This window comes from Lactobacillus psittaci DSM 15354 (assembly GCF_000425905.1).
Taxonomy (GTDB): Bacteria; Bacillota; Bacilli; order Lactobacillales; family Lactobacillaceae; genus Lactobacillus; species Lactobacillus psittaci.
This window is the reverse complement of the sequence record NZ_AUEI01000004.1, coordinates 115,344-173,014: the sequence shown is the minus strand read 5'-3', so window position 1 is coordinate 173,014 and position 57,671 is coordinate 115,344. Positions and strand designations below refer to the sequence as shown.

Annotated in this window: 55 protein-coding genes and 1 tRNA gene (2 of these 56 cut by a window edge); 50 read left to right on the top strand and 6 right to left on the bottom strand. The window is 35.4% G+C overall.

Features of this window, described 5'->3' with window-relative positions; translation table 11 throughout:
• From prfB to H628_RS0100785, 14 genes are all read left to right on the top strand, one after another.
• Nucleotides 1–475, top strand: a protein-coding gene (prfB, locus tag H628_RS0100850) for a peptide chain release factor 2 (RefSeq protein ID WP_169449738.1) (it extends 642 nt beyond the left edge of the window). Within the gene, nucleotides 1–475 belong to an annotated coding region that runs on past the window's edge; the region does not span the whole gene.
• A 9-nt stretch (nucleotides 476–484) separates the two neighbouring features.
• Entirely contained in the window at nucleotides 485–763 is a 279-nt protein-coding gene (locus H628_RS0100845; protein WP_034538063.1) for a hypothetical protein, read from the top strand.
• A 17-nt stretch (nucleotides 764–780) separates the two neighbouring features.
• On the top strand, nucleotides 781–1,740 hold the full coding sequence (gene hprK / locus H628_RS0100840; RefSeq protein ID WP_027824741.1) for an HPr(Ser) kinase/phosphatase: 960 nt from the start codon (nucleotides 781–783) through the stop codon (nucleotides 1,738–1,740).
• Nucleotides 1,741–2,577: a prolipoprotein diacylglyceryl transferase gene (gene lgt / locus H628_RS0100835; RefSeq protein WP_027824740.1), complete on the top strand. Its 837-nt coding sequence runs from the start codon at nucleotides 1,741–1,743 to the stop codon at nucleotides 2,575–2,577.
• A gap of 3 nt (nucleotides 2,578–2,580) precedes the next feature.
• Nucleotides 2,581–3,597, top strand: a complete 1,017-nt coding sequence (locus H628_RS0100830) for an NAD(P)H-dependent glycerol-3-phosphate dehydrogenase (protein WP_027824739.1) — start codon at nucleotides 2,581–2,583, stop codon at nucleotides 3,595–3,597.
• Between the two features lie 66 nt (nucleotides 3,598–3,663).
• Nucleotides 3,664–4,590, top strand: coding sequence for a thioredoxin-disulfide reductase (trxB, locus tag H628_RS0100825; RefSeq protein ID WP_027824738.1), 927 nt, complete (start codon nucleotides 3,664–3,666; stop codon nucleotides 4,588–4,590).
• 148 nt (nucleotides 4,591–4,738) lie between these two features.
• A complete protein-coding gene (locus H628_RS0100820) occupies nucleotides 4,739–6,463 on the top strand; it encodes a phospho-sugar mutase (RefSeq protein ID WP_027824737.1) in 1,725 nt (574 codons plus the stop codon).
• Between the two features lie 98 nt (nucleotides 6,464–6,561).
• Nucleotides 6,562–8,607, top strand: coding sequence for an excinuclease ABC subunit UvrB (uvrB, locus tag H628_RS0100815; RefSeq protein WP_027824736.1), 2,046 nt, complete (start codon nucleotides 6,562–6,564; stop codon nucleotides 8,605–8,607).
• A complete protein-coding gene (gene uvrA, locus H628_RS0100810; RefSeq protein WP_027824735.1) occupies nucleotides 8,594–11,431 on the top strand; it encodes an excinuclease ABC subunit UvrA in 2,838 nt (945 codons plus the stop codon). Before uvrB ends, uvrA begins: the two co-directional genes overlap by 14 nt.
• A 48-nt stretch (nucleotides 11,432–11,479) precedes the next feature.
• Nucleotides 11,480–12,355: an RNase adapter RapZ gene (gene rapZ / locus H628_RS0100805; protein WP_027824734.1), complete on the top strand. Its 876-nt coding sequence runs from the start codon at nucleotides 11,480–11,482 to the stop codon at nucleotides 12,353–12,355.
• A 9-nt stretch (nucleotides 12,356–12,364) separates the two neighbouring features.
• On the top strand, nucleotides 12,365–13,402 hold the full coding sequence (locus H628_RS0100800) for a gluconeogenesis factor YvcK family protein (RefSeq protein WP_027824733.1): 1,038 nt from the start codon (nucleotides 12,365–12,367) through the stop codon (nucleotides 13,400–13,402).
• A complete protein-coding gene (gene whiA / locus H628_RS0100795; RefSeq protein WP_027824732.1) occupies nucleotides 13,395–14,333 on the top strand; it encodes a DNA-binding protein WhiA in 939 nt (312 codons plus the stop codon). Before H628_RS0100800 ends, whiA begins: the two co-directional genes overlap by 8 nt.
• Nucleotides 14,334–14,445: 112 nt before the next feature.
• On the top strand, nucleotides 14,446–15,438 hold the full coding sequence (locus H628_RS0100790; protein WP_027824731.1) for a D-2-hydroxyacid dehydrogenase: 993 nt from the start codon (nucleotides 14,446–14,448) through the stop codon (nucleotides 15,436–15,438).
• Between the two features lie 146 nt (nucleotides 15,439–15,584).
• The gene (locus H628_RS0100785) at nucleotides 15,585–16,778 is read left to right on the top strand and encodes an MFS transporter (protein ID WP_027824730.1); all 1,194 of its coding nucleotides are present in this window, start codon (nucleotides 15,585–15,587) and stop codon (nucleotides 16,776–16,778) included.
• Nucleotides 16,779–16,830: 52 nt separating this feature from the next.
• On the opposite strand, the gene clpP is transcribed toward H628_RS0100785, so the two are convergent.
• Nucleotides 16,831–17,412, bottom strand: a complete 582-nt coding sequence (clpP, locus tag H628_RS0100780) for an ATP-dependent Clp endopeptidase proteolytic subunit ClpP (protein ID WP_027824729.1) — start codon at nucleotides 17,410–17,412, stop codon at nucleotides 16,831–16,833.
• Between the two features lie 94 nt (nucleotides 17,413–17,506).
• Nucleotides 17,507–17,977: a Fur family transcriptional regulator gene (locus H628_RS0100775; RefSeq protein ID WP_027824728.1), complete on the bottom strand. Its 471-nt coding sequence runs from the start codon at nucleotides 17,975–17,977 to the stop codon at nucleotides 17,507–17,509.
• 140 nt (nucleotides 17,978–18,117) lie between these two features.
• On the opposite strand from H628_RS0100775, the gene H628_RS0100770 reads away from it, so the two are divergent.
• Complete coding sequence (locus H628_RS0100770; protein ID WP_027824727.1) at nucleotides 18,118–19,728, top strand: APC family permease; 1,611 nt, start codon at nucleotides 18,118–18,120, stop codon at nucleotides 19,726–19,728.
• Nucleotides 19,729–19,769: 41 nt separating this feature from the next.
• Here the strand turns inward: H628_RS0100770 and H628_RS0100765 are convergent.
• Nucleotides 19,770–19,841, bottom strand: a tRNA-Arg gene (locus tag H628_RS0100765).
• Between the two features lie 250 nt (nucleotides 19,842–20,091).
• Between H628_RS0100765 and H628_RS0100760 the strand changes: the two genes are divergently transcribed.
• The 8 genes from H628_RS0100760 to smpB all read left to right on the top strand — a co-directional run bounded on the left by H628_RS0100760 (nucleotide 20,092) and on the right by smpB (nucleotide 28,861).
• The gene (locus tag H628_RS0100760) at nucleotides 20,092–21,123 is read left to right on the top strand and encodes a sugar-binding transcriptional regulator (RefSeq protein ID WP_027824726.1); all 1,032 of its coding nucleotides are present in this window, start codon (nucleotides 20,092–20,094) and stop codon (nucleotides 21,121–21,123) included.
• 57 nt (nucleotides 21,124–21,180) lie between these two features.
• Nucleotides 21,181–22,197: a type I glyceraldehyde-3-phosphate dehydrogenase gene (gap, locus tag H628_RS0100755; RefSeq protein ID WP_027824725.1), complete on the top strand. Its 1,017-nt coding sequence runs from the start codon at nucleotides 21,181–21,183 to the stop codon at nucleotides 22,195–22,197.
• 107 nt (nucleotides 22,198–22,304) lie between these two features.
• Nucleotides 22,305–23,516, top strand: coding sequence for a phosphoglycerate kinase (locus H628_RS0100750; RefSeq protein WP_027824724.1), 1,212 nt, complete (start codon nucleotides 22,305–22,307; stop codon nucleotides 23,514–23,516).
• Between the two features lie 18 nt (nucleotides 23,517–23,534).
• Nucleotides 23,535–24,290 (top strand): triose-phosphate isomerase, encoded by a 756-nt coding sequence (tpiA, locus tag H628_RS0100745; RefSeq protein ID WP_027824723.1) that lies wholly within the window; start codon nucleotides 23,535–23,537, stop codon nucleotides 24,288–24,290.
• A gap of 59 nt (nucleotides 24,291–24,349) precedes the next feature.
• Nucleotides 24,350–25,648 carry a phosphopyruvate hydratase gene (gene eno, locus H628_RS0100740; RefSeq protein ID WP_006584976.1) on the top strand — a complete coding sequence of 433 codons (1,299 nt, stop codon included), beginning with the start codon at nucleotides 24,350–24,352 and terminating at the stop codon, nucleotides 25,646–25,648.
• Nucleotides 25,649–25,786: 138 nt separating this feature from the next.
• Nucleotides 25,787–26,020 carry a preprotein translocase subunit SecG gene (secG, locus tag H628_RS0100735; protein WP_027824722.1) on the top strand — a complete coding sequence of 78 codons (234 nt, stop codon included), beginning with the start codon at nucleotides 25,787–25,789 and terminating at the stop codon, nucleotides 26,018–26,020.
• Nucleotides 26,021–26,076: 56 nt separating this feature from the next.
• Nucleotides 26,077–28,389, top strand: coding sequence for a ribonuclease R (rnr, locus tag H628_RS0100730; RefSeq protein WP_027824721.1), 2,313 nt, complete (start codon nucleotides 26,077–26,079; stop codon nucleotides 28,387–28,389).
• Nucleotides 28,390–28,405: 16 nt separating this feature from the next.
• Complete coding sequence (gene smpB, locus H628_RS0100725) at nucleotides 28,406–28,861, top strand: SsrA-binding protein SmpB (protein ID WP_027824720.1); 456 nt, start codon at nucleotides 28,406–28,408, stop codon at nucleotides 28,859–28,861.
• Here smpB and H628_RS0100720 read toward each other — a convergent pair.
• Nucleotides 28,858–29,373 (bottom strand): LURP-one-related/scramblase family protein, encoded by a 516-nt coding sequence (locus tag H628_RS0100720; RefSeq protein ID WP_027824719.1) that lies wholly within the window; start codon nucleotides 29,371–29,373, stop codon nucleotides 28,858–28,860. The genes smpB and H628_RS0100720 overlap by 4 nt on opposite strands.
• Before the next feature lie 91 nt (nucleotides 29,374–29,464).
• Between H628_RS0100720 and H628_RS0100715 the strand changes: the two genes are divergently transcribed.
• The 3 genes from H628_RS0100715 to tsaE are packed head-to-tail and all read left to right on the top strand — an operon-like array spanning nucleotide 29,465 to nucleotide 31,620.
• A complete protein-coding gene (locus H628_RS0100715; RefSeq protein WP_027824718.1) occupies nucleotides 29,465–30,154 on the top strand; it encodes a uracil-DNA glycosylase in 690 nt (229 codons plus the stop codon).
• Between the two features lie 12 nt (nucleotides 30,155–30,166).
• Nucleotides 30,167–31,144: a phosphate acetyltransferase gene (gene pta, locus H628_RS0100710; protein WP_027824717.1), complete on the top strand. Its 978-nt coding sequence runs from the start codon at nucleotides 30,167–30,169 to the stop codon at nucleotides 31,142–31,144.
• Nucleotides 31,144–31,620, top strand: a complete 477-nt coding sequence (gene tsaE / locus H628_RS0100705) for a tRNA (adenosine(37)-N6)-threonylcarbamoyltransferase complex ATPase subunit type 1 TsaE (protein WP_081662427.1) — start codon at nucleotides 31,144–31,146, stop codon at nucleotides 31,618–31,620. The genes pta and tsaE overlap by 1 nt, the downstream gene beginning before the upstream one ends.
• Before the next feature lie 42 nt (nucleotides 31,621–31,662).
• Here tsaE and H628_RS0100700 read toward each other — a convergent pair whose 3' ends face one another.
• Nucleotides 31,663–32,880, bottom strand: a complete 1,218-nt coding sequence (locus H628_RS0100700) for an MFS transporter (RefSeq protein ID WP_027824715.1) — start codon at nucleotides 32,878–32,880, stop codon at nucleotides 31,663–31,665.
• A gap of 143 nt (nucleotides 32,881–33,023) precedes the next feature.
• Between H628_RS0100700 and H628_RS0100695 the strand changes: the two genes are divergently transcribed.
• Together H628_RS0100695 and H628_RS0100690 are read left to right on the top strand one after the other, a co-directional pair.
• The gene (locus tag H628_RS0100695) at nucleotides 33,024–35,882 is read left to right on the top strand and encodes a non-ribosomal peptide synthetase (protein WP_027824714.1); all 2,859 of its coding nucleotides are present in this window, start codon (nucleotides 33,024–33,026) and stop codon (nucleotides 35,880–35,882) included.
• Between the two features lie 129 nt (nucleotides 35,883–36,011).
• Nucleotides 36,012–36,581 carry a GDSL-type esterase/lipase family protein gene (locus tag H628_RS0100690; protein WP_027824713.1) on the top strand — a complete coding sequence of 190 codons (570 nt, stop codon included), beginning with the start codon at nucleotides 36,012–36,014 and terminating at the stop codon, nucleotides 36,579–36,581.
• A 39-nt stretch (nucleotides 36,582–36,620) separates the two neighbouring features.
• On the opposite strand, the gene H628_RS0100685 is transcribed toward H628_RS0100690, so the two are convergent.
• On the bottom strand, nucleotides 36,621–37,154 hold the full coding sequence (locus H628_RS0100685) for a 3'-5' exonuclease (protein ID WP_027824712.1): 534 nt from the start codon (nucleotides 37,152–37,154) through the stop codon (nucleotides 36,621–36,623).
• Between the two features lie 104 nt (nucleotides 37,155–37,258).
• On the opposite strand from H628_RS0100685, the gene murB reads away from it, so the two are divergent.
• The 22 genes from murB to comGA all read left to right on the top strand — a co-directional run.
• A complete protein-coding gene (murB, locus tag H628_RS0100680) occupies nucleotides 37,259–38,149 on the top strand; it encodes a UDP-N-acetylmuramate dehydrogenase (protein WP_027824711.1) in 891 nt (296 codons plus the stop codon).
• 24 nt (nucleotides 38,150–38,173) lie between these two features.
• Nucleotides 38,174–39,274, top strand: a complete 1,101-nt coding sequence (locus H628_RS0100675) for an ABC transporter ATP-binding protein (RefSeq protein ID WP_027824710.1) — start codon at nucleotides 38,174–38,176, stop codon at nucleotides 39,272–39,274.
• Nucleotides 39,264–40,076: an ABC transporter permease gene (locus H628_RS0100670; protein WP_027824709.1), complete on the top strand. Its 813-nt coding sequence runs from the start codon at nucleotides 39,264–39,266 to the stop codon at nucleotides 40,074–40,076. The genes H628_RS0100675 and H628_RS0100670 overlap by 11 nt, the downstream gene beginning before the upstream one ends.
• Nucleotides 40,073–40,876 (top strand): ABC transporter permease, encoded by an 804-nt coding sequence (locus tag H628_RS0100665; protein ID WP_027824708.1) that lies wholly within the window; start codon nucleotides 40,073–40,075, stop codon nucleotides 40,874–40,876. Before H628_RS0100670 ends, H628_RS0100665 begins: the two co-directional genes overlap by 4 nt.
• The gene (locus H628_RS0100660) at nucleotides 40,873–41,946 is read left to right on the top strand and encodes an ABC transporter substrate-binding protein (RefSeq protein WP_027824707.1); all 1,074 of its coding nucleotides are present in this window, start codon (nucleotides 40,873–40,875) and stop codon (nucleotides 41,944–41,946) included. The genes H628_RS0100665 and H628_RS0100660 overlap by 4 nt, the downstream gene beginning before the upstream one ends.
• Nucleotides 41,947–41,991: 45 nt before the next feature.
• Entirely contained in the window at nucleotides 41,992–42,819 is an 828-nt protein-coding gene (gene cdaA, locus H628_RS0100655; RefSeq protein ID WP_034538061.1) for a diadenylate cyclase CdaA, read from the top strand.
• Complete coding sequence (locus tag H628_RS0100650) at nucleotides 42,816–43,784, top strand: CdaR family protein (RefSeq protein ID WP_027824705.1); 969 nt, start codon at nucleotides 42,816–42,818, stop codon at nucleotides 43,782–43,784. Before cdaA ends, H628_RS0100650 begins: the two co-directional genes overlap by 4 nt.
• A 19-nt stretch (nucleotides 43,785–43,803) precedes the next feature.
• Nucleotides 43,804–45,156 (top strand): phosphoglucosamine mutase, encoded by a 1,353-nt coding sequence (gene glmM / locus H628_RS0100645; RefSeq protein ID WP_027824704.1) that lies wholly within the window; start codon nucleotides 43,804–43,806, stop codon nucleotides 45,154–45,156.
• A gap of 137 nt (nucleotides 45,157–45,293) precedes the next feature.
• A complete protein-coding gene (locus tag H628_RS0100640; RefSeq protein WP_027824703.1) occupies nucleotides 45,294–46,880 on the top strand; it encodes an ATP-binding cassette domain-containing protein in 1,587 nt (528 codons plus the stop codon).
• A 184-nt stretch (nucleotides 46,881–47,064) separates the two neighbouring features.
• A complete protein-coding gene (gene glmS / locus H628_RS0100635; protein WP_027824702.1) occupies nucleotides 47,065–48,876 on the top strand; it encodes a glutamine--fructose-6-phosphate transaminase (isomerizing) in 1,812 nt (603 codons plus the stop codon).
• Nucleotides 48,877–48,964: 88 nt separating this feature from the next.
• A complete protein-coding gene (locus H628_RS0100630) occupies nucleotides 48,965–49,774 on the top strand; it encodes a Cof-type HAD-IIB family hydrolase (RefSeq protein ID WP_027824701.1) in 810 nt (269 codons plus the stop codon).
• 15 nt (nucleotides 49,775–49,789) lie between these two features.
• Nucleotides 49,790–50,593, top strand: coding sequence for a Cof-type HAD-IIB family hydrolase (locus H628_RS0100625; RefSeq protein ID WP_027824700.1), 804 nt, complete (start codon nucleotides 49,790–49,792; stop codon nucleotides 50,591–50,593).
• A 103-nt stretch (nucleotides 50,594–50,696) separates the two neighbouring features.
• Complete coding sequence (locus H628_RS0100620; protein ID WP_027824699.1) at nucleotides 50,697–51,137, top strand: CopY/TcrY family copper transport repressor; 441 nt, start codon at nucleotides 50,697–50,699, stop codon at nucleotides 51,135–51,137.
• A 24-nt stretch (nucleotides 51,138–51,161) separates the two neighbouring features.
• The gene (locus H628_RS0100615; RefSeq protein WP_034538059.1) at nucleotides 51,162–51,527 is read left to right on the top strand and encodes a cupredoxin domain-containing protein; all 366 of its coding nucleotides are present in this window, start codon (nucleotides 51,162–51,164) and stop codon (nucleotides 51,525–51,527) included.
• Nucleotides 51,527–53,431 carry a copper-translocating P-type ATPase gene (locus tag H628_RS0100610; RefSeq protein WP_027824697.1) on the top strand — a complete coding sequence of 635 codons (1,905 nt, stop codon included), beginning with the start codon at nucleotides 51,527–51,529 and terminating at the stop codon, nucleotides 53,429–53,431. Before H628_RS0100615 ends, H628_RS0100610 begins: the two co-directional genes overlap by 1 nt.
• An 80-nt stretch (nucleotides 53,432–53,511) precedes the next feature.
• Nucleotides 53,512–53,886, top strand: a complete 375-nt coding sequence (locus H628_RS0100605) for a fluoride efflux transporter FluC (protein ID WP_027824696.1) — start codon at nucleotides 53,512–53,514, stop codon at nucleotides 53,884–53,886.
• Nucleotides 53,883–54,218, top strand: coding sequence for a CrcB family protein (locus tag H628_RS0100600; protein ID WP_027824695.1), 336 nt, complete (start codon nucleotides 53,883–53,885; stop codon nucleotides 54,216–54,218). Before H628_RS0100605 ends, H628_RS0100600 begins: the two co-directional genes overlap by 4 nt.
• Complete coding sequence (locus H628_RS0100595) at nucleotides 54,215–54,925, top strand: hypothetical protein (protein ID WP_027824694.1); 711 nt, start codon at nucleotides 54,215–54,217, stop codon at nucleotides 54,923–54,925. The genes H628_RS0100600 and H628_RS0100595 overlap by 4 nt, the downstream gene beginning before the upstream one ends.
• A 2-nt stretch (nucleotides 54,926–54,927) precedes the next feature.
• Entirely contained in the window at nucleotides 54,928–55,392 is a 465-nt protein-coding gene (locus tag H628_RS0100590; RefSeq protein ID WP_027824693.1) for a low molecular weight protein-tyrosine-phosphatase, read from the top strand.
• 4 nt (nucleotides 55,393–55,396) lie between these two features.
• Entirely contained in the window at nucleotides 55,397–55,930 is a 534-nt protein-coding gene (locus H628_RS0100585; RefSeq protein WP_027824692.1) for a VanZ family protein, read from the top strand.
• Between the two features lie 63 nt (nucleotides 55,931–55,993).
• Nucleotides 55,994–56,722, top strand: coding sequence for a YebC/PmpR family DNA-binding transcriptional regulator (locus H628_RS0100580; protein ID WP_027824691.1), 729 nt, complete (start codon nucleotides 55,994–55,996; stop codon nucleotides 56,720–56,722).
• Between the two features lie 117 nt (nucleotides 56,723–56,839).
• On the top strand, nucleotides 56,840–57,671 hold the 5' portion of the coding sequence (comGA, locus tag H628_RS0100575) for a competence type IV pilus ATPase ComGA (protein ID WP_027824690.1). It continues 134 nt past the right edge of the window; only the first 832 of its 966 coding nucleotides appear in the window; its start codon is at nucleotides 56,840–56,842; the stop codon falls past the right edge of the window.

The following is a 57,671-nucleotide window of genomic DNA, read 5'->3' as shown; positions in this document are numbered from 1 at the left end:
TTCATTTGCAAGTGTTGAAGTAATTCCAGAAATTGACGATAGTATTGAAGTGGATATTAATCCAGCTGATTTAAGAATTGATGTGTTTAGATCTAGTGGTGCTGGTGGACAGCACATTAATAAAACTTCAAGTGCTGTAAGAATTACACACTTGCCAACAGGTATTGTGACTACTTCACAAGCACAGCGTTCACAATTTCAAAATAAAGAAACTGCGATGAATGCTTTGAGAGCAAAATTATTTCAACTAGAAGAAGAGAAAAAGCGGAAAGAAAAGCAAAAATTAAAGGGAACTCAACAAGAGATTGCATGGGGCTCGCAAATTAGATCATATGTTTTTCATCCATATAGTATGGTCAAAGATCATCGAACTAGTTTTGAAACTAGTGATGTTAATGGCGTAATGGATGGTAAATTAGACGATTTAATTTATACTTATTTACAATGGAAATTGAGTTTAGAAAATCCAGAATAGGTGATAGTTATGGGTTTAATTGAATTTTTAATATTGTTACTGGTCGTTTTGGTAGTGGGAATTATATTATTTGCAATCTTAAAAATGTTATTTTGGATTGCCCCATTTGTGATTATTATTGCCTTATTAGGTTGGCTATATTTTTACTTAGCTAAGAAAAAACTGAATAAATTTATTAATATTCAGTTTGATAATTTTAAAAATGAATTTGATGATGAGCAGCCCAATAAGGAAAAACATCGTAAACAAGCAAGAAATGTTCATACTCATGATGTAGATGATAAGTAAAGAAAGAGGCGGGAAAAATGCCTGGAAAAGTAGAGCTTTCAAAGCTTTTTGAAGATACAAATGTGTTGCATGTCTATCAAGGTAAGGAATTAATCAAAAATCGGGCGGTTACAGTATCAGATATATATCGTCCAGGGCTTGAATTAACTGGTTATTTTGATTTTTATCCTAGCAATCGTATTCAGCTACTTGGGAGAACTGAAATTTCTTATGCAAATATGCTTGATCATGAAAGTAGACTAGAAGTTTTTAATAAAATGGCGACATCTGAAACGCCTTGCTTTTTGATATCACGGAGCTTACCAGTTCCCCGAGAATTGAGCGAAGCAGCTGTTAAAAAGCAAATTCCAATTTTAACCACACCTGAGTCAACAACTTATATTTTAAGTGTTTTAACCCAATACTTGCGGGAACATTTAGCAGAAAGGACTAGTATTCATGGAGTATTAGTTGAAATTAATGGTATGGGGGTTTTGATCACTGGTGCTAGTGGTGTTGGTAAAAGTGAAACAGCCTTAGCTCTAATTCAAAGAGGTCATAGATTAATTGCTGATGATCGTGTAGATGTTTACCAACGTGATCACGATACGATTGTTGGTGAAGCACCTAAAATTTTGAATCATTTAATGGAAATTCGCGGTATCGGAATTATTGATATCAAGGATATGTTTGGAGTTGGGGCAGTTAAAGATCATACTGAAATTAAACTGGTGATTAAACTTGAAAATTGGGATCCCAAGGCAAACTATGATCGTCTTGGATTTGACCAAGATAAACGTGAAATCTGTAATGTAGAAGTTCCGCAAGTAACAATACCTGTAAAAGTGGGACGTAACTTAGAAATTATCATTGAAATTGCTGCTTTAAACTTTAGAGCAAAACAAATGGGTTTTGATGCAAGTATAACTTTTCAAAAACAACTCGCAAATTTGATAAATCAGAACACACAAGCTGATGAAGTGAAAGGAGAAAAATAATTGAATTTATTAGCTTTGAATCCAATCGCATTTCACTTTGGAAATTTGCAGGTTCGTTGGTATGGTATTTTGATGGCAACGGGCGTTTTACTAGCAACCTTGATGGCGATTCAAGAAGGAAAAAAGCGCCAGGTAATTAGTGATGACTTTATTGACTTTTTATTATGGGCTGTTCCATTTAGTTTTGTGGGTGCCAGAGCATACTATGTCATTTTTGAATGGTCGTATTATGCTAACCACCTTGACCAAGTAATTGCTATTTGGGATGGTGGGATTGCAATTTATGGCGGACTTTTAACTGGATTGATTATCTTGTTAATCTTTTGCTACCACCGCATGCTACCGCCTTTATTAATGCTAGATATTATTACGCCAGGTGTGCTTGCAGCTCAAATTTTGGGACGCTGGGGTAATTTCATGAATCAAGAAGCTCATGGTAGTCAGACGAGTTTAGCTTTTTTACAAGGGCTGCATTTACCTGATTTTATTGTTAAGCAGATGTATATTGATGGCCATTATTACCAGCCGACATTTTTATATGAATCATTCTTTAATTTGATAGGCTTAATAATTATTTTGAGCTTAAGACATCGAAAGAATTTCTTTAAGCAAGGAGAAGTCTTTGCTAGCTATTTGATTTGGTATGGGATCGTTAGATTCTTTGTTGAAGGTATGCGGACAGATAGCTTATATATCTTTGGCGTGATTAGAGTTTCACAGGCATTAAGTCTAATTTTAGTTCTATTTGCGGTAGCTTTAATTATCATCCGTAGAAAAGAAGGAAAAAGTCGCTGGTATTTAGATGGTAGTGGCCTAAAATATCCATATGAGAGGTAAGTAATGACAAAAATTGCAGTATTAGGAAGCGGATCTTGGGGTTCAGTTTTGGCTTCATTATTAGCAGATAATGGACATGAAGTTGTTTTATACGGAAATAATGAGCAAGTTCGCGATGAAATTAACTCACAACATACGAATTTACATTATATGAAGAATTGGCAACTTAATCCTAACGTAAAGGCAACGACTGACCTAAAAGAAGCGGTTAGTGGTAGTGATGTAGTTTTATTTGTGATACCAACTAAGGCAATCCGCGTTGTCAGCAAACAACTTCAAGTAGTTCTTAATGAATTAGAAATTAGTCCTTTGGTGGTTGCTGCAACTAAGGGGATAGAACCTGGAAGCAAAAAGTTAATCTCTGAGATTTTAACTGAAGAATTGTATCCAAATGATGAAGGTAAAATAGTTGCAATTTCTGGTCCTAGTCACGCTGAAAACGTTGCTCAAAAAGACTTAACAGCTATTACTTGTGCTTCAACTAATTATGAGAATGCACAAAAAGTTCAAGAATTATTTTGTAATGATTATTTGCGACTATACACTAGTAATGATTTGATTGGTGTAGAAGTTGGTGGTGCAGTTAAGAATGTGATTGCAATTGCCGCCGGTATTTTAGTTGGAAAAAACTATGGAGACAATGCTAAGGCAGCCTTGATGACCCGTGGACTTGCAGAAGTTATGCGATTAGGCGTATCTTTTGGAGCTCAACCATGGACTTTTAGTGGTTTATCAGGAATTGGAGATCTGATTGTAACTTGTACTTCAGTAAATTCTCGTAATTGGAGAGCTGGTAAGGCTTTAGGTGAAGGTAAAGCTTTATCAGATATCCTAGAAAATATGGGACAAGTTGTTGAAGGAGCGACCACAGCGAAAGCAGTTCATGAGATTTGCCAAAAAGAAGGAATAGATATGCCAATTTGTGAGGCAATTTATAAAGTTCTTTATGAAAATGGTGATATTGATACTGAAATTAAAGAAATGATGAGTCGTGAAAAGACAACAGAAATACGGTGGTAAACAAAAAATTTGTCTTTAAAACTAATTGCTGTATAATACTTATTAAAAGTAAGTAGGAGGCTAACCATGAGTAAGTTATATGACGTTATCATCATTGGTGCAGGTCCTGGCGGATTAACAGCTGCACTTTATGCATCAAGAGCTAATCTAAGCGTTTTAGTCTTAGATCGTGGTATCTATGGTGGTCAGATGAATAACACTGGAGCAATTGACAATTATCCAGGTTTTACTGAAATTCAAGGTCCAGAATTAAGTGAAAAGATGTATCAATCCGCAATGAACTTTGGGGCCGAATATAAGTATGGCGATGTAAATAGTGTTGATTTTTCTGGTAAAGAAAAAATCGTTAAAGCAGGAAATGATGAATATCATGCTAAAGCCGTAATTATTGCAACTGGAGCTGAACATAAGCACTTAGGGGTTCCAGGCGAAGAAGAATATTCTGGCCGAGGAGTTTCATATTGTGCTGTTTGTGATGCTGCATTTTTCAAAGATGAAGAGGTAGTGGTTGTCGGCGGTGGCGATTCTGCAATCGAAGAAGGCCTGTATTTAGCCAATATTGCCAAGAGTGTAACTGTTATTCACCGTCGTGATAGTTTACGTGCACAACCTGTTTTGCAAAAACGTGCTTTTTCAAATGATAAAATGAAATTTATCTGGAATGCCCAAACAGAAGAAATTGTTGGCGATAATCAAAAGGTTACTACTGTTAGGTATCTTGATAAAGAAACAGGTGAACATAAGGAAGTTAATGCAAGTGGTATTTTCATCTATGTTGGAGTAGAACCACAAACTACTTTATTCAAAGATTTGGGAATCACTGATAATCATGGCTGGATTATTACTGATGAAAAAATGCAAACTAAGCTTGATGGTGTATTTGCCTTAGGTGATGTTCGTGCTAAAGACTTAAGACAAATTGCCAATGCTGTTGGTGATGGTAGTATTGCTGGACAAGAAGCTTATAATTATTTACAAAGTCTAAAAGATTAGTATAGTTTTAAAAATATTTATAAAAAAGTCTGTAAATAGCAGGCTTTTTTTTGTGTAATATTTTTCATGTTTTGCAAAGTGGTATAATTAAAACATACTAGTTTAATTTATTTAATGACAGAAAATATAAAACGATAGGAGTTATCTTATGACTGCTAGACAAGCATATGAAAATTGGCTAAAAGCTGATAAATTACCAGATTATTTACAAAGACAATTAAAAGAATTAGGTCAAGATCCAGCTTGGGTAGATGATGCCTTTGGTACAGATATTAACTTTGGTACAGCAGGGATGCGTGGCTTACTTGAACCAGGTACTAACCGTATCAATGTTGTTACTGTTGGACGTGTAACTGAAGGATTGGCACAATTAATTGAAAAAGAAGGTCAAGAAGCTAAAGAAAAGGGTGTAGTAATTTCTTTTGACTCACGTTATCATTCAGAAGATTTTGCTAAGCTCTCAGCTCAAATCTTGGGTCACCATGGCATTAAGGTTTATTTATTTGATGGTTTAAGACCAACACCTGAATTGTCATTTGCAATTCGCCACTTGGGTACTTTTGCTGGAATCATGGTAACTGCTTCACACAATGCTAAGCAATATAATGGTTACAAGATTTATGGTGCTGATGGTGGACAAATGCCACCTGAACATGCGGCTGTTGTTGAAAAGGCTGCTTTAGAAGTTGAAAACCAATTAGCAATTCCAGTAAGCCCAATCGAAGAATTAAGAGCTAAGAAGATTTTGCAATTAGTTGGTGAAGATGTTGATGAAGCTTACCTTGAAGCTTTAGACACAATTAACGTAAATCATGATTTAATTAAAGAAACAGCTGATAAGTTAAAGATTGTTTACACACCAGTTCATGGTACAGGTAAGGTGATTTATGACCGTGCCTTCAGACAAGGTGGTTTCAAGAACTTTACTGTAGTTCCTAGTCAAGCAATCATTGACCCAGAATTCCCAACTACAATTAAACCTAACCCAGAATACCGTCAAGTTTTTGATGAAGGTGTTAAGGTAGCTGATAAGGTTGGAGCTGATATTATTGTTGCAACTGACCCAGATGCTGACCGTTTGGGGGCAGCTGTTAGAACTCCAAATGGCGATTTCCAAGTTTTAACTGGTAATCAAATTGCTACGTTGATTTCAAATTACTTATTAACTAACTTGAAGAATTCTGGCAAACTTGATTCTTCATATGAAATTATCACTAGTGTTGTTTCAAGTGCTTTACCATTTAAGATTGCAAAATCATTTGGCATTCAAACTAAGTATGTTTTAACAGGTTTTAAGTATATTGGTGAAGAAATTGACCGTTTACACAAGACTGGTGATGGTCAATTCTTGATGGGTTTTGAAGAAAGTTATGGTTTCTTATTCAAGACCTTTAACCGTGATAAAGATGCAATGCAAGGTGCATTAATGTTCTTCGAAGTTGCTGCATACTACGCTTCAAGAAATATGTCAGTCTTCGATGGCTTACAAGAAATCTGGAACAAATACGGTGCAAGTTGTGAAATTACTAAGGCAATCGAAATGCCAGGACTTGACGGTCAAAAGCGGATGGCTAAGGTAATGGAAAACTTACGTAAAGAACAACTTCAAGAAATTAATGGCCACAAGGTAATTAAGATTGAAGACTTTGAATTAGCTAAAGAAATTACACCAGCTGGTGAAAAAGAAATGCCAGGCTTCCCTAAGTCAAATGTACTCAAGTACTTCTTAGACGATGAAACTTGGGTTGCTCTTCGTCCATCAGGTACTGAACCAGTGATTAAGGCTTATGTTGGTACAAATGCTGAAACTTATGCTAAGGCTGAAGAAAAATGCAAGGCCTATCATGAAGCAATTGCAAAATTTACTAAATAGTAAGCTTATTACCTGCGAAAACGTGTTCGAAGTAGTAAAATAAGAATAATGATAAAATTGGACTGTTAAGGTCCAATTTTTTTTGCGAGGGATTATTCATGATTAAAAGACAAACCAATCGAAAGTTTGATTTAGTTTCTAAATATAAGCCAGCTGGTGATCAAGGCCAAGCAATTGATAAATTAACTGCTGGTTTTAAAGCTGGTGCCAAAGAACAAATTTTGCAGGGGGCTACTGGGACAGGGAAGACCTTTACAATGGCCAACATAATTGCCAAGTTAAACAAGCCAACATTAGTTATTTCTCACAATAAAACCCTGGTGGGGCAACTATATGGTGAATTTAAAGAATTTTTCCCCAATAATGCGGTTGAATACTTTGTTTCATATTATGACTACTACCAACCTGAAGCGTATGTTCCAAGTTCAGATACTTATATTGAAAAAGATTCTTCAATTAATGATGAAATTGACCAATTACGGCACCGAGCAACTAGTGCTTTGATGGAGCGCAATGACGTTGTGGTTGTTGCTAGTGTTTCTTGCATTTATGGGTTGGGTGACCCGAAAGAATATGCAGCAAGTGTTTTGAGCTTGCATGAAGGTCAAGAATATGAACGTAATGTCTTATTACGAGATTTAGTAAATATTCAATATGATCGTAATGATATTGACTTCCAACGTGGTCGTTTTCGTGTTAGAGGAGATATTGTGGAAATTTTCCCAGCAGGCAATAGTGACCACGCTTATCGTGTAGAATTTTTCGGTGATGAAATTGATCGCATCGTTGAAGTTGATTCTTTAACAGGTGAAGTAATCGGCGAGCGTGACCAAGTATCTCTTTTCCCAGCCACGCACTTTATGACTAATGAAGAACAAATGAAGCAGGCGCTTAAGCGAATTAGTCGGGAAATGGATTTGCAGGTTAAGAAATTTGAAGGCGAAGGCAAGTTGCTAGAGGCGCAAAGAATTAAGCAAAGAACTACTTATGATATGGATATGATGAGCGAAGTTGGATATACCAATGGTATCGAAAACTATTCTGCTCCAATTGAAGGTAGAAAGGCTGGAGAGCCACCACATACTTTACTTGATTTCTTTCCAGATGATTTCTTAATTTTAATTGATGAATCACACGCAACAATGCCGGAAATTCGGGCTATGTATAATGGTGACCGTAAACGAAAAGAAACTTTAATTGATTATGGTTTTCGCTTGCCATCTGCTTTAGATAACCGTCCACTTAAACTTGAAGAATTTGAAAAGCATGTAAATCAAATTCTTTATGTTTCAGCAACTCCTGGAGATTATGAACTTAATCGTACAGGTAAAATCGTTGAACAAATTATTCGGCCAACTGGATTACTTGATCCTAAGATTGAAGTAAGGCCAATTCAAGGTCAGATTGATGACTTAGTTGGTGAAATAAATAAGCGAATTGATCGGGATGAAAGAGTTTTTGTGACAACTTTAACCAAGAAAATGGCTGAAGATTTAACTGATTACTTAAAAGATCTTGGAATCAAGGTTCGTTACTTGCACTCAGATATTAAAACACTTGAACGAATGCAGATTCTACATGATCTGCGAAAGGGTGATTTTGATGTCTTAATTGGAATTAACCTTTTGCGTGAAGGGATTGACGTCCCTGAAGTATCATTAGTTGCGATTTTAGATGCTGATAAAGAAGGTTTCTTACGGTCAACTCGACCTTTGATTCAGACGATGGGACGTGCCGCTAGAAATAGTGATGGAACAGTAATTATGTATGCTGATAAAATTACTGATTCAATGCGGATAGCCATTGATGAAACGCGCCGTAGGCGTGAAAAGCAGATTGCTTTTAATAAAGAACATGGCATTGTTCCTAAGACAATTGTTAAACCAATCCGTGATGTTATTTCAATCACTAAACCAGTTAAAGAAGAAAAAGAGAAAGAAAGTTTTGCTGAGCTTAACTTTGATGAGTTAACGAAGAAGCAAAAGCAAACCATGATTAAGAACTTGACTGAGCAGATGCAAGAAGCTGCTAAGAAGTTAGACTTTGAAGCAGCCGCTAACTTGCGTGATGCAATCATGGAATTACAAAATTCAGTTCATACACCGAAAAAGCATAAGGGGAAGGATTTTAATGGTAAGAGATAAAATTGAAATTCATGGAGCGCGTGAACATAACCTAAAAGATATTGACCTAACAATTCCTAAAGATAAATTAGTGGTGGTAACTGGATTATCGGGGTCTGGTAAGAGTTCACTGGCTTTTGATACTTTATATGCAGAAGGACGTAGACGTTATGTTGAGTCTTTATCTTCATATGCGCGACAATTTTTAGGGCAAATGGATAAGGCAGATGTTGACTCAATTGATGGCTTAAATCCTGCTATTTCAATTGATCAAAAAACTACATCACATAATCCACGATCAACTGTCGGAACTGTTACTGAAATTAATGATTACTTACGGCTCTTATGGGCGAGAGTAGGCCATCCAATTTGCCCTAATGATGGGACTTTAATTGAAAGACAGTCAGTTGATCAGATGGTTAAGCGGGTACTAGAATTACCTGAACGCAGTAAAATTCAAATTTTAGCACCTGTAATTCGCCAAAAGCGTGGGATGCACCAAGAAGTCTTTAAGAAGGTCGCTCGTGCCGGGTTTGTGCGTTTAATTGTTGATGGTGAAATGCATGAAGTTAGCGATGAATTCAACTTGGATAAAAATAAAAAACATTCAATTTCAATTGTTGTTGACCGATTGATTGTTAAAGATGGAATTAAAAGTCGTTTAACTGATTCTGTTGAATCTGCCCTAAGACTTTCTGAAGGATATATGGATGTTGATGTTATTGGCAATCAGGTTTTGAACTTCTCTGAAGATTATGCCTGCCCTAAGTGTGGATTTACTGTTGGCGAAATGGAACCAAGGCTTTTTTCATTTAATGCGCCATTTGGAGCTTGTGAAGCCTGTGATGGCTTGGGGATGAAATTAGCTGTCGATGAAGATTTAGTTGTTCCTGATAAAGATAAAACCTTAAATGAGGGGGCAATTGCTCCTTGGGCTAATAGTGACTACTATAAAATGATGCTGACGCAAGCTTGCCAAAGTTTACGCATTAATATGGATAAGCCATTTAAAAAATTAACTGAACGTCAAAAGAATCTTGTTTTATATGGCTCAGACAAGAAAATTAAGTTCCACTTGGAAGGCGATTTTGGGGTTAATGATACAACTCAAGCCTTTGAAGGGGTTATGAATAATATTGATCGCCGCTACCATCATCCAATGAGTCAGTTTATGCGAGAAGTAATGGGTAAATACATGACTGAATTAACTTGTGCAGTTTGTCATGGTAAACGTCTTAATCAAAAAGCTTTAGCTGTTAAAGTGATGGGCCAAGATATTAGTGAAGTTAGCGATTTGCCAATTGGTAAAGAATTGACTTTCTTCAAATCTGTTAAATTAACTGAAGCGGAAAATATGATTGCTAAGCCAATTTTAAAAGAAGTTATTGATCGCTTAACGTTTTTGGTAAATGTTGGACTAGACTATTTGACCTTATCACGTTCAGCTGGAACTCTATCAGGTGGTGAAGCTCAGAGAATTCGTTTAGCTACCCAGATTGGTTCTAACTTATCTGGAGTAATGTACATTTTAGACGAACCTTCTATTGGTTTACATCAAAGAGACAATGATCGCCTGATTGCTTCATTGAAGAAAATGCGGGACTTGGGTAATTCCTTAATTGTTGTTGAACACGATGATGAAACAATGAAGCAAGCAGATTATTTAATTGATATGGGACCTGGTGCTGGTAGCTTTGGTGGTAAGGTAATGGCAGCTGGAACACCTGAAGAAGTGATGGCTAATCCTAATTCGTTAACTGGTCAATATCTTTCTGGTAAAAAGTTTATTCCAGTACCAACTGAAAGAAGAAAAGGAAATGGAAAGAAAATTACTGTTTCTGGAGCTTGCGAACATAACTTAAAAGATATTACCGTTGATTTCCCATTAGGAAAATTTGTTGTGGTTACAGGTGTTTCTGGATCAGGTAAGTCAACTTTAGTTAATACCATTTTAAAACGGGCATTAGCGCAAAAGCTTAACCATAATTCTGCTAAGCCAGGGAAATTTGCTAAGATTACGGGCTATAAAGAAATCGAAAAAATTATTGATATTGATCAAAGCCCAATTGGGCGTACCCCAAGATCTAACCCAGCTACCTATACGAGCGTATTCGATGATATTAGAGCCTTATTTGCCCAAACTAATGAAGCTAAGATTCGCGGATATACCAAGGCAAGATTCTCCTTTAACGTTAAGGGAGGACGCTGTGAGGCCTGTCATGGTGATGGAATTATCAAGATTGAAATGAATTTCTTACCTGATGTTTATGTCCCTTGTGAAGTTTGTCATGGCCGTCGTTATAATTCTGAAACTCTTGAAGTTACATACCATGATAAAAATATTGCTCAAGTACTTGATATGACAATTTCAGAAGCATGTGAATTCTTCGAAAAGATTCCTAAGATTCATCGGAAGTTACAGACAATTGTCGATGTAGGGCTAGGTTATGTTAAATTAGGGCAATCAGCTACTACTCTTTCTGGTGGAGAAGCTCAAAGAATGAAATTAGCAAGTGAACTTCAAAAGTTATCAACTGGTAATAACTTCTATATTTTAGATGAACCAACTACTGGTTTGCATGTTGATGATATTAAGCGTTTGTTAGTTGTTTTGCAGCGCTTAGTTGATCAAGGTAATACTGTTTTGGTAATTGAACATAACTTAGATGTGATTAAGACAGCGGACTGGTTAATTGATTTGGGCCCAGAAGGTGGTGAAGGTGGAGGCCAGATTGTTGTAACTGGCACACCTGAACAAGTAGCTGAATGTGATAAATCATGGACTGGTAAGTATTTAAAGCCAGTTTTAGAGCGGGACCTAGCACGCACCAAAGTAGAAAAGTAATAAAATGAAACGCCCGGATATGTTATAATTTCCATGGAGGGGATTCCTATGGCTAGTGAAAAAAGACAATTATTAATTGTGACTGGAATGAGTGGATCTGGTAAGACTGTTGCTGCTCATTCGCTGGAAGATATGGGGTATTTCGTCGTTGATAATTTACCTCCAACTTTATTAGGTAGTTTTTGGGATTTGATGAATAATTCCGATGACTTCAATAAAGTTGCTGTTTTAATTGACTTGCGGGTTAAGAGCTTTTATAAAGACCTTGAAGATGAAATTAATTCTTTAGAGGATAATGGTAAAACTCAAGCTACAATCCTATTTTTAACGGCAAGTGATGATAAATTAGTTGCTCGTTATAAAGAAACAAGACGTTTGCCACCATTAGCTCGTAGTGGAAGACTACTTGATGGAATCCAAAAAGAACGGGCGATTTTGGCTCCAATTAAGAATATCTCTAATATTATTATTGATACGACTGAACTCACCCCCAAGGATTTAAAGGCCAAGTTAATCAGTTTATTTAGTGAGCATGGTAAAAAGCCATTTACAGTTGAAGTTATGAGTTTTGGATTTAAGTATGGGATGCCAATTGATGCTGATATTGTAATGGATGTACGTTTCCTACCAAACCCATTCTATATTCCTAGCTTGAAGCCTTTTACTGGCTTAGACAAGCGAGTCTTTGATTATGTTATGGATAAAGATGTTACAAAAGTCTTTTATAGCAAGTTATTAGATTTAATTGAAACTGCAATTCCTGGATATATCAAAGAAGGAAAAGAAAAATTAACAATTGCTATTGGTTGTACCGGTGGACAACACCGTAGCGTTTCAATTGCGCAACAGCTTGCACGAGATTTATCTAAGAAGTATCCAGTAGATATTTCACATAGAGAAATAAGCCGATATATTAGAAAGTAGGTGAATGATTTGGCTTATGCTGAAAGTCGAATTGTTCGAGTAATTAAAGGACGCCGACCTAAAGTTGTAGTTATTGGTGGTGGTACTGGACTACCAGTTATTTTGAATGCCTTAAAAGAAAAGAATGCTGAAATCACTGCCATTGTTACTGTAGCAGATGATGGTGGTTCATCTGGCGCTATTCGTAATTTTATTAATGTTGTGCCACCTGGCGATATTAGAAATGTTTTGGTGGCATTATCTGATTTGCCACAAGAAGAAAAGGATATTTTCCAATATCGATTTGATAGTTCTGACTCATTCTTTGCAGGACATGCCATTGGTAATCTAATCATTGCAGCATTGAATGAAATGCATGGGAATATTTTTGATGCAGTTCAATCTTTGTCAAAAATGATGAAAGTGGATGGTCATATTTTTCCAGCATCTAATGAACCACTTACCTTAAATGCTGAATTTGTTGATGGTACCCAAGAATCTGGTGAAACTGAAATCACTAGTAAAGATAAACGTATCAAGAGAGTTTGGGTTACTGATACTAATGATGATAAAGAGCCAGAAGCAGTTTTACCGGTTTTAGCTGCGATTATGCAAGCTGATGCGGTAGTATTAGGGCCAGGTAGTTTGTTTACCTCAATCTTACCTAACTTAATGATTAGTAACTTAGGTGAAGCTATTAGACAAACTAGCGCTGAAGTTATTTATATTTGTAATATTATGACTCAAAAAGGTGAAACTGATCATTTCTCAGATGCTGATCATGTTCGTATTTTGAATGCTCATTTAGGTGGAAATTATATCGATACTGCTTTAGTTAATGGGGCAAAAATCGATATGAGTAAGTTTAATCCGGCTGATTATGATGAATACCTTGAACCAGTTTCAAGTGATTTTGCGGGTCTACGCGAACAGAATTGCCGCGTTATTACGGATGATTTCATTGATCAAAGACATGGTTTAGTTTTCCACGATGGTGAAAAGGTAGCTAAGGAAATCATTGATTTAGCCTTTGAAGCTCACTGTAGACGGGGTGAAACTAATGGTTAGTTATGCAAGTGAAGTTAAAAAAGAGTTAACTAATATCGAAGTTCATCCAGAGCATGCCAAAGCAGAACTTTCAGCATTTTTACGAATGAATGGTATTTTAAACTTGCATGACCACCAATTAAGTTTGGACATTACAACCGAAAATCCAGCGATTGCTCGCCGGATTTTTTCGTTAATTAAGACAGCTTATGGGATTGAACCACTTTTGATTGTTTCTCGAAAAATGAAGCTAAAAAAGAATAATCAGTATTTGGTTAGACTTAATCAACAAGTTAATGAGATTTTAGCTGACTTGGAGATTGTAGACCCTGAAAAAGGCTTTGTCATTGGTGTCCCTAAAAAGGTCATGAGGGAAGAGCAAAGAGCAATGTCTTATCTTCGAGGTGCTTTTTTAGCTAGTGGTAGTGTTAATAATCCTGAAACTAGTCGCTATCACCTAGAAATTTATTCTACTTATGAGGCCCACAATGATGATGTTTCATATTTGATGAATCATTACTTTAATTTAAATAGTAAAAAGACCAAAAGAAGAAGTGGGTACATTACCTATCTTAAAGAAGCTGAAAAGATTGGCGACTTTTTGCACATTGTAGGTGCTTTTAATGCAATGCTAGCTTTTGAAGATTTAAGAATTATGCGAGATATGCGTAATTCGGTAAATCGTTTGGTTAATTGTGATACTGCCAACTTAAAAAAGACTGCTAATGCTGCAGCTAGACAAGTAGAAGATATCCAGTTGATTGAAGAAAAAATTGGCCTCGATGAAATTCCCGAAAAGTTAGCGACCTTGGCTAGATTTAGGTTACAAAATACTGAGTTATCACTTAAAGAAGTTGCAAATCAAGTTCCTGATGGCCCAATTTCAAAATCTGGAGTAAATCACAGATTCCAGAAAATTAGAGAAATTGCAGATAAGTTGCGAGAAGAATAAAAAGGTGTATGAAAGTACACCTTTTTTGCATTATTACTAGTATTTTTAAGGGAAGAAAACTATGATTTACTTGTAGGATTCAAAGATTATATTTTGAAAGCAGGTAATTATAGTGAAAATTGCAGTTTTTAGTCCAAGTGAAAGTGAAAGAAAATTAATTGCAGCTACGGAAAAGAAATTCGGTTGTGAATTAAAATTGATTGATGAGCCACTTTCTGCAGAAAATGTTGATCAAGTTGCAGATTGTGATGGGGTTTTGCTTAAACCACTTGGCAATTTAGATGATGAAATTGTTTATAAGAAATTAGCTGATTATGGTATCAAATCAATTGGCCTTCGAATTGTGGGAACTAATACAATTGATTTTGATTTAGCGAAAAAGTACCATTTAGCTGTTACTAACGTACCAGTTTATTCACCACGGGCAATTGCTGAAATGGCAGTTACTCAAGCAATGTATTTAAACCGCAAGATTGGCGAATTTATGGCTAATATGGACAAGGGTGATTTTACCAATCCTGATAGTTTAATTAGCAATGAAATTTATAATAAGACTATTGGACTTATTGGAGTTGGACATATCGGTAGTGCAGTTGCACAAATTTTTAGTGCCATGGGAGCTAAAGTATTAGCTTACGATGTAATTTATAATCCCGAAGTTGAACCATATTTAACTTATACTGATTTTGATACTGTTTTGAAAGAAGCAGATATTATTTCACTTCATACGCCATTACTTAAGAGTACTGAGAATATGCTTGGTAAAAAACAATTTGCGGAAATGAAGAATGATGTAATTTTAATTAATGCGGCGAGAGGTGAATTAGTTGATACAGCTGCTTTAATTGAAGCACTTGAAAAGCACGAAATTGCTGCGGCTGGACTTGATACACTAGCTCATGAGTCAAGTTACTTCTTTAAGAAAGTTGATGATGCTCAAATTCCGGCTGACTATAAGAAATTAGCAGCTATGCCAAATGTGATTGTGACACCACACTCAGCATACTTTACTAAAACTTCAGTTAGAAATATGATTGAGATTAGCTTGAGAGATACGATTGCACTTGCTAAGGGAGAAAGAGCTCATTTTGTGGTATGTCGTTAAGAATAAAAATTTTAATTATTAATTAGGAAGGTCAAACTTTATGTTTGGCCTTTTTATTTAGCTTAAAAATGGATTATTAATTTTAACTTGTGCTTATTTTTTTGTTAGATATAATACAGTAAAAAATTATTTTTAGAGGAGTTTTAATGAAAAAATATCGCAATATCTATTATTTAGTAAATTTACTTTATAGCTTAGGTGTCGCAGTTTGGTCGGGGACTATTTACTTATTTATGCACCATATTGGTTATAGCTATGGAGAAATTAACTTTTTTCTATCAATATTTTGGGTTGTAACTTTTATAGCTGAAATTCCATCTGGTTTTATTGCAGATCATTTAGGCTATTTAAAGACAGCAAGTATTAGTAATTTAGTTAGGGCTGCTGGCTTAGCGGTTCTTGCATTAAGTCCTAAAAATTTTCTTCTCTTGGCATTAAGCGCATTCTTGACAGCACTAGGCGATTCTTTAATGTCTGGTACACTACCATCATGGATTGCGAATAAAGCAGCTTTAAATAATGAAAAAGGCCAGCTTGGAGAGATTTATTCAACTTATAGTTTAATTGCGAGTCCGTTTAATATGATTGTTGGTTTTATAGGAGCACATTTTTTAGCTAATATTGATTTACGGTTACCTCTTTTGACAGGGGCTACTTTTTTAGCGGTGACTTTTTTTATTTTAGTTGCATTATTTAAATATGATTCTCAAGCTGGTACACAGAAGTTGAGTTTTAAAGAACTCAATGTTGTTAGTGAGGTAAAAGAAGTTATTACGAATGAATACCAAACTTTTAAGTTTATACTTTTGTGTCTACCAATTTGGTTCATTAGTTCTGGCCCCATTGATCAATGGCAGTTATACTTTCAACATGGCAAAAGAGTAGATTCTGGTTCTATTTTGGTTGCAATTGGGATTGTAGGGTATATTGGTAGTTACATTTATCGCTATTTGTATAAGAAAAAAATTAATCAACTCTTTTTACTCATTTTTTCAGTGATTTTTTTAACTATTTCAATTGAATTGGTAGTTATGTTGAAAGGGAGTTACTACCTGGCCTTGGGAATCTTTATGATTCATAACTTATTTGGAACTTTTCAACAAATGATTCAAGGAACCTTGCTCCAAGAATCAATAAAAACAGAAAAAAGTAGGGCGACAATTGTATCAGTATGTAATACACTTGATGCTGGGGTGTCAGTGCTGATTTTAAGCCTCAATGGCTATCTTTCTGATTATTATGGTATTGGACTAGCTTGGCAAAGTTTAGCGATTGTGGGATTAGTCTTATTCTTTGGAATGTTAATTTATTATAAACGAGGACGAGTTAAACAAGCGTAAAAAAAGACAGTTCGCAATGCGAGCTGTCTTTTTGATTATTAAAAATTTATTACTACCTCATGTTTGTCATGATTTCGTCAATCAAGCCGTAGTCCTTAGCTTCTTGAGCAGTTAAGTAGTTATCACGTTCAGTATCTTTCAAAATCTTTTCAATTGGTTGCCCAGTTGTTTCGTGTAAGATTTCGTTTAATTTCTTTCTGCTCTTTAAAATTTCTTCAGCAGCAATTTGGATATCAGTTTGTTGACCTTGAGCTCCACCAAGTGGTTGGTGAATGAGCACAGTAGAGTTAGGTAAGGCAAAACGCTTACCCTTGGTACCACTAGTCAAAAGAATAGATGCCATTGAAGCAGCCATACCAATTGCAATAGTTGATACGTCAGACTTGATAAAGTTCATAGTATCCATAATTGCTAAACCAGAAGTGATTACACCACCAGGTGAGTTGATGTATAAAGAAATATCCTTAGTGTTATCTTGAGCATCTAAGAAAAGCAATTGGGCGATAATTGAGTTAGCCATTTGGTCGTTAATTTCGCCACTAAGCATAATGATGCGGTCTTTTAATAAACGTGAGTAAATATCATATGCACGTTCACCGCGTGCAGTTTGTTCAATAACTGTAGGTACTAACATTAGTTAACCTCCTAATTAGTAAAATTAGCACTCATTTGAATACAGTGCTAATTAAAGCACCTTTATTAAATTAAGTCAATAAAGGTGCCTAAGTTCATTTATTTTCTAGCTTTTGACAATCAGGACAAAGCCCATAGATTTTGATATGTGAACTGCGGGTAATGTAGCCAGTTTGCTTTTCTGTTTCTTGACGCATTTTGGTTTCAATTTTATCAAAATCTGTATATTCAACATCGGCAATCCTGCCACAATTGGTGCAAATAACGTGAAAATGTGGTTTGGCAAAAAAGTCGTAATGCGTTGACCCATCGTTACCATTATTGATTTCAATTACAAAACCTAAATCAACAAAAGTGTTAAGTGTGTTGTAGATTGTCGCAATTCCAGTCTTTTCGTCAGATAAAGAAATATCATTAAAAATCATTTCAGCAGTAGGATGATTATGGTGAGTCATCAGGTAGATCAAAATTTTTAGCCGTTGTGGAGTTCGTTTTAATCCATGAGCTCTAATTATTTTTGCTGCTTTTTCAGTAATCTTTTCTTCTGACAACTTTTCCACCTCCATCTCTTTTTCTAAAAATAGTTTAGCATAAAATTATCTCATTGGTGGAAAAGTAGCTTATAAGGTAAAACTAGTATCCTTTTTATGCATTACTGCTTTTATTTAAGTGAAAAATATTGTATGCTACAGAGATGTGAAAAATAATGAGGAGAATTTTTATGAAGAAAAACCAAATTAGCTTGTTTTCTGGCGTAATGCTAGCTTTAAGCTCTTTGATTGGTTCAGGTTGGTTATTTGGGGCAGGGAGTGCTGCTCAAATTGCTGGTCCTAGTTCAATCATTTCTTGGATTATTGGTGCTGTGATTATGGTGCTGATTGCATTTAATTATGTTGAATTAGGTACAATGTTTCCTGAAAGTGGTGGAATGAGCCGGTTTGCTGAATATAGTCATGGGCAACTTTTAGGCTTTATTAGTGCTTGGGCTAATTGGGTTTCTTTAATTACTTTAATTCCAATTGAAGCAGTTGCTTGTGTGCAATACATGAGTAGTTGGCCTTGGAGTTGGGCTAACTGGACTAGAGGCTTTTTTCATAATGGCACAATAACAAATGAAGGTTTATGGGCCGTTTATTTATTTATGTTTATTTTTAGTTTGATTAATTTTGGCTCTGTTAAGTTACTTACACGTTTTACAAGTTTTATTGCGATTTTTAAGTTAGTAATCCCTTCATTAACAATTATTTTCTTGATTTTAGCTGGCTTTCATTCAAGTAATTTTGGAAATAATCTTACTTCTTTTATGCCTAATGGAACCAGAGGAGTTTTCCAAGCTGTAACGATTTCAGGTATTATCTTGTCTTATGATGCTTTTCAAACTGTAATTAATCTTGCAGGTGAAATTGAAAATCCTCATAAAAATATTTTCCGTGGAGTTTGGATTTCCTTATCAATCACTGCAATTATTTATGTTCTATTAGAAATTGCATTCATTGGTGCGGTTGAACCAAGTATGTTAGCCAAGACAGGCTGGCATGGAATAAACTTCTCATCACCATTTGCAGATATTGCAATCTTATTAGGCTTAACATGGTTATCTATTTTGCTTTACCTTGATGCCTTTGTTTCACCTTTTGGGACAGGGGTTACTTTTGTAGCTACTAGTGCTAGGACCTTGATGGCGATGACTAAGTCAGGTAATGTTCCTGCCTTCTTAGGTAAAGTAAATAAGAAATATAAGACGCCTCGTTATGCTATGATTTGGGACCTTGTATTAGCCATGGCTTTAGTCTTTTTCTTCAGAAATTGGAGTGAACTAGCAACTGTAGTTTCAGTTTCAACTTTTGTAGCATATGCAACAGGACCAGTGGCAGCGGTAAGTTTGCGAAAGATGCGTCCAAATTTCAAACGGCCATTTAAGTCTAGTCATCTAAAATGGGTAGCACCTTTGTCATTTGTATTAACTGGATTAGTAATATATTGGGCAATGTGGCCAACAACGATTGAGGTTATTTTTGTTGTTTTACTAGGTTTACCAATTTACTTTTACTACCAATTCAAGAAAGAAAATGTGAATTTTGCTAAACAATTTAAGGCCAGTCTTTGGTTACTTGCTTTCTTGGTATTTATTTCCATAATTTCTTACCTGGGTAGTAGTACTTTTGGCGGAAATAATACTTTTAAATATCCGTGGGATTTTATTATTGTAATACTCGCTTCAGTAGGATTTTATGTTTGGGGAATTAAATCCAGCTATGAAAATAGAGACTTAGAAGATGCCGCCAAAGTAAATGAGAGTGTTGAAATTGAGGATTAAAAAAGACGATGAACGAATTGTTCATCGTCTTTTATTTATGATGGGCCCCCCGGGAGTCGAACCCGGATTTTAAGAACCGGAATCTTACGTGCGATCCATTACACTAAGGGCCCAAATTTCAACAACAATTAGTATAACAAAAAAAGTTCGAAAATAGAAATAAAAGTTTTGTAAGCGGAAATATTTATTTTTGGTAAAAGACTTGAAATTGATATGGGTGATTGTTATACTAAAATCGTCGAAAGGGAAATGGTAGATTTTAAATTTAATAAAAATCGCGTTTCTCTTATATTTTTAAGCATATTGGGTCACAAAATGACAACACCTTGGTCAGAAAAAGTCCCAAGGAAAAGGAGGCAGGTTATGGACACGGATTTTACCTTGCTACAAAACCTGGTTCCGGACGTCTTAAAAATTTTTCGACAGCGTTATCAAGTTCTTGAACAAATTTCTTTAAGATATCCTGTTGGGCGAAGAGCAGTTGCACAACAACTCGGTATGAGTGAGCGAACAGTTAGAACCGAGACAGAATATTTGAAGAAATTAGGTTTAATAGAAATTAAGCCTTTTGGAATGTACCTCACAGAAAAAGGTGAGGAAACGCTGAAAGATGCAACAATTTTGATAAATCGGTTATTTAACTCAAGCCAAGCAGAAATAAAGCTGGCGAAAAAGTTGAAGATTGCCCGAGCAGTTATCGTTCCCGGGGATGCCGATTTACAGGAACGCGTATCAATCTTAATGGGAGAGAAGCTGAATTCAGCTCTCGATTTATTATTACCATTAGGCAGTAGCATTATCACGGTTTTAGGTGGAGCAACCTTGGCAAAGGCCTCTAAGCTTTTGTCAAGCTCTCTCAGTAAAAATCGCGATTTAGAGTTTGTTCCAGGACGTGGTGCTTTAGGTGAAAGTGTAGAGACACAAAGTAGTACTATTGTTCAGGAAATGGCTAAAGCTACAGGAGGTAAATACAAGACCTTGTATTTACCTGAAAATGTATCAAAAGATGCATATCGCTCATTGATACGTGATGAAGCAATTAGTGATGTTTTACAAGATATATCACAATGCGATGTTGCAATTCACGGAATCGGGCTGGCTGAAGAAATGGCCAAGCGCCGTGGATATGATTCAGTTGCCTTGTCAAAGATAAGAGCGACTGGTGCCGTCTCCGAATGTTTTGGGTGTTTTTTCGATGAGAATGGTAAGATTGTTGAGCGGATCCCACGAATTGGCCTGCAATTTGAGGATCTTAGCAAAATACCTCATATATTTGCTTTTGCAGCGGGCAAACATAAAGCTACTGCAATTCGTTCATATATGTATAATGCACCGAGTCAAACATGGCTGATTACAGACGAAGGTGCCTCAGATCAGATTTTAAAGGAGCAATAAAGCTCTCTTTAAAATAAAAATAATGTTATTACTAGTTCCTAAGGAGGACTTTTGGACATGACAGTTAAAATTGGTATTAACGGTTTCGGTCGTATTGGTCGTTTAGCTTTCCGTCGTATTATGGATTTAGGCGAAAAGTCATCAGATATTGAAGTTGTTGCAATTAACGACTTAACAACTCCAGCTCTTTTGGCTCACCTTCTTAAATATGACTCAACTCATGGTACTTTCAACCACGAAGTTTCAGCTACTGACAACGCTATCGTAGTTGACGGTAAGGAATACCGTGTTTACGCTGAACCACAAGCACAAAACCTTCCATGGGTTAAGAACGATGGTGTTGACTTCGTTCTTGAATGTACTGGTTTCTACACTAGCAAGGCTAAGTCACAAGCTCACCTTGACGCTGGTGCAAAGAGAGTTTTAATTTCTGCACCTGCAGGTAACGATCTTAAGACTATCGTTTACAGCGTAAACGATGATACTTTAACTGCTGATGACAAGATTGTTTCAGCTGGTTCATGTACTACTAACTCATTGGCACCAATGGCTTCAGCATTGAACAAGGAATTTGGTATCCAAGTTGGTACTATGACTACTATCCACGCATTCACTTCAACTCAAATGGTATTAGATGGCCCAGTTCGTGGCGGTAACTTCCGTGCTGCACGTACTGCTTCAGCTAACATCATTCCTCACTCAACTGGTGCTGCAAAGGCTATCGGTCTTGTAATTCCTGAATTAAACGGTAAGTTACAAGGTCACGCACAACGTGTTCCAGTTGTTGACGGTTCAGAAACTGAATTAGTATCTATCTTAGACAAGAAAGTAACTGCTGACGAAGTAAACGCAGCTATGAAGAAATACGAAAGTGCTTCATTCGCATACAACGATGACCAAATCGTTTCAAGCGACATTCTTGGTATGACTGCTGGTTCAATCTTTGACCCAACTCAAACTGAAGTAACTACTGCTGGCGACAAGCAATTAGTTAAGACTGTTGCTTGGTACGACAACGAATACTCATTCACTTGCCAAATGGTTCGTACTTTATTGAAGTTTGCAACTCTTTAATCATTAACTAAAATATAGTATTTGATTATTTTTGTTGTGTGAGAAGGCGGAGGGGATTGCTCCCCTTCGTCTTTTTTCGATTTAAAAACCATTGGAGGTAAATTTTAATGGCTAAATTAATTATTTCTGACCTTGATGTTAAGGGTAAGAAAGTTTTAGTTCGTGTTGACTTTAATGTCCCAATTAAAGATGGCGTTATTGGTGACGACAACAGAATTGTTGCTGCATTACCAACTATTAAGTACATCATCGACAACGGTGGTAAGGCAATCTTACTTAGCCACTTAGGTCGTATTAAGTCAGACGCTGACAAGAAAGAATTGTCACTTGCACCAGTTGCAAAGCGTTTAGGCGAATTACTTGAAAAAGATGTTGAATTTGTTCCTTCAAACGAAGGTAAAGAAGTAGAAGACGCAATTGCTAAGATGAACGATGGCGATGTTTTAGTAATGGAAAACACTAGATTCCAAGACATCGACAACGACTTTGGCAAGCGTGAATCAAAGAACGATCCAAAGCTTGGCGAATACTGGGCAAGCTTAGGTGACCTTTACGTAAATGATGCATTTGGTACTGCTCACAGAAGCCACGCATCAAACGTAGGTATTGCAACTGCTATGAAGGCAGAAGGCAAGAAGGTTGCAGCTGGTTTCTTAATGGAAAAGGAAATCAAGTTCTTGGGTAACGCAATTGCTAACCCAGTTCACCCATTTGTCACTATTCTTGGTGGTGCTAAGGTTTCAGATAAGATTAGCGTTATTACTAACTTAATTCCTAAATCAGACCACATCTTAATCGGTGGTGGTATGGCCTACACATTCTTAGCTGCACAAGGCCACAAGATTGGTAAGTCTTTATTTGAAGAAGATAAGGTTGAACTTGCTAAGGAATTATTAGAAAAGGCAGATGGCAAGATTGTGTTGCCAGTTGACAACATTGCTGCTACTGAATTTTCTAACGATGCAAGTCGTGAAGTTGTTGGTGATGATATTCCTGACAACGAAATGGGACTTGACATCGGTCCTAAGACTGTTGAATTATTCAGAAAGACTTTACAAGGTGCAAAAACTGTCGTTTGGAACGGACCTATGGGTTGTTTCGAAATGCCAAACTTTGCAGAAGGTACTTTAGAAGTTGGTCGTGCAATGGCCGATTTACCTGATGCAACTACTATTATTGGTGGTGGTGACTCAACTGCTGCTGCTAAGCAATTAGGTATTGCACCTAAGATTACCCACATTTCTACTGGTGGTGGTGCCTCACTTGAATATCTTGAAGGCAAGACTTTACCAGGTATTGCATGTATTTCAGATAAGTAAAAAGAAAGGGTATTTTTAATGCGTACACCAATTATTGCTGGTAACTGGAAGTTACATATGAATCCTGCACAAACTGCAGAATTTGTTAAAAATGTTAAAGACAAGCTTCCTGACTCAAACAAAGTTGAATCAGTTATTGCTGCACCTGCAGTTGACCTTGACGCACTTATCAAGGCTAGCGAAGGTTCAAACTTGTCAGTAGCTGCTGAAAACTGCTACTTTGAAGATGAAGGTGCCTTCACTGGTGAAACTTCACCTAAGGTTTTGAAGGAAATGGGTGTAAAGTACTGCATCATTGGTCACAGTGAACGTAGAGACTACTTCCACGAAACTGACGAAGACATTAACAAGAAAGCTAAGGCAATCTTTAGAAACGGTTTATTACCAATTATCTGCTGTGGTGAATCTCTTGAAACCCGTGAAGCAGGTAAGGAAGAAGAATTTGTAGTATCACAAATCAAGAAGGCTCTTGATGGTTTAACTAGTGAACAAGTTTCATCACTTGTTATTGCCTACGAACCAATCTGGGCAATCGGTACTGGTAAGACCGCTACAAGCGATCAAGCTGAAGAAATGTGTAAGACTATTCGTGAAAGCATCGCTAAGCTTTACAACGAAGAAACTGCTGAAAACGTAAGAATTCAATACGGTGGTTCTGTAAAGCCTGCAAACGTTAAGGAATTAATGGCTAAGCCAAACATTGATGGTGGTTTAGTTGGTGGTGCTTCACTTGAAGTTGAATCATTCTTAAGTTTAGTTAATTACCAAGGCTAAAATTTGGTATAATAAATAAGTAAAGTAATTTTTACAAAAATACATAAAGGAGATTTCCAATGTCTGTAATTACTGATATTCACGCACGCGAAGTCCTTGACTCACGTGGTAACCCTACTGTTGAAGTTGAAGTTTACACTGAATTAGGTGGCTTCGGCCGTGCTATTGTTCCATCAGGTGCTTCAACTGGTGAACACGAAGCTGTTGAATTACGTGATGGCGACAAGTCACGTTTCAACGGTACTGGTGTTTTAACTGCTGTTAAGAACGTTAACACTGAAATTGCTAAGGCAGTTATCGGTTTAGATGTTACTGACCAACGTTTAATCGACCAAACTATGATTGACCTTGATGGCACTCCAAACAAGGGTCGTCTTGGTGCTAACGCTATCTTAGGTGTATCTTTGGGTGCTGCTCGTGCAGCTGCTGACGAATTAGGTATGCCACTTTACGAATACCTTGGTGGTCCTAACGCTCACGTATTACCAACTCCTATGATGAACGTTATCAACGGTGGTAAGCACGCTGACAACAACGTTGATATCCAAGAATTCATGATTATGCCTGTAGGTGCTAAGTCAATGCACGAAGCCGTAAGAATGGGTGCAGAAACTTTCCACGCATTAAAGGCTTTACTTAAGGAACGTGGAGACTCAACTGCTGTTGGTGACGAAGGTGGTTTCGCACCTAACCTTGCTAACAACGAAGAACCATTTGAAGTTTTAGTTGAAGCTATCCAACGTGCAGGCTACAAGCCAGGTGATGACATTGCTATCGCTATGGACTGTGCTGCATCAGAATTCTACAACAAGGAAACCCACAAGTACGTAACTGTTGCTGATGGTCGTGAATACACTGCTGAAGAATGGACTTCATTACTTGAAAGCTTAGTTGAAAAGTACCCAATCATCTCAATCGAAGACCCATTGGACGAAAACGAATGGGACGACTGGAAGGGCTTCACTGACCGTTTGAGCAAGAAGGTTCAAATCGTTGGTGACGACTTATTCGTAACTAACACTAGCTACCTTAAGAAGGGTATCCAAATGGGCGTAGCTAACGCTATCTTAATCAAGGTTAACCAAATCGGTACCTTGACTGAAACTTTCGAAGCTATTGAAATGGCTAAGGAAGCTGGCTACACTGCTATCGTTTCACACCGTTCAGGTGAAACTGAAGATACTACTATTGCTGACTTGGTTGTTGCAACTAACGCAGGTCAAATCAAGACTGGTTCTATGTCAAGAACTGACCGTATCGCTAAGTACAACCAATTAATGAGAATTGAAGAAGAACTTGATTCAGCTGCTGAATTTAAGGGTATTCACTCATTCTACAACTTACACAAGCAATTCTAATTAGAATTTTGAATGAAAAAGAGCTTTGCCGTTGGCAGAGCTCTTTTTTTGCCCAAAAATCTCGCATTCAATTTATATTTATGCTAAAATAATAAAAGTAATTATTTTAGAAATTTTTGATTTTATGGAGGCAGCGCATTGTATAACTTAACTATGACGCTACTCATCATCGTATCTATTTTGATTATTATTGCGACGATGATGCAACCGCAAAAACAACAAGATGCCCTTAACGCTTTGTCAGGTGGGGCTGTATTTAGTGGTCAAACTAAGAAGCGTGGTTTTGAAGCATTTATGGAGAAAGTTACTGCAGTTTTACTTGCGATTTTCTTTATTTTAGCTCTTATACTAGCATATTTATCAACTAAGTAATTTTTAGCCTTCCGATCATTGTATTGGGAGGTTTTTTAGTGAATTGAGGTAGGTTAATGGCACAAAATGAACATGTATTGGCAGGAGTCTTAGAAATTTTCCGACACAATCCGCAAAAGAAATTTAAAGTTGCGGGGCTTGAAAGAATTGCAAAAAAAGATCGCATTGCTAATTTTACTGAATTGATTAAAGCCTTAACTTTTTTAGAACAAGAAAAAAAGATTGTTACAAATGGCAATGGAGAATATCAATTAGCAACCTTGGATACTGAAGTCGAAGGTCAATTTAGAGCCAATGAAAAAGGATTCGGTTTTGTTAGACTTGATGATGAAAATGCAGAAGATGTATTTATTGGTATTGATAATACAGCTTATGCATTAGATGGAGACCGGGTATTAGTCAAAATAATTGCAGATGGTAATCCATGGAATGGTAAAGGTCCAGAAGGAAAAGTTAAACAAATTCTTGAACGTGGCGTAGAGAGTCTTGTTGGTGAATTTCATCCTTTGAGTGATGTTCAAGTTAAAATGAGTGGCTTTTCTGGTTATGTAATTTCTTCTAATAAGCGCTTTAAAAATTACCGTGTCTATGCTAGCAAAGCTGGAATTACACCACAAATGGGTGATATGGTAAAAATTTCCATCAAGGATTACCCGAATGAAGACGCACCAGAAATGATGACTGGTGCAATTATCGAGACCATTGGTAATAAGAATGATCCTGGTGTTGATATCATGTCTATTGTTGCAAGTCATGATATTCGTGTTGAATGGCCTGAAGAAGCTATGAAGCAAGCAAATGAGATTCCAGATCATATCGAAGAAAGTGAAATTGGCAATCGTGTAGATATAAGAGATCAACCTGCAGTCACAATTGATGGTGATGACTCAAAAGACTTCGATGATGCAGTTGTTGTTTGGAAATTACCTAATGGTAATTTCCACTTAGGGGTTCATATTGCGGATGTTGCGCACTATGTTAAAGAAAATTCACCACTTGATAAGGAAGCCTTTGAACGTGGTAACTCAACTTACTTAGTTGATCGCGTAATTCCAATGCTTCCATTTAGACTTTCAAACGGAATTTGTTCCTTAAATGAAGGCGTTGATCGTCTCGTTTTATCATGTGATATGGAAGTTACCCCAGAAGGTAAAAGAGTAAATTACTCAATTCATCCTTCAGTGATGCGCTCACATGGACGACTTACATATAACAAGGTTAATGAAGCTTTGGCCAAGTCTGCTGATGAATTAGAAGAAAAATACGCTAAATTGCAACCAATGTTGAAAGATATGGCTAAATTGCACGAAGCCCTATACAATCAACGTCATAATCGTGGAGCAATTGACTTTGAAGAACCTGAAGCAAAAATTATTGTTGATGAAAAAGGGAAGCCGGTAGATATCGTCCTACATGAACGCGGAACTGCTGAAAAGATGATTGAATCATTCATGTTATTGGCAAATGAAACAGTCGCCGAAGCTTTCTTTAAAAAGCATGTGCCATTCCTTTACCGGGTGCATGAAACTCCTGATGCTGAAAGAATGCAGAGTTTCTTTGAATTTACTTCAGCACTTGGCTTGAACATTAAAGCAGACCCTAATGATATTAAGCCACTTGACCTACAAAAGGTAGTGACTAAGACTTTAGGAACACCTGAAGAAGCCGTTGTTCAAATGGTGATGCTTCGTTCACTTAAACAAGCTCATTATTCTGATCAACCACTTGGCCACTTCGGGATTGCAGCTGAATTTTACACTCACTTTACGTCACCAATCAGAAGATATTCTGATTTGATGGTGCACCGAATGATCCATGAATATACTGATTCAAACTTGGCTGAGGAAGTTCAAGATCATTTCAAGCCACTTTTACCAGAAGTTGCTGAACAAACTTCTACCCAAGAAAGACGTTCAATTGATACGGAACGTGAAGTAAATGATTTGAAGATGACTGAATTTATGGCTGACCGTGTTGGAGATCATTTTGATGCAGTTGTTTCAAGCGTAACAAGTTTTGGAATGTTTATTCAATTGCCAAATACTGTTGAAGGTTTAATTCATATTTCTAACTTAACCGATGATTTCTATAACTTTGATGAAAAGACCTTAACTTTAACTGGTAGAGGTACTCATCGAACATTCAAGATAGGTATGCCAATTAAGGTAACCTTAATTAATGCAAATGTTGAACAACATCAGCTTGATTTTGAAATCTATGATCCAAATGCACCGAAGAAGGCGCATAATGATCGTGGAATGAGAAGAAATTCAAGAGGCCAAGGCCAAAGACGGCGTCATAATAATTTCAATCGTAATAAAGGCGGCAACGGTCGCAACAATAGACGTGGTCGCACTCAACGTCACTAAAGAATAGAGGGATTTGATGAAACAGCAAACTGATAATGTTTTGGCACAAAATCGCAAGGCGAGTCATGATTATTTCATCAAAGAAACTATTGAAGCTGGGATTGCGTTAACAGGAACAGAAATTAAGTCCGTTAGAGCCAGAAGAATCCAGTTAAAAGATGGCTATGTCCAAATCTTTGGTACAAAATGTTTTCTTGAAAATGTCCATATTAGTGAATATAAACAAGGAAATATTTATAATCACGACCCTTTGCGGCGTAGACAATTGTTACTTCATAAGAAAGAAATTAAACGTCTAGCTGAAGTTCAAGCTCAACAAGGAATGACTATTATTCCACTCAAAGTTTACTTAAAGCATGGTTTTGCCAAAGTCTTATTAGGTGTCGGACAAGGTAAGAAGCAGTACGACAAACGTGAGACCATAAAAAAACGCGATCAAGAACGAGAACTTCGTCGCAAGTATCGCATTTAATAATCGGTTGTCAATTGACCCTTATTTAGTTGTAAATCTGGTAATTTAATCATGGTTGTATTCCATTGAGAAAAAAGACCAGTTATTAATAAAACGTATGGTATATCGTTGATATTAATAATATCACAAACAATTGCTTGCCCTTTTTTTGTAATCATTGTTTGGCATTCAGCAATTTCTTTAAAAGCGCTCCTAAAATGATAGGAGCCTTTTTTTGTACTGCCAGTGATTAGATAGTTATTTGGCCGCAACAACATAGGAAATTCCAAATGACTAAGTTGGTGGACTTGTCCTAGATTACCATCAACTAAATCAATAACATATTTGTTAATAAGGTTGCGCTGATCAAGGTACAGACGCCCTAATTCATGGTTATGGTAATCTTTTAAAAATAAGGTATGATTGATATTATGTAATTTTCCTTGAAGGAAAAAGTAGGTCTTACCATTTTCATCTACAATTGGAATTTGACCATAATTTTTACCTTCTTCAATTAAAAGTATTAGTTTCATCTTTTTGAACCTGCTTTTTAATCAATTATTTACAGACTCCGCTTTTAATTTCATGATACCATATATAAGGAAGAGAGAGTTGATTTTACTTATGAAAAACTTTATTGGAAATGATTGGGATGAAATTTTAAAACCTGCTTTTGAGAGTAGTCAATATCAGCATCTCCATGATTTTTTAAAGCAAGAATATGCTACTAAGACAATCTATCCTGATATGTATCATATTTTTACTGCATTTAAGTTAACAAGTTTTAAAGATACTAAGGTAGTTATTTTAGGACAAGATCCATATCATAATCCGGGCCAAGCAACTGGGATGAGCTTTTCAGTTAATCCTGGGATTGCATTGCCACCATCATTAAAGAATATTTATCAAGAATTACATGATGATGTGGGATGTATTCCTGTTAAGCATGGTTATTTAAAGAAATGGGCCGATCAAGGAGTATTAATGCTCAATGCGGTCTTAACAGTGCCATATGGCCATGCTAATGGGCATCAAGGAAAAGGCTGGGAAGAAGTCACTGATCAGGCGATTAAAGCCCTTAGCGACCGAGGCGAAGTAGTCTTTATTTTATGGGGAAAGTTTGCTCAAAATAAAATCCCATTAATAGATGAGAGTAAAAATGTCATAATTAAGTCAGCCCATCCAAGTCCTTTTTCTGCTCGATATGGCTTTTTTGGTTCAAGACCTTTTTCAAGAACGAATCAAGCCTTGCAAAAGTGGGGAAAGAACCCAATTGATTGGCAGTTACCAGCAGAAGTTAAAGTAGAAAAATAAAGGAGCTTACGTATGAGTATTTTTGATGAATTAAAAGCAAAAATTGTTGGACATAAGAAAGTAATTGTTCTTCCTGAAGGCGAAGATGAAAGAGTCTTATCTGCAGCAGTTAAGTTAAATAGCGAAGGAATTATTAAACCACTTGTATTAGGTGATGAAGCTCAAATAAAAGAAACAGCTAAGGATCACAAGCTTGATTTAACAGGATTGAAAATTATTAATCCCCAAAATGACATTAGAAGAGATGATTTTGCTAAGCAATACTTTGAACTGCGTAAGGGAAAAGAAAGTGAAGAACAAGCAAAAAAGCAAATTTTAGACCCAAATTATTTTGCAAATATGCTTGTGTATAATGGCTTGGCAGATGGTTGTGTATCTGGAGCAGCTCATTCAACTGCAGATACTGTACGACCAGCACTAAAAATTATTAAAACTCAAGCTGGTATGAAACGAGTAAGTGGTCAATTTATCATGGAAAAAGACCAACAAAGATATATTTTTAGTGATTGTGCTATGAATATTGACCCAGATGTAGATACCTTAGTAGAGATTGCATATCAAGCGGCCCAAACAGCTAAAATGGTTGGATTAGAACCCAAACTTGCATTTCTAAGTTTTTCAACGATGGGATCAGCTAAGGGAGAAATGGTAAGTAAAGTGCAAGCAGCAACTGTTAGTTTTAAGGAAAAGTATCCTGAAATTAGTGCAGATGGAGAAATGCAATTTGATGCAGCTTTTGTACCAAGTGTTGGAGCTAAGAAAGCACCAGATTCAAATGTTGCTGGTCATGCTAATGTCTTTATTTTCCCAGAATTACAATCTGGAAATATCGGCTATAAGATTGCACAAAGATTAGGTGATTTTACAGCGATTGGGCCAATTTTGGCAGGCTTAGCAAAACCTGTTAATGACCTATCACGGGGATGTAGTAGTCAAGATGTCTATGAAGCAGCAATTTTAACAGCAGCACAAAGTTTGGATGTAGAATAATGAAATTAGAAATTAATTCAGCTCAAGAAATGCAAAAATTAGGAGCTAGTCTTGGACAAGTGGCAAAGCCAGGTAGTTTACTTTTGTTAAATGGTGATTTGGGTGCCGGTAAAACCACAATGACACAAGGTTTAGCTCGCAGTTTGGGAATTAGACGTCCAGCTAAAAGTCCGACTTTTACGATTGTAAGAGAGTATCGTGAGGGACGTTTACCACTTTTTCATATGGATATGTATCGTCTTGAAAATGACGATTTGGCAAGTATTGATTTAAATGGCTATTTAAATGAGCAAGGAATTGTAGTAATTGAATGGCCGGAAATTATTATGAATGACTTGCCAGACGATTATTTGCAGTTAACTTTAAAGCGTGTTGATGATTCTTGGGATTCAACTAAGCGAGTAGTTGAGGTTAACGCACAAGGAAAGCAAGCTAAAGATTGGCTTGAAGATACATTAGCTAAGTTTGAAGAATAAGAAAAAGACGTAATTGAACACAGCGTTCAGTTACGTCTTTTTTTAGTTGATTTTTGATTTAAGAATTGTATTTAAGATAATGGTAATAATTGAAATAAGAGTTAGTAAACTACCTAAAACAAAGTAATTATTAGGATTTTGCAAATTAAAAGCAAATTTGAAGCAAAAGGTACCAATTGGCATAAATAAAATGGCAACAGAAAAAATAGTTCCAAATACGCGACCAATATAATTCATATCTGTTCTTACTTGCACAAAGGTCATAAATTGAATATTAAAAATTGAAAGAAAGAAGTTAAAAAGGCTTATACAAATTGCAACTAAAATAATTGAATGTGATAAATGATAGATTCTTTCACTAGGCATTAAAGCTAAGCCATCTAAGAAAATCAAAAATAGTAGTTTATTGGTTGTAGGTGTCTTTTTTATCAAGGTTGAAGCAGTTGCTCCTAGCAGTCCACCAATGGATTCAGCTGTTAATAATACCGCATATGCTTTTAAATGAGAATCTGAAAAAGCATATGTTGAAAAAGGAAGAATTAAATTATATCCAGCAATAACGAAGTTTACTATGCTTGAAAAAGTAATAATAATTAATATTTCACGATTATGAAAAATATAGTTTAAACCCTCACGAATTTGACTGAAAGTCTTTTTTGAACTTTTTTTCTTAACTGGAGCAGATAAAATAGTTAATTTACGAATTAAGAGACCTGAGATAATAAAAGAAATTCCATCAAAAATTAGTGCAAAACGATTACCGAAAAAGTGGGCAATGATTAATGCACCAGTTGGACCAGTAATTTGGATAACTTGTTTAGCAATTTCTAGGATTGAATTAACTTGATTAAGATGTTCCTTTTGAACAATTTCACGAAAAACAGCCTTATATGCAGGACTTCGATAAGAGGAAATAATTGCTAATATGATGTTAATAATAATGATTGCATAAATGAAAAAAACATGAGGGATAAAAATTGCTAGTAAAATGCAAACAACCCCACTTATTAAATCACAATGCCAGATGATTTTTTTCCGGTTACCTGTATCAGATAATACACCACCTAAGAAATTAAAAATTACACTAATAAATACTTCACTACTCTGATATAAAGAAAGCCATAGTCCGCCATTAGCAACACTTGATAAGAAGACAGAGTTGACGTAGTCAAATAATATATCACCAAATTTAGAAATTACATTACTAGAAGTAACTTTAACAGTATTAATTTTTTCGGTATGAGATAGTTTTGTTGTCATTTTAGCCCTCCTTTATGAAATAAAGATTGACGGTAATTTTGTTTAGGTATATCTTGATAAATAAGCCAAAGATTAAACAAATTATAAACCTTTATTATATACTTAACAATACTTTTATATTTTAGAGAGGGAGAGTAAGTAAAATGTTTTTTCTTCAAAAACTTGCTAAACGTATAGAAACCATCCCTGATAGAGTTGCAATCAGTTCATCAACTGGCAATTTGTCATTTAGACAAGTAAATAATATTGCTAATCAACTAGTAGAAAAATTAAAAAATAAGCAGAATATTGTTCCTTTTTACTTACAAAATACGCGTTTCGTACTTCCTGTAATTTTAGGAATTTGGAAAGCAGGAAAAATCCCGATGCCACTTGTTTCAGCTTTACCTCTTAATGAAGCACTAAAGCGTGTTCAAGAAGTAGAATGGAATTCCTTGGTAACTGATTTTGTGGTAACTGATTATGATTTTACTAATATAAATGTTGAGGAATTTGACCCAGATAAAAATATAAGCTTTAATTTTCAAGCTTCTAGTCCTAAATATGCTTATATTCTTGCAACATCAGGTAGTACTGGGGTACCGAAGAAAGTATTTTTGACTGAAGAAAATATTAAATGGTTACTATCTGAATTATATCCATTAATTCACGTTAATAGTGAAACGCGCTTCCTTTTCTCAACACCATATTCTTTTGATGTTTCATTAACCGAGATTCTTTCACCAATTTTGACCGGGGCAGAGCTTGTTTGTTTGCCTACTAGTCCATCAAAAACTGAAAGTATTCGCCTAATTCCTAAATTGATTAACGAAGAAAAAATCACTCATTTATCTTTATCTCCTTCATTTGCCGATGCTTTGTTAACAATCGGAGGGCCCGATATTTTTAAAAAATTAAAATTTTTAATGGTTGCTGGAGAAGCTTTTCCAATTGACTTAGCGAAAAAACTTAAAGCAAGTTTGAAGAGTGGATGTCGAGTTTTTAACTTATATGGACCAACTGAAACAACGATTTATGCTACTTATCACGAAGTGACCCTTAATGAAAATAATTATGTTCCAATTGGAAAACCTTTTTCTGGTGCAATTGTTAAGTTAGTCAATCAAGAGGGGAATAAAGGAGAACTTTATATTGGCGGCAAAGGTGTAACTCAAGGCTATGTGTTAGATCCTGTGAAAAAGCGAGAAAAGTTTATTTCTGAAGCAGGAATTAATTACTATAAAACAGGTGATATTGTTGAGCAATTAGATAATGGTGAATTGGTATTTTTAGAGCGAATGGATGATCAAGTTCAAGTTAATGGTATTAGAATTGAACTTGGTGAAGTGAAAACTATTGCGAGTGAAGTAATGGGCGTAAAATCTGCAGTTGCTAAATATCAAAATGGTCGAATTTATATTTTTTATCTAGCTGACAATGATAAAACGGCTGAAATTAATCATAAACTTCCGCGGTATTTAAATCCGATAATTATTCGAGTACCTGAGTTTCTATATACTTATAATCGAAAAATTGACGCAAAAAAGATGATTGAAAAATATTATCTTAAAAAGCAATACTTGCGTAATGATACCAAGGATATTGAGCAGGAACTTGAAAAATTGCTTGCGAAATTTAATGTATCAGCTTTAAAAGATTTGGATTCATTAGATTTGGTCCGTTTTATAATTGAAGTTGAAAGTGCATTTAAAATCGAAATAGAGGATGCAGAACTTAACCAAATTAATAATCTGTCACAACTAGATCAATTAGTTGTGAAAAAGCTAACTGGTAATAATGAAGTCAAAGGTGCATTTGCTAGTGAAGTTGACCTAGATAATTTAAAGTTATTGTTTGATAATTTTAGCGCTGAATATGGATCTGAGCCAATCATTGCCTCTCCAACAGCACAGAGTCTTTTCTCACAAGGTAAAACTTCTTTTTCGATATTAGAGTTTGATTTAAAAGAAACCAGCTATACAGAAATTAGCAGAATCTATCAATTGTTAACTGAATTAGCTAATAAAGTTGATTTATTAAACTATGCTTGGTTTATTAATGACAAAAAATTAGAGTTTAGGCCAATATTAAACTCTTCAATTCCATTTTTGGTTACAACAGGGGAAATTAAACGTTCTGATTTAGAAAAAATAATGTATCAAAAGCCTGGTCAACCAATTTTTATAGCCCTAGTTGATTTATCTTCTTCAAAATTAAGATTAATTTTTTCTCATCATAGTTTAGATGCTGCTTCTGCAAATTTATTAAAAAAGATGTTTAGTAATTTATATCAGGGGGATGAACTAGCTTCAGCACTTCCAGTTAGTTCTTTTGCTTCATATTCTAAATTCTTAAAAAAGCAAAATGAACATGTTGATTTAGCAAAAGCAATTGAAGAAATTCCAGAAACAAAAGAGAATTTAAATTTATTTAAGGATAAAAAGCTTCTACATGTAATTTCTTTTCCAGCCAAGGTAAAAGATGTAGATACTGCTTATATTCAAGGCATTTATACTTTAGCTAAGGCAGTTATTAGTGAAAGACATCTTAGTCAAGTTACAGGTAAACTTGCGCTTAATATTCGGAAGTTCAAGGCGTTTGATGCCCAAAATGTGCTTGGTGATTTGCATGCAACGCTCCCTTGGGAAGTTAAAGCAACTGATAGTTTAGCTGATTTTAAACAAAGATATTTTGTAACTAAGCAGCTTTATCAAACGGGTGTTGACTATCGTTATTGCTTATTTAATAAACTAGGAAAAAATCCTGAATTTTTATCAGTTTTAAAAAAGAAATGGAAAGCAATGAATCTTTCACCAAATTATTTGGGTGAAGTGAAGTCAGTACAGGCAGTTATTGATGAAATTTGGCAACTTCCTTTTAAAGCTAACTATATTACTATGGTTTCTAATCATGGGAAAATGTATGCAATCTTGTATGGTAACTTATTGAAAGAAAAAAATATTAAGCTTTGTATTGGTGGAAAAGAGTTAGTAGTGAAAAATCAAATTTTAGAGAAAGAATAAAATAAAGACGTAATTGAACTGTCGTGTTCAGTTACGTCTTTTTGTGGTAAAACTAAATCAACAGACCTTATGGCTTTAGGATAATATAATACTAAACAACTAATGGAAGATAGATTATAGAGAAGCACTATGAAACTTTTACTCACTGGAGATAGCATTATTGCTCGTTATGAGGGGCTGAATGAACCAAGACTAAATGCGAATATAGAAAAAATTATTGCCAATCCTCAAATTACTAATACTGCTATTTCAGGCATTAACAGTAATTATTTACTTAATCACTTGGATGAATTGATTTTAAATCGGCCATTAGCAGATTATGTTGTAATTTTGATTGGAACTAATGACTGTGCCTTTCATAAGCAAATACCAATAGCAAGATTTGCTTACAATATGGATTTACTTGCCAAAAAAGTCTTAACAAAATATTCGGCTAAGCAACTTATTTTTATTTCTGCACCAGCGGTAGATGAAGCTAGACAACGCGTTAGAGATAACAAAACTGTTGCTAAATATAATGGTGAAATTGAAAAGATAGCTGAGCAATATCAGCTTCATTTTATTGACTTACAAAAATTAATGATTAATTCTGAGCTAAGTTTAACTGAGATATGTCATGGTTTGCGCAATGATGGGTTACATTTTGGTCAAGCTGGTTATGCACTAATGGCAGATGCAATTGCTGAAATTATCAAGTAAAAAAGACGTAATTGAACTTTTGTGTTCAGTTACGCCTTTTTATCTTTGTTCGATTAAATTTTTGATTGGCTCATCGCCCATTTTTTCGTTTTGTTTTATCAAAATTCCGGCACAAGCTTCACTATCACTTAAAGCATTGTGATGATGCCAAAGTTCAACGCCTAATGCATCTGAAACAGTATTCAGTTTATGATTTGGTAAATCAGGTTCAAATAGGCGACTTGTTTTTAAAGTGTCAATTACTAAATAATGTGGCTCAGCGATATCATATCGTGCTAGTGACATCTTCAAGACATTTGCATCAAATCTAGCGTTATGAGCCGCTACAAGCATCCCTGGTTGATACAAAGCCTTAATTTTAGGCCATACTTCAGCCATCGTTGGTGCATCTTTGACGTCATCTGGTGTAATTTGATGAACGCAAATATTACGTCCGTCAAAAGGCATTTGCGGATTAATTACAGTATAGAAACGATCGACAATTTTATTGTCTCTAACCATTACTAAGGCAAGAGAACATGCGCTTTCAGGGTGGCGATTGGCAGTTTCAAAGTCCATTGCGATAAAATTCATTTTAAAATTCTCCTTAAATGTAAACAATTTCAGTATAGCATATTACTGCAGTGTAGCTGTTTTTGCGTTAAAATAATAAAGATGATATTTCTGGAGGGTTGCCGATGAAAATTGACGAATTAATTGCCTTAGGCATGAATATAAAAGAAAAAATTGCACTTAGCAAATATACCTTTACCAAAACCGGTGGCTGTGCACAGTATTTAGCCTTTCCTAAAAGTTTATCTGAACTTGAAAAATTAGTTGCTGCTGCAAAAGTTGATAAGTTACCAATCACAGTCATTGGTAATGCGTCAAACTTGATTATTTCAGATAATGGAATCGATGGCTTGGTTATCATTTTAACTGATATGAATGAAATTAAGCTAGATGGAAATTATGTTGAAGCTCAAGCCGGAGCACGAATTATCGACACTTCATTTTTTGCCGGTAATCATAGCTTGTCTGGACTTGAATTCGCAGCTGGAATACCTGGTAGCGTTGGTGGGGCTGTCTTTATGAATGCTGGTGCTTATGGTGGCGAAACTGAAGAAGTAATTGATGAAGTTACGGTGTTAAATCGGTCTGGTGAGTATAAAAAATATAATCATGATGAAATGAAGTTCAGCTATCGGCACTCACTAGTACAAGATACTGGTGATATTGTGGTTGCAGCTCGTTTTGTCTTAAAACCAGGCGATAAGCATAAGATTTTAGATCAAATGAAATATTTGAATGCATTGCGTCGTTATAAGCAACCACTTGAATATCCTTCATGTGGTAGTGTTTTCAAGCGCCCAACAGGACACTTCGTTGGACCGATGCTGATTAAGGCCGGCCTTCAAGGAAAGCAAATTGGTGGTGCCCAAGTTTCAACTAAGCATGCTGGTTTTATTGTTAATAAAGGTGGAGCAACAGCAACTGATTATTTGAATTTGATTCATTATATTCAAGAAACGATTAAGCGCGAGCGCGGGATTGATTTAGAGACTGAAGTTCGGATTATTGGAAAATAAGAATTAAAAGGGGAAAACTACAAAGTGAATATTATTGAACTTAAACATGTCACCAAAAAATATGATGACGGATTTGTAGCTTTAAAAGATATCAACTTAACAATTGAATCTGGAAAATTTTATTCATTACTTGGTCCTAGTGGTTCAGGAAAAACCACAATTTTGAGAATTATTGCTGGCTTTAGTTCAGCTACAAGTGGACAAATTTTGTTTGATGGTAAAGATATTACCAATTTAGATGCAGCTAAGCGCCACTTGAATACTGTCTTTCAAAATTATGCGCTCTTTCCACATCTTGATGTATATGAAAATGTTGCGTTTGCTTTAAAACTTAAGAAAAAGCCTGAAAAAGAAATCAAAGCTGCAGTAAAAGAAGCTTTGCACACAGTACGTCTTGATGGTTATGCTAATCGAGAAATCTCTGAGTTATCTGGTGGACAGCAGCAGCGTGTTGCCATTGCCCGTGCGATTATCAATAAGCCGAAGGTATTACTACTTGATGAAAGTTTGTCAGCTCTTGACAAGCGTTTGCGTAAAGAAATGCAATTTGAACTAAGAGCAATTCAAAAGAAATTGGGCATCACCTTTATTTTTGTTACTCACGATCAAGAAGAAGCTTTGGCAATGAGTGATGAAATCTTTGTTTTAAATGAAGGCACCATCCAACAATCTGGGACACCAGTTGATATCTATGATGAACCAGTTAATGACTTTGTTGCTCGCTTTATTGGGGATTCAAACATTGTTCCTGGTAAGATGATTCAGGACTACGAAGTTGAGTTTGTGAATAAGCGTTTTGAATGTGCTGATGCTGGAATTAATCCTCGAGAAAAAGTTGAAGTGGTTTTAAGACCGGAAGATTTAGATATTGTTAGCCCTGAAAAAGGAAAATTAGTTGTTACTGTTGAAAGTCAATTGTTCCTAGGTGATCACTTTGAAATTAAGGCTCATGACGGGGATGAAAATGAATGGTTAATTCATTCAACTAATCCAACTGAAGTTGGTAAGGAAGTAGGGCTTTACTTTGATCCAGAAGATATTCATGTTATGCGCTTTGGTGAAAGTGAAGCAGAATTTGATGCTCGACTAGAAAAGTACGAAGGAGAAGATGAAGATGAAAACTAAAAAACTCTTCTTTTTACTTCCCTATAGTCTTTGGATAGTTTTATTTGTTATCTTACCTTTACTATTAATTTTTTGGACTTCGTTAACTGGTACTGGTCACATCAGTTTTGAAAATTTTGCTAACTTTTTTACTAATGCAACTTTTCTACGGATGACCTTGAATTCATTTTGGTATGCCTTATTAATTACCTTATTTACGCTTTTAATTTCATATCCAACTGCATATATTTTGACCAAGATGAATAATCAGCAATTCTGGTTAATGCTGATTATTTTACCAACTTGGATTAATTTACTTTTAAAAGCTTATGCCTTTATCGGGATTTTTGGACAAGGTGGATTAGTTAATAGCTTTTTGCACTTATTTGGTTTAGGCCCAGTTAATATTTTATTTACTAATTTTGCCTTTATTTTTGTTGCAACTTATATTGAAATTCCGTTCATGATTTTGCCAATTTATAATGCAATCAAAGAAATTGACCCAGCCTTAATTAATGCTGCTTCAGATTTAGGTGCAAGTCGCTGGCAAACCTTTAAAAAAGTTATTTGGCCTTTATCGCTTCCTGGAGTTGAAAGTGGTGTTCAAGCAATTTTTATTCCTTCATTATCACTTTTCATGTTGACACGTTTAATTGGGGGAAATCGCGTTATTACTCTGGGGACTGCAATTGAGGAATATTTCACAACCACGATGAACTGGAGCATGGGTTCAACTATTGGTGTGATTTTAATTATTTTGATGGTTGCAGTTATGCTCTTAACCGGTGAAAAAACTAAGAAAAAGAAGGAGGTTAAACTATGAAAAAATTAGGTAGCAAGTTATATTTAGCATTAGTTTTAGTTGTTTTATATATCCCAATTTTTTATTTAATAGTTTATTCCTTCTCTTCAGGTAAAAATATGGACAAGTTCCAAAGTTTTACTTGGGTTCATTATCAAGAATTACTAGTAGATGGAAGATTATTAGCAATCTTTTTAAATACAATTATGTTGGCGCTACTTTCAAGTTTAGTAGCAACAATTATTGGTACCTTGGGTGCTATTGCCATTAACAATACTAAGTCTAAGAAAAAGCGGGCAAGTTTGTTAGCGTTGAATAATGTGTTAATGGTCTCTCCTGATGTTATTATTGGATCAAGTTTCTTAGTTTTCTTTACCGTTTTAGGTATTAGTTTAGGCTTTGGTTCAGTTTTACTAAGTCATATTGCCTTTTCAATTCCAATTGTTGTTTTGATGGTTTTACCTCGCTTAAAGGAAATGGATAATTCATTAATTGATGCAGCCAAAGACTTAGGTGCTAATAGCTGGCAAGTATATAGTAAGGTTTTGATTCCATATATTAGTCCAGGTATTTTAGCTGGAATGTTTATGGCTTTGACTTATTCTTTAGATGATTTTGCGGTAACTTTCTTTGTAACAGGTAATGGTTTTACTACGCTGTCAGTTGAAATTTACTCACGTGCACGGCAGGGGATTAACCTAGAGATTAATGCCTTATCAACGATTATGTTTTTGATCGTTTTGATTTTAGTTGCAGGTTACTATCTTTTAGCTAAGCGTCATAAGGGGCACAAGCCTGAGATTGGAGGGCTCATCAAATGAAAAAATTAGTTTCAGGAGCAATCTTAATTTTACTGGTTTGTCTAGGTTTAAGTTTTGCAGCCAATAAGTTAGATTCATCGAGTGTCTCTGCCTCCAACAAGTCTTTGATTATCTATAACTGGGGCGATTATATTGATCCTAAACTCATTTCAAAATTTGAAAAAGAAACGGGTTACAAGGTGATTTATGAAACTTTTGACTCAAATGAGGCTATGTATACTAAGATTAAACAAGGTGGAACTAGTTACGATTTAGCAATCCCAAGTGATTATATGATTACCAAAATGCGGAAGAGCCATTTGCTAGATAAAATTGACACTAGTAAGTTGAGTAACTTTAAGTATTTAAATTCTAGGTTTTTACATCAGTCCTTTGATAGCAAGAATCAATATTCTGTTCCATATTTCTGGGGAACTTTAGGAATTGTCTATAATGATAAGTTTGTCAAACCAGGAGAAATAGAACACTGGAATGACTTGTGGAAGTCTAAGTGGCATAATAATATTCTTTTAGTTGATTCAGCTCGTGATATTATGGGCTTGTCATTAGCTTCAATGGATTATTCAATGAATACAACTAATTCGGTGGAACTAAAGCTTGCAAAAACGAAGCTTGATGCATTAGGTACTAATGTTAAAGCAATCATTTCCGATGAAATGAAGATGTATATGATTCAAAATGAAGCTGCAATTGGTGTCACTTGGTCTGGTGAAGCAAGTGAAATGTTAAGTAATAATAAGCATTTGCACTATATTGTCCCATCAGAAGGATCAAATCTTTGGTTTGACAATCTTGTGATGCCTAAAACTGCAAAAAATAAAAAAGCAGCATACGCCTTTATTAACTTCATGTTAAATCCTAAAAATGCAGCCCAAAATGCAGAATATGTAGGCTATGCTACTCCAAATAAGGCAGCACTTAAGTATTTGCCTAAAGATGTTATAAACGACAAACAATTTTATCCAGATGATAAAACTTTGAGTCACTTGCAGGTGTATCGCGATTTAGATCAAAAGAAAGTTCAAGAATATAACGACTTATTCTTAGAATTTAAGATGTATTCTAGATAGAATTCCAAAAATACTTATAAGGAGGGGATTGCTATTTTTAATTTTATGGATTTATTTACCTGGAAGTATATCTCAGTCATTTTAGATATCTTAGTTGTTTGGTACATTCTTTATTTGCTTTTAATGCTAATTAAGGGTACCAAGGCTGTTCAGCTAGCTAAGGGATTGATTGTTATTTGGCTGGCAAGAGTAGTTGCAGGCTGGATTGGGTTGAATACTTTTGGTTATTTAATTGATCAACTGCTATCTTGGTCAGTTATCGGTGTTATTGTTATTTTTCAACCTGAAATCCGGCGCGGACTAGAGCACCTTGGTAGAATGCCTATTTTTAATGGTAGTGGCAAGACTGAAAAACAAATTTCGGAAAAGTTTGTGGCTGAACTTGATAAAGCTATTCAATATATGAGTAAAAGAAGAATTGGAGCTTTAATTACAATTCAGCAAAATACTGGATTAGATGATTATATTGAAACTGGGATTGGCCTTGACGCTGAAGTTACTGGGGCATTATTAATTAATATTTTTATTCCTAATACGCCTCTACATGATGGAGCGGTTATTATTCGCAATGGCCGTATTGCAGTTGCGGCAGCTTACCTACCCTTGTCCGATAACTCGATGATTCCTAAAAAGCTAGGAACTCGTCACCGTGCTGCCGTTGGTATCAGTGAAGTTACTGATGCAATCACAATCGTTGTCTCAGAAGAAACTGGTGGGGTAACTATCACTAAGAACAGTCAATTTATGCTTGATATGAGTAGAGATGAATACTTGAAGTATTTAACTAGTGAGTTAGTACCTCAAGAAGAAGTTAAGCAAACACCTTTACAAAAAGTAATTGGCAAACTATGGAAATGGGGGGCTGAACGATGAAACGCTTTTTTGATAAACCCTGGTTCTATAAAGTCCTGTCCTTGCTATTTGCAATTTTGCTAGTAATGTATATCGATTCAACGCAAAAAGGTTACTTTATTCAAGGTGAAAATAGCAAAACTCAGCAAACTGCAATTAAAAAAGTTACTTTGAGTGTCCCTCTGCAAGTTTCTGTAAATACCGATGAATATTATGTCACAGGATATCCTGAAAAAGTAAAAATGACAATTTCTGGTGCAAGTGCAGTTGTTACATCAACTCAAAACACCCAAAATTTCAGAGTATATCTTGATTTAACTAAGTATAAAATTGGTAAACATCGAGTAAAAGTTAGAGTTAGTGGTTTAAATAATCAACTTGAAGCTAGTTTCAACCCTAAGAGCGTAAAGGTTAACATTCAAAAGAGAAAATCTCGCTCACTTCCGGTTCAAATAGAGTATAATAAAAATGCTGTGGCAAAGGGCTATCAACTTGGTACTCCAAAATCTAATCCACAAGTCGTTAGTGTGAGTGGAGCTAGGAGTGAAGTAAATCAAATTGATAAGATTGTCGCAAAAGTTGGTTTGCCTAGTGGTATTACTAAGAGCTTTAACAGACAAGTAATGTTAATTGCAGAAGATAAGAAAGGTAATCAACTTAATGTGGTAATTGATCCTTTGGCAGTTAATATTAAGATTCCGATTTCATTACCAAGTAAGACTGTGAAGTTACACTTTAACACTAAAAATGAGGTAAGTGGAAAAGTATATTCGATTTCAAGTAATATATCTGAAGTAAAGCTTTATGGTAGTGAGTCAACATTGAAAAAAATAAAGGAACTCGACGTTAATGTTGATTTATCAGGAGTGACAGCAAGCACTACTAGAAAGGTAAAATTAACTTTACCTTCTGGTGTAGTCAAGGCTAATATGGAAGATGTTAGTGTTCAAATTGCTGTAACTAGTGGATCTCAATCTAATATATAAGAAAGGTAGTTTATTTGAAATGTTAAAATATTTTGGAACTGATGGAGTTCGTGGTATTGCAAATGAAGTATTAACTCCAGAAATGGCCTTTAAGTTAGGTCGTATGGGCGGTTATGTTTTAACTAAACACAAGCAAGATGGAGAAAAAGCTAAAGTCTTAGTTTCTCGCGATACAAGAATTTCTGGCCAAATGTTAGAATATGCTTTAATTTCTGGATTACTTTCAGTTGGTATTGAAGTTTTGGAATTAGGAGTTATTACAACTCCAGGTTTATCTTACTTAGTACGGGCTCAAGGTGCAGATGCAGGTGTTCAGATTTCAGCTTCTCACAATCCTGTTCAAGATAACGGAATTAAGTTTTTTGGTAGTGATGGTCTTAAGTTATCTGATGCCAAAGAAGAAGAAATAGAACAATTAATTGATGCTCCAGTAGACGACTTGCCACGTCCTTCAGCAGTTGGCTTGGGTACTGTGACAGATTACCACGAAGGTGCATCAAAGTACTTACAATTTATTGAACAAACTATTCCAGAGGATTTAGATGGTATTAAAGTCGTTGTTGACGGTGCAAATGGTGCTTCAAGTCACTTGATTTCACGTTTATTTGCTGACTTAAACATTGACTTTACTACTATTGCTACTCATCCAGATGGCTTAAACATTAATGACCATGTAGGTGCAACTCATACTAAGAAGTTACAAGAAGAAGTTGTTAAGCAAGGTGCAGATCTTGGTTTAGCCTTTGATGGGGATGCAGATAGATGTATCGCTGTTGACGAAAATGGTAATGAAGTTGATGGGGACCACATTATGTACGTAATTGGTACTTACTTAGCTGAACACGGCCGTCTTAAGAAAGATACTATTGTAACTACTGTTATGAGTAACCTTGGCTTTACCAAGGCTTTAGAGCGAGCAGGATTAAAGAATATCCGGACTCAAGTTGGTGACCGTTATGTCTCAGAAGAAATGCGTGCTAACGGCTACAACCTCGGTGGTGAACAATCTGGTCACGTTATTATCAGTGATTACCACAATACTGGTGACGGTATGCTTACTGGACTTCATTTAATGCTTGTGATGAAGAAGACTGGTAAGAAGTTAACTGAACTTTTGAAGGACTTCAAAGAATACCCACAACGCTTAATCAATGTTCCAGTTAAGGACAAGAAGGCTTGGAAGCAAAATGAAAAGGTAATGGCTGTTATTAAAGAAGTAGAAGATGAAATGAATGGTGATGGTCGTGTTCTTGTAAGACCATCAGGTACACAAGAATTACTTCGGGTAATGGCTGAAGGCCCAACTCAAGAACAAACTGATGCTTATGTAAATAAGATTGTTGAAGTTGTTAAAGCTGAAATGGGCGAATAGAATATATAAATTTTAATTTGAAGCTTGATTTCGATTTTTATCGAAATCAGGCTTTTTTATTATAAAAATTACAGTTGACTTAAATCCCCCCTGAATATAATAAAAAAATAAATAATGTATTATAGAGGAGGACAAAAATGAAAAAATACCTCGAAAAGAAATTAGTTTATGCTTGTTTATTTCTTACTGTTATTGCTGCTTTAGAAACACCATTTGGAACTTGGACTTACTCTCAAATTTTCGCCATGATCAGTGCTGGCGATAAAAAGCGTGTAATCGCAGAAATTTTATTTATTATTTTAGCCACAGCATTCTTAGTACTTGCACAATATTTGTATGCTAGGTCTCTTAACCAAACAATTTTTTCATTTAATGAGAATGTTAGAACTTATTTGTTAAAATCAACTTTCTCCACAGAAGATGAAAATATTTCTGCCAAGTTATCTTTTGTTAACAATGACTTGGAAATGATTGAAAGAAATTATATCTCACAAATTTTTTCTTTTATTTCAAGTGTTGTTAGTCTAGTAGTCTGTCTTTTATTAGCAATTAATGCTAACTTTATCTTAACCTTGATTTTTATGGCTTTCTCATCTCTATCTGTGATTGCACCAAAGATTATGGCTAAAAAAGTTCAAGAAAGTTCCAAAATTTGGAGTGATAAAGTTTCTAAATATACAGGTTTTATGAATGACTATCTAAAGCATATTAATTTGATTTTGCACTATAATGCTTTCCCATTTTTATTTGAAAAAGGGAAAAAAGTGGTCTATGAATCAGCTAACGCCAAGAAAAAGCGGGATAACACTATTGCGCTCAGTAATTTTATTGCCGGAATTTTAGCATATGCCTTGTCATTTCTTCCTATTGGAATTGGTATTTGGTTTGTAATTGATAAACGTTTATCACTTTCTTCTTTTATTATGGTTCAATATTCAAGTGCTTGGATTGTTAACAATATTTTGGCAATTAATGGTTCGCTTACAACGATTAATTCAGCTAAGCCATTACTTAAGCACTTTGATCAGCTTCAAATCCTATCTGAAAAGACGAGAAGTGGTGAGAATGAACAAGTTGAGTTTTCAGCTTTAAATGTAGAGCATATTTCATTTGCTTTTGATGAGCATCAAGTAGTTAAAGATGTAAATCTAGTAATTAATAAGGGTGATAAGATTTTAATAACAGGGCGCTCCGGACAAGGGAAGAGTACCTTGTTACATTTACTTACTAATGCTTTAAAACCTGATAGCGGCAAAGCCTTTTTTGTTACAGCTGGTGGTCAAAAAATACTAACCAAGCCAGAGTATTTTGGTGAAGTTGATCAAAATTCTAATATTTTTAACGATACTTTTCGCTTTAACTTAACTTTAGGTAGAGAATTTTCTGATGAAGAAATAAATGTTGCCCTTAATAAGGCAGGCCTAACAGAATTGGGTCAAAGAGTGGGATTAGATGGTCAAATTAATGAAGATGGAAACAATTTGTCAGGTGGTGAGAAGAAGCGGATTGAACTAGCACGTGCCTTTTTGTATAATCGAAACTTCTTATTAATAGATGAAGGAACGGCATCTTTAGACCCTAAGACCGCTGAAGATATCCATAATTTACTTTTAGACGATTCTAACTTGACAGTTATTGAGATCGATCACCATATTCCAGACGATATACGTAAAAAATTCAGTAAATGCTATGAGTTAAAAGATAGTAATTTATTATTAATTTAATTATATATTATAGAAGCAGCGCGATTAGCTGCTTTTTCTTTTGCCAATCTATACCAATTTTAATTAGAACTGGATGAAAACACTTGACCTAAACTTTGTAAACCGCTATTATTGCAAATGTAACTAAGAATTTAAATATAGCTTTTAATTGACCGAATTGAGCTATACCAAAGGAGAAAATAATATGTGTGGAATTGTTGGTGTAGTTGGTAAGCCAGCTAGAGAAGTCATCTTAAATGGTTTAAAGAATTTGGAATACCGTGGTTATGACTCTGCTGGTATTTATCTTAATGACTTAAATGGTCATGACTACTTAACTAAGGCTGTTGGCCGAATCAAGAATTTGGAAGCTAAATTAACTCCAGATGAACAAGGCTTAGTTGGTATTGGCCATACTCGTTGGGCAACTCATGGCAAGCCAACTGTTGACAATGCTCACCCTCATTTTGATGAAAGCCACCGTTTCTATTTAGTACATAATGGTGTGATTGAAAATTATCGTGACTTGAAGGAAAAGTACTTACAAGGTGTTAACTTCAAGTCAGAAACTGATACTGAAGTTATTGTTCAATTAGTTGCTAAAATTGCTAGAGAAAATAATTTAGATGCTTTTTCTGCCTTTAAGAAAGCTTTAAAGTTAGTTGTTGGTTCATATGCCTTCTTATTAGTTGATAGCCAAAAGCCAGACCACATTTACATTGCTAAGAACAAGTCACCAATGATGCTTGGTGTTGGTGATGGCTTTAACATCATTGCTTCAGATGCTATTAGTGTCCTTGACCAAACTAAGACTTTTGTAGACTTACAAGATGGCGATGTTGCTGATGTAACTAAGGATAGCTACCATATTGAAACTATTGATGGTGAAGCTGTAGAAAGAAAGCCTCATAAGTTAAATATTGATCCAAACGCAGCATCAAAGGGCACTTACGAATTCTACATGCTCAAGGAAATTGATGAACAACCTGCTGTAATGCGTCGTATTAGTAATGATTACTTCAGTCAAGATGGTGATGTTAAGGTTGATAATGATATTGTCAAGGCAATGGCTGACAGTGATCGAATTTACATTTTAGCTGCCGGCACTTCATATCACGCAGGTTTAGTAGGTAAGAACTTAATTGAAAAGTATTCAGAAATTCCAGTTGAAGTTGGTTTGGCATCAGAATTTGGTTACCACTTCCCAACTTTGTCTAAGAAGCCATTCTTTATCTTCTTATCACAATCTGGTGAAACTGCTGATTCACGGGTAGTCTTGAAGCAAGTTAATGAACGTCATTTACCAAGTTTAACTATGACTAATGTTGAAGGTTCAACCTTATCACGTGAAGCAACTTATACAATGCTTTTAAAGGCTGGTCCTGAAATTGCGGTTGCTTCAACTAAGGCATACACTGCTCAAATTGCAGTTCAAGCTGTCTTAGCTAAGGCCGTTGGTGAAGCTAAGAATCTTAAGGTTGCTGAAGACTTTGATTTGAAGAACCAATTAGCATTAGCTGCTGAAGGTATGCAAGAATTAGTTGATGGTAAAGAAAAAATTGATGCTTTAGCTAAGAAGTACTTACCATGTGCACGTAATGCCTTTTACATTGGCCGTGGTGTTGATTATGCTGTTGCCTTAGAAGGTGCACTTAAGCTTAAAGAAGTATCTTACATTCAAACTGAAGGTTTTGCAGCTGCTGAACTTAAGCACGGAACTATTGCTCTGATTGAACAAGATACTCCAGTTATTGCCTTGATTAATGACCCTGCTACAAGTGATTTAACTCGTGGTAATATTCGTGAAGTTCAAAGTCGTGGTGCAAACGTTATGGTCTTTGCTATGAAGGACTTTGCACATGAAGGCGATGATGTAATCTTACCTAAGATTGATTACTACTTGTCACCATTATTAACGGTAGTACCTACACAATTATTAGCTTACTATGCTTCAAAGAACAAGGGCTTAGATGTTGATAAGCCAAGAAACTTAGCTAAGAGTGTAACTGTTGAATAAAAGCTGATTAAGAGTCTGCATTTTTTGCAGGCTCTTTTTCATGCTTTTTGATATAATATTTCTATATAAACTGAATGGGGGAAATAAGATGACCATAAAAATGTTAGCAGTTGACTTAGATGGAACTTTATTAACTTCAACTAATACAATCGCATCAGAAACTAAAAGGATGTTGACGATTGCACGTAAATCCGGAATCAAAATTGTATTAGCTTCTGGTAGACCCCTGTCCGGCATCTTGCAATACGCTGATGAACTTGGCTTAGAAGGTGATGATCAATTTGCCACTGTATTTAATGGTGGAGTTGCACAATCTTATTCTGGTCATGTTTTATTTAGTCATGAACAAAATTATCATGACTTTGAAACGATGATACGGTTGCAGCGACTAGCAGATATTAACTTGCACTTTGAAACAACTGAAGCATTTTATACCTTGGACCGTGATATTAATGTTCAGATGGGGATTAATGCAAGTACAACTAATAATCGAATTTTGGTTAGAGATAAGAAAGAGATTCCCAAAGACTTTACTTATATTAAGTGTGAATATACTGGCTCAACTGAGGAAGTCAGTCGCTTTTGGAATCGAATCCCCGATTGGGTTGAAAAACAGTATAATGTGGTTCGCAGTGCTGAAAATATTGTCGAATTCAATAATCCTTCAGCTTCTAAGGGATTAGCCTTGGCTGAATTAGCTGATAGATTAGGCTTTGAAGAAAATGAAGTTATGCTTTTTGGGGACCAAGGAAATGACATTTCAATGTTTAGTAATCCTAACTTCTTTAAAGTGGCAATGGGCAACGCAATTGATGAAATTAAAGAGCGAGCTGATTATGTGACTGATGATAACAATCATAATGGGATTGCTAAAGCTCTTAAGAAGTTTGTCCTGTAAGGTTGAGGTGATTTTATGGCAATAAAAATGATAGTAACTGACTTAGATGGCACCTTATTAACTTCTAATCATACAGTTAGTTCGCAAACAGCAGCTGCCTTAAAGCAGGCTAATGATCAAGGAATACTAGTAATGCCAGCATCAGGTAGGCCTTTATCAGGAGTAGTATCTTACTTTAAAGAAATAGGAATTTCTCCAGACAATTATGCTGTTGTCTTTAATGGTGGCATGGTGCAAAAATTAACCGGAGAAGTTGTTGTTAGTCATCTTTTAAGCTATGAAGATTTGACCGACTTAATTAAGCTAAGCGAAGGGAGTCAATGTACATTGCAATTTATGCAAAAAGATTGCTACCTGACGCTAGAAAGCCAATTATCTGATTTGATGAAATTAACAACTAAGTTAACTAAGATGCCATTCAAATTTATTAAAAAGGAAGAGCTAAGTAGCGATTTTACTTTTATCAAGGCTGAATTTTTAGGGTCAGCAAGTGAAATTGCTAAATTAAAAGCTAAAATTCCTAAGGATTGGTATCAGCGTTGGGAAATTTCTGGTAGTGGTGATCAAATTATTGAGATTAATGCACCGGGTGCGACTAAGGGAAACGCAGTACATGAATTAGCAGAAAAATTAAAGATTAAGGACTCAGAAGTTGTGGTTTTTGGTGATCAGGCCAATGATTTGTCAATGTTTAAAAATGATTCTTTTTGTAAAGTAGCGATGGGAAATGCAATTGATGACCTCAAAAAACGTGCTACATTTGTTACTGCAAGTCATGATGAAGATGGAATTGCCAAGGCATTAAAGCAAATTTTGTAGAAGAAGACCGAAAGGTCTTCTTTTTTAGTTAAATCGGTTGACAAATGTAAACGCAAAATTATAATGGATTATGTTGTTTACAAATGTAAACAGAGGTGGAAAGATGAATAAGCAAATAACAACAGAAAATATTTCAAGTGCTGAATGGGATGTAATGAGAATAATTTGGACCTTAGATCAGGCAAAATGTAGTGAGATTATTGCGGAACTTAAGCCAAAAAACAATTGGTCAGAATCAACGATTAAAACTTTGATTCGTAGATTAATCGAAAAGGGGATAGTTTCTGCTGATAAGACAGGTCGAACTTTCACTTATTCAGCTACCGTTTCAGAAAATGAAATGATGTATCAAGTAGCAAAAGGAATGTTCAGCAATATGTGTGATATGCATAAGGGCCAACTTTTAATTCGTCTAATTAAAGAGCTACCTCTATCAAAATCTGCAATTCAAGAAATTCAGACAGAACTTACTCAGATGGAAAAAGTTGCACCAGAGACGGTTCCCTGTGACTGTTTATCAAAAAATAAAAAACACCAATGTTAAAAAGAAAAAGGAGAGGTTATTATTATGATGATTTCAGTAATTATTGCAATATTATTGATTGTATTCATTGTTTGGTGGTTTTACTTCCGTAAGGTGGATGATTCTAAAGCAGTAGAAGCAAATAACAATTTGCAAAAAGCACAAGTGGTTATTCAAGGCGGCTATACTCCTTCAACCTTAGTTTTACAAAAAGGAATTCCAGCAGAAGTTGAATTTCTACAAAAAGATTCAACTGCATGTTTAGCAGAAATTAAGTCAGCTGAGTTAGCCTTAGATCAAAAAATTGAGCCTAATGAAAAAATTTCCGTCAAAGTTCCAACAGATCAAGCTGGTGAATTTAATTATAGTTGTGGTATGAATATGTTTCATGGAAAGGTCGTAGTTAAGTAATGCGATTAACTACCCGGCAAAAAGTTATTATCACGTTAATTTTGGCGTTACCACTGTTGATTCAAATGGTATTAATGCCATTTAAGATTAAAATTCCAGCTTATAATTATGTTGCGTTTGTTTTAACCACTTTAATCATGCTTTTGATTGCCAAGGATTACTACTTTAGTGCTTGGGCCGCTTTTAAAAAAAGTCAAGCAAATATGAATACTTTAGTTGCTATCGGAACGATGGTAGCTTATGGTTACAGCTTATTTGCAATGTTTACTGGTCATGATGTCTATTTTGAAAGTGCTGCAATTGTCCTTTTATTTGTCCTTGTTGGTGATAGTCTTGAAGAAAGTATGCGAAGCCGAGCAAGTGGTGCTTTAAAAAAATTATTAAAGTTACAAGCTAAAGAGGCCATTATTTTAGATGAGGGAAAAGAACGCACTATAAGTATTGAGCAGATTAAGCCCGGTGATATTTTAATTGCAAAACCTGCAATGAAAATTGCGGCAGATGGAATTGTTGTAAGTGGTAATAGTCACGTTGATGAGTCAATGATTACTGGTGAAAGTTTGCCAGTAGAAAAACAAGTTGGTGACAAGGTGGTTGGTGCTACGGTCAATTACGATGGTGTTATCAATTATCGCGTTACTAAAATCGGTAAAAATACTGTTCTTAATCAGATTGTTGAATTTGTTAAAAAAGCACAGGCTTCAAAAGCGCCAATTCAACGATTAACTGATAAGTTCGCCCAATATTTCGTGCCCGCTGTTTTAATCTTCGCAATTATTACTTTTGAGATTTGGTATGTTGCATTAGGCGCAGGGATTGATCAAAGCTTAATTTTTGCAGTTAATGTAATTGTGATTGCTTGTCCATGTGCACTGGGATTAGCAATTCCAACAGCATTAATGGTAGGGACAAATTTAAGTGCCAAACAAGGAATCTTGATTAAGAATGGTCAAGCACTTGAAGCAATTAATCAAGTTTCAACTCTTGTTTTTGATAAGACGGGAACAATTACTAAGGGAGAACCAGTTGTAACCGATATTGTTGGTGATGTAAAGCAAGTTTTAACCTTAGCTAATAACTTGGAGCAAGATAGTGAACATCCTCTTGCTAAGGCGATTTTAAAAGCTGCAGCTAAATATAAATTACCAAACTGTAATGTCAAAAACTTTAAAGTACATAAAGGTGCTGGTATTTCAGGCGAAGTTAATGGACAAGAAGTTTTTATTGGTAATGAAAAAATGGTAACCAATTTAAGCGATAAACTGTTAGCAGCTACCAAAAAATTAGAAGCACAAGCCAAGACTTGTGCTTATGTAGGTACAAATGGCGAAGCAATTGGTGTAATTGCGATGCAAGATGTACCAAAGGCAAATGCCAAGCAAGTAATTAATAAATTAAAAGAAATGGGTAAAGAGACAATCATTTTAACAGGAGATAACGATTCTGTTGCGCAGGCAATTGGACAAGCAATTGGAATTGATAAAGTGATTAGTCAAGTTTTACCTAATGAAAAGGCGAAAGAAATCAAGAAATTACAAACTAAAAGCAAGGTCGCATTTGTAGGGGATGGAATCAATGATGCACCAGCTCTTTCAACGGCAGATGTCGGAATTGCTATGGGTAGTGGCACTGATATTGCAATTGAAAGTGGCGAGATTGTACTAATGCAAGATGATTTGATGAGCTTGCTTAAGGCTTTAAAGATTTCAAAGAAAATTTTTAACCGGATTAAACTTAATCTTTTCTGGGCTTTCATTTATAACATCATTGGTATTCCAATAGCTGCGGGCCTTTTTAGTCAACAAGGAGTAGTTCTCACTCCTGAATTTGCAGGATTAGCGATGGCTTTAAGTTCAGTTTCTGTAGTTACAAGTTCATTATTATTAAATAAGATTAAGTTGTAGTATTGCGTAGCAGGCGTGGGCGTAGTCCTCACGCCTGCTTTTTTGTGGTAAAATTACTAAAGTGATTTGGAGATGAAACTATGAAGAATGGACGCGATTATTTGAGCGTAGCGATTTTTGCCTTTTTTGGGGGTATTTGTCGCTATTTCTTAACTAATATTTATAATCAAGTTGGTACAATTATTTGTAATTTATTAGGTTGCTTTTTACTGGCTTTCTTAACTTTTTACAGTATAAATAAATTCGTTTTTCCTGCTTGGCTTAATTTAAGTTTAGGAACGGGTTTTGTTGGTGCATTTACCACTTTTTCTAGCTTTGAACTTGATGGTTTAAAGGCTACCTTAGCTGGAAATTTTCAATTTGCTAGTGTTTATTTCTTAATTTCAATTGTTGCTGGTTACTTAATGGCATATCTTGGGATGAAATCAGGAGAAAAGGTGGGTGGTAAAAAGTGATTTTGGCTGGAATTGGTGCAAGTATAGGGGCCGTAATTCGTCTGTTTTTAACTCGCCATATTAAATCAGATAAGTTCCCACTAGCTACTTTGATAATTAACCTATCTGGTGCCTTTTTACTTGGCTTATTATTTGGTCTTGGATTAACTAAAACAAGTTATCTCTTTTTAGGTACAGGTTTGCTAGGCGGGTATACGACATTTTCAACTTTGAATAAAGAATTAGTTGCCGAAAAAAACATCCACTTAAAATTCGCCTATGGGCTTAGTTCTTATGTGCTCGGTTTTATTTTGGTGTTTATTGGTTTTGAGATTGGAAAGATAGTTCAATGAAGATATTAGGTTCTTGGTTAATAAAGATTCTTGCAATTTTGGGGTTATTATTATCACTTTCTATGATGATTTTCTCAGATATTTCAATTACAAGTAGCAACAATCGTTTACTTGCTAAAACTGTTATATCCCGTGTAGTTAATTCATCAGAAAGTAGCGAATTGGCATTAGGGCAAAATATTTTAGAAAGTTCAGGTTTAGAGGATGAACTTTTAAATAGTTTGCCAAAGAAAACGGTAATTTCAACCACTCCTTGGGAAGTTTATCAAATGTCCAGTCGTTTTCAGAAGGATACGACGCTTACTGCTAAAGATTTAAAATTACCTACTAAGACAGCAGGAGAAAGATTTATTTCTAAGTTTTTAGTTGCTGGTTTTAATGAAGAATTTAAGTCCGATGCTGATCAAATTAAACAAGCAGCACGTTCATATCAAATGGCCTTTTATGTAATCTTGCTTTGCTATCTTTTAAGTGCTGTCTTTATTCTATTAGGAAAACGCTGGGCTGGAATTTTTGCTTTTTTGGCAAGTCTTGGAATGGTAGGAATTGGTACATTAGCTTTTGACAAAGTAAATAGTGTATTAGCGACAGAAATATACTCAGGAATGAAAGTTACAATGAATTCTAGCTTTAATTTGGGTGTTGTCGTAAGTGGACTGGTAATGATATTATTTTTTATACTTCAAAGAAAGCATAAGAAAGGATAAACATGAAAAAGATTCTTTTTGTTTGTCATGGTAATATTTGTCGCTCTCCAATGGCAGAATTTATTGCAAAAGATTTAGCTAAAAAAGCGGGATTAGCTTCAGAATTTGAATTTTCTTCAAAAGCCACGACTAGGGATGAAATCGATTCAAGTGGAGTCGGCCATCCTATGGATATTCGCGCTCAAAGAAAGTTAACCGAAAAAGGGATTCCCTTTACAAGTCATCTAGCTAGCCAGGTAGAAAAATCTGATTACCAAAAGTTTGACTTAATCTACTGTATGGATGAGGAAAACTTTTTAGATTTAAATCGAATCACAGCTGGTGATCCTCAGCAAAAAGAGTTTAAGTTACTTTCAATATTAGGTAGTAATAATGATATAGATGACCCTTGGTATAGTGGCGATTTTGAAACTAGTTACCAAGAAATTCACCGTGCCTGTGAGGCTATTTTAAGAAAAAATAAATAATAAAATGCAAAAAATTCACTTTACTCGCAAAGAAAAAATTGCCTTATTAATTGCTGGATTGATTTTTATTGCGTTATTTATTTCTAGTTCAATGACATACCATGAGCAAAAGTTAAGCTCAACTACTCTCAATCATCATTTTTCTTTGCTTGAGAATTTGCTCAAAGATTTGACGATTGTTTATGGTGGCGTAACCCATAATGTGAAGACGGATGGAACAGCCGGTTTTACTCAGTTCTTTATTCGTAAGCTTGCACATTTTTCCAGTTTTTTTATCCTAGCTAGCAGCTTATTTGTTGGACTTAAACGCCTATTTTTTAATAAAATTTTAGCCGTGATATTTATTTTCCCAATTCCAGTTTTAGTAGCAGTATTTGATGAATACCATCAATTTTTGACCGGAGATCGCACTCCAAGCGTTCATGATGTAGTTTTAGATTCAACAGGAGCTATTTGCGGAATCGCAATCTGGCTATTAATAGAATATTTATTCAAAAAATATCATAAAAAAAACAACGAAATTGGCAATTGCAATTGAATTTAGACTTAGTTAGCGTTAAGATTATAACGTTAACTACAAAAAAGAAAGAAGGATTCTTATATGTCAGGACATTCAAAATGGCACAATATTCAAGGTCGTAAGAATGCACAAGACGCAAAAAGAGGTAAGATTTTCCAAAAGTTATCTCGTGAAATTTATATGGCTGCAAAGAGTGGTGGTCCTGACCCTTCAGGGAATCCTGCTTTGCGTTTAGTTATCGATAAGGCTCGTTCAAACAACATGCCTAAAGATAACATTCAAAGAGCTATCAAGAAGGCTGAAGGTGGCTCTGAAGAACATTACGACGAAATTACTTACGAAGGATACGCACCAGGTGGTGTTGCTGTTTTAGTTGAAGCATTGACAGATAACAAGAACAGAACTGCTACTAGTGTACGTACTGCTTTTACTCGTAATGGTGGTAGCATGGGTTCAACTGGTTCAGTTGCTTACATGTTTGACCGTAAAGGCTACATTGTAATTGATCGTACAACTACTGATGCAGATGAAGATCAAATGCTTATGGATGTCATGGATGCTGGCGGTGACGACTTGCAAACCAGTGATGATGCATACGAAATCTACACTGATGCAAAGGAATTCACTGCTGTACGTGATGCATTAGAAAAGGCTGGCTACAAGTTAGCTGATGCAGAACTTACTATGATTCCACAAAACACTACTCCAGTTCCAGCAGATAAGAAGGAACAATTTGAACACTTAATCGACGCTTTAGAAGATGATGATGATGTTTCAAATGTTTACACTGCTGCTGCAGATGAAGACTAATTTTTAAATTAAGAGTTACTAGTTGAAATGGCTAGTAACTCTTTTTTTGTCTTTTTTTATTTTTCCAAAAATTTTTTGCTCCTTTTGGTGTATATAGAAGTGTCAGGAGGAAAAGTTATGGAAATAAAGTTATTTGCCCAAGAGGTAATTAATGAAGCTGTGAAATTAGGTGCAAGTGATATTTTTATTTATCCTAATCAAGAAGAATATCAACTAAAGTTTCGTTTGCCCAACAAGCTAATTATATTTAAAACCGTTGTAAGCAAAGCAGGCCAAGAGTTAATTAATTATTTTAAGTTTTTGGCAGACATGGATATAGCTGAACACCGACGGCCTCAAGTAGGAAGTATAGCCAAAGAAAAATTCTTTTTACGCTTTTCGAGCGTTGGAGATTTTTCTGGCCAAGAGAGTATGGTGATTAGATTAATTTATGTGGTTGGAAGTAATAAGTACTTTATGAAGGACCAACTCATTAATTTAACTACTCATGCTAGTAGACGTGGCTTGATTTTGACTAGTGGCCCAACAGGTTCTGGTAAAACATCAACAATGTATGAGATTGCTAAAGAAGTTGGAAAAAATAAGGTTGTGATGACGATTGAAGATCCAGTTGAAATTTATGAACCGACTTTTTTACAAACGCAGATTAACCTGGAAGCTAACATCTCATATGAGAGCTTACTTAAAGCAGCTTTGCGTCAAAGACCGGATATCTTATTAGTTGGAGAAATACGTGATAGCTTAACCGCAAGATTAGCGGTAGATGCTGCTTTAAGTGGCCATTTGGTTTTGGCGACTTTACATGCTAAGTCGACCTTACAAGTAATTTCTCGACTTCAAGGGTTAGGAATAGGACAAGCTGAATTGGCTAACTGTTTAACAGCAGTATCTTATCAGCGGCTTATTCCAATGAAAAGTGGGGAAGTAGCCTGTCTCTTAGATATTGCAG

Excerpts from the sequence above, each read along its gene's own strand:
- H628_RS0100845 (WP_034538063.1), top strand. The coding sequence starts at position 485 with ATGGGTTTAATTGAATTTTTAATATTGTTACTGGTCGTTTTGGTAGTG.
- hprK (WP_027824741.1), top strand. The coding sequence starts at position 781 with ATGCCTGGAAAAGTAGAGCTTTCAAAGCTTTTTGAAGATACAAATGTG.
- H628_RS0100830 (WP_027824739.1), top strand. The coding sequence starts at position 2,581 with ATGACAAAAATTGCAGTATTAGGAAGCGGATCTTGGGGTTCAGTTTTG.
- trxB (WP_027824738.1), top strand. The coding sequence starts at position 3,664 with ATGAGTAAGTTATATGACGTTATCATCATTGGTGCAGGTCCTGGCGGA.
- H628_RS0100820 (WP_027824737.1), top strand. The coding sequence starts at position 4,739 with ATGACTGCTAGACAAGCATATGAAAATTGGCTAAAAGCTGATAAATTA.
- uvrB (WP_027824736.1), top strand. The coding sequence starts at position 6,562 with ATGATTAAAAGACAAACCAATCGAAAGTTTGATTTAGTTTCTAAATAT.
- uvrA (WP_027824735.1), top strand. The coding sequence starts at position 8,594 with ATGGTAAGAGATAAAATTGAAATTCATGGAGCGCGTGAACATAACCTA.
- rapZ (WP_027824734.1), top strand. The coding sequence starts at position 11,480 with ATGGCTAGTGAAAAAAGACAATTATTAATTGTGACTGGAATGAGTGGA.
- whiA (WP_027824732.1), top strand. The coding sequence starts at position 13,395 with ATGGTTAGTTATGCAAGTGAAGTTAAAAAAGAGTTAACTAATATCGAA.
- H628_RS0100785 (WP_027824730.1), top strand. The coding sequence starts at position 15,585 with ATGAAAAAATATCGCAATATCTATTATTTAGTAAATTTACTTTATAGC.
- clpP (WP_027824729.1), bottom strand. The coding sequence starts at position 17,412 with ATGTTAGTACCTACAGTTATTGAACAAACTGCACGCGGTGAACGTGCA.
- H628_RS0100775 (WP_027824728.1), bottom strand. The coding sequence starts at position 17,977 with ATGGAGGTGGAAAAGTTGTCAGAAGAAAAGATTACTGAAAAAGCAGCA.
- H628_RS0100770 (WP_027824727.1), top strand. The coding sequence starts at position 18,118 with ATGAGGAGAATTTTTATGAAGAAAAACCAAATTAGCTTGTTTTCTGGC.
- H628_RS0100760 (WP_027824726.1), top strand. The coding sequence starts at position 20,092 with ATGGACACGGATTTTACCTTGCTACAAAACCTGGTTCCGGACGTCTTA.
- gap (WP_027824725.1), top strand. The coding sequence starts at position 21,181 with ATGACAGTTAAAATTGGTATTAACGGTTTCGGTCGTATTGGTCGTTTA.
- H628_RS0100750 (WP_027824724.1), top strand. The coding sequence starts at position 22,305 with ATGGCTAAATTAATTATTTCTGACCTTGATGTTAAGGGTAAGAAAGTT.
- tpiA (WP_027824723.1), top strand. The coding sequence starts at position 23,535 with ATGCGTACACCAATTATTGCTGGTAACTGGAAGTTACATATGAATCCT.
- eno (WP_006584976.1), top strand. The coding sequence starts at position 24,350 with ATGTCTGTAATTACTGATATTCACGCACGCGAAGTCCTTGACTCACGT.
- rnr (WP_027824721.1), top strand. The coding sequence starts at position 26,077 with ATGGCACAAAATGAACATGTATTGGCAGGAGTCTTAGAAATTTTCCGA.
- smpB (WP_027824720.1), top strand. The coding sequence starts at position 28,406 with ATGAAACAGCAAACTGATAATGTTTTGGCACAAAATCGCAAGGCGAGT.
- H628_RS0100720 (WP_027824719.1), bottom strand. The coding sequence starts at position 29,373 with ATGAAACTAATACTTTTAATTGAAGAAGGTAAAAATTATGGTCAAATT.
- H628_RS0100715 (WP_027824718.1), top strand. The coding sequence starts at position 29,465 with ATGAAAAACTTTATTGGAAATGATTGGGATGAAATTTTAAAACCTGCT.
- pta (WP_027824717.1), top strand. The coding sequence starts at position 30,167 with ATGAGTATTTTTGATGAATTAAAAGCAAAAATTGTTGGACATAAGAAA.
- tsaE (WP_081662427.1), top strand. The coding sequence starts at position 31,144 with ATGAAATTAGAAATTAATTCAGCTCAAGAAATGCAAAAATTAGGAGCT.
- H628_RS0100700 (WP_027824715.1), bottom strand. The coding sequence starts at position 32,880 with ATGACAACAAAACTATCTCATACCGAAAAAATTAATACTGTTAAAGTT.
- H628_RS0100695 (WP_027824714.1), top strand. The coding sequence starts at position 33,024 with ATGTTTTTTCTTCAAAAACTTGCTAAACGTATAGAAACCATCCCTGAT.
- H628_RS0100690 (WP_027824713.1), top strand. The coding sequence starts at position 36,012 with ATGAAACTTTTACTCACTGGAGATAGCATTATTGCTCGTTATGAGGGG.
- H628_RS0100685 (WP_027824712.1), bottom strand. The coding sequence starts at position 37,154 with ATGAATTTTATCGCAATGGACTTTGAAACTGCCAATCGCCACCCTGAA.
- murB (WP_027824711.1), top strand. The coding sequence starts at position 37,259 with ATGAAAATTGACGAATTAATTGCCTTAGGCATGAATATAAAAGAAAAA.
- H628_RS0100670 (WP_027824709.1), top strand. The coding sequence starts at position 39,264 with ATGAAAACTAAAAAACTCTTCTTTTTACTTCCCTATAGTCTTTGGATA.
- H628_RS0100665 (WP_027824708.1), top strand. The coding sequence starts at position 40,073 with ATGAAAAAATTAGGTAGCAAGTTATATTTAGCATTAGTTTTAGTTGTT.
- H628_RS0100660 (WP_027824707.1), top strand. The coding sequence starts at position 40,873 with ATGAAAAAATTAGTTTCAGGAGCAATCTTAATTTTACTGGTTTGTCTA.
- cdaA (WP_034538061.1), top strand. The coding sequence starts at position 41,992 with ATGGATTTATTTACCTGGAAGTATATCTCAGTCATTTTAGATATCTTA.
- H628_RS0100650 (WP_027824705.1), top strand. The coding sequence starts at position 42,816 with ATGAAACGCTTTTTTGATAAACCCTGGTTCTATAAAGTCCTGTCCTTG.
- glmM (WP_027824704.1), top strand. The coding sequence starts at position 43,804 with ATGTTAAAATATTTTGGAACTGATGGAGTTCGTGGTATTGCAAATGAA.
- H628_RS0100640 (WP_027824703.1), top strand. The coding sequence starts at position 45,294 with ATGAAAAAATACCTCGAAAAGAAATTAGTTTATGCTTGTTTATTTCTT.
- glmS (WP_027824702.1), top strand. The coding sequence starts at position 47,065 with ATGTGTGGAATTGTTGGTGTAGTTGGTAAGCCAGCTAGAGAAGTCATC.
- H628_RS0100630 (WP_027824701.1), top strand. The coding sequence starts at position 48,965 with ATGACCATAAAAATGTTAGCAGTTGACTTAGATGGAACTTTATTAACT.
- H628_RS0100625 (WP_027824700.1), top strand. The coding sequence starts at position 49,790 with ATGGCAATAAAAATGATAGTAACTGACTTAGATGGCACCTTATTAACT.
- H628_RS0100620 (WP_027824699.1), top strand. The coding sequence starts at position 50,697 with ATGAATAAGCAAATAACAACAGAAAATATTTCAAGTGCTGAATGGGAT.
- H628_RS0100615 (WP_034538059.1), top strand. The coding sequence starts at position 51,162 with ATGATGATTTCAGTAATTATTGCAATATTATTGATTGTATTCATTGTT.
- H628_RS0100610 (WP_027824697.1), top strand. The coding sequence starts at position 51,527 with ATGCGATTAACTACCCGGCAAAAAGTTATTATCACGTTAATTTTGGCG.
- H628_RS0100605 (WP_027824696.1), top strand. The coding sequence starts at position 53,512 with ATGAAGAATGGACGCGATTATTTGAGCGTAGCGATTTTTGCCTTTTTT.
- H628_RS0100595 (WP_027824694.1), top strand. The coding sequence starts at position 54,215 with ATGAAGATATTAGGTTCTTGGTTAATAAAGATTCTTGCAATTTTGGGG.
- H628_RS0100590 (WP_027824693.1), top strand. The coding sequence starts at position 54,928 with ATGAAAAAGATTCTTTTTGTTTGTCATGGTAATATTTGTCGCTCTCCA.
- H628_RS0100585 (WP_027824692.1), top strand. The coding sequence starts at position 55,397 with ATGCAAAAAATTCACTTTACTCGCAAAGAAAAAATTGCCTTATTAATT.
- H628_RS0100580 (WP_027824691.1), top strand. The coding sequence starts at position 55,994 with ATGTCAGGACATTCAAAATGGCACAATATTCAAGGTCGTAAGAATGCA.